The 55329-nt window shown below is 74.0% G+C and carries 56 protein-coding genes (2 of these 56 running past the window's edge); 30 read left to right on the top strand and 26 right to left on the bottom strand.

Features of this window, described 5'->3' with window-relative positions; translation table 11 throughout:
- Positions 1 to 151, top strand: the final stretch of a protein-coding gene (locus tag ACH4T9_RS08640) for a response regulator transcription factor (protein ID WP_350887014.1). It extends 503 nt beyond the left edge of the window; 151 of the gene's 654 nt are visible here — the last part of the coding sequence; its start codon lies beyond the left edge, outside the window; the stop codon is at positions 149 to 151.
- A gap of 52 nt (positions 152 to 203) precedes the next feature.
- Here the strand turns inward: ACH4T9_RS08640 and ACH4T9_RS08645 are convergent, their stop codons facing one another.
- From ACH4T9_RS08645 to ACH4T9_RS08655, 3 genes are all read right to left on the bottom strand, one after another.
- Complete coding sequence (locus ACH4T9_RS08645; protein WP_396670162.1) at positions 204 to 773, bottom strand: DUF5709 domain-containing protein; 570 nt, start codon at positions 771 to 773, stop codon at positions 204 to 206.
- A 107-nt stretch (positions 774 to 880) separates the two neighbouring features.
- Positions 881 to 1663, bottom strand: a complete 783-nt coding sequence (locus tag ACH4T9_RS08650; protein WP_396670161.1) for an ATP-binding protein — start codon at positions 1661 to 1663, stop codon at positions 881 to 883.
- Entirely contained in the window at positions 1663 to 2661 is a 999-nt protein-coding gene (locus ACH4T9_RS08655) for an SDR family oxidoreductase (RefSeq protein ID WP_396670160.1), read from the bottom strand. Before ACH4T9_RS08655 ends, ACH4T9_RS08650 begins: the two co-directional genes overlap by 1 nt.
- Positions 2662 to 2852: 191 nt before the next feature.
- On the opposite strand from ACH4T9_RS08655, the gene ACH4T9_RS08660 reads away from it, so the two are divergent.
- Positions 2853 to 4055 carry a glycosyltransferase gene (locus ACH4T9_RS08660; RefSeq protein WP_396670159.1) on the top strand — a complete coding sequence of 401 codons (1203 nt, stop codon included), beginning with the start codon at positions 2853 to 2855 and terminating at the stop codon, positions 4053 to 4055.
- An 84-nt stretch (positions 4056 to 4139) separates the two neighbouring features.
- Here ACH4T9_RS08660 and ACH4T9_RS08665 read toward each other — a convergent pair whose 3' ends face one another.
- The 4 genes from ACH4T9_RS08665 to aroA form a co-directional block, all read right to left on the bottom strand.
- The gene (locus tag ACH4T9_RS08665) at positions 4140 to 5006 is read right to left on the bottom strand and encodes a hypothetical protein (protein WP_396670738.1); all 867 of its coding nucleotides are present in this window, start codon (positions 5004 to 5006) and stop codon (positions 4140 to 4142) included.
- A gap of 59 nt (positions 5007 to 5065) precedes the next feature.
- Positions 5066 to 5884, bottom strand: a complete 819-nt coding sequence (gene hisN / locus ACH4T9_RS08670; RefSeq protein ID WP_396670158.1) for a histidinol-phosphatase — start codon at positions 5882 to 5884, stop codon at positions 5066 to 5068.
- Positions 5885 to 5946: 62 nt separating this feature from the next.
- Positions 5947 to 7098, bottom strand: a complete 1152-nt coding sequence (rsgA, locus tag ACH4T9_RS08675; protein WP_396670157.1) for a ribosome small subunit-dependent GTPase A — start codon at positions 7096 to 7098, stop codon at positions 5947 to 5949.
- Positions 7068 to 8369 carry a 3-phosphoshikimate 1-carboxyvinyltransferase gene (gene aroA / locus ACH4T9_RS08680; RefSeq protein WP_396670156.1) on the bottom strand — a complete coding sequence of 434 codons (1302 nt, stop codon included), beginning with the start codon at positions 8367 to 8369 and terminating at the stop codon, positions 7068 to 7070. The genes rsgA and aroA overlap by 31 nt, the downstream gene beginning before the upstream one ends.
- A 103-nt stretch (positions 8370 to 8472) precedes the next feature.
- Here aroA and ACH4T9_RS08685 point away from each other — a divergent pair, with 103 nt between their 5' ends.
- The 5 genes from ACH4T9_RS08685 (at position 8473) to rsrA (ending at position 11856) form a co-directional block, all read left to right on the top strand.
- On the top strand, positions 8473 to 9180 hold the full coding sequence (locus tag ACH4T9_RS08685; protein ID WP_396670155.1) for an SOS response-associated peptidase: 708 nt from the start codon (positions 8473 to 8475) through the stop codon (positions 9178 to 9180).
- Positions 9181 to 9379: 199 nt separating this feature from the next.
- Complete coding sequence (locus ACH4T9_RS08690; protein ID WP_350886993.1) at positions 9380 to 9772, top strand: WhiB family transcriptional regulator; 393 nt, start codon at positions 9380 to 9382, stop codon at positions 9770 to 9772.
- 102 nt (positions 9773 to 9874) lie between these two features.
- On the top strand, positions 9875 to 10492 hold the full coding sequence (locus ACH4T9_RS08695; RefSeq protein ID WP_396670154.1) for an alpha/beta family hydrolase: 618 nt from the start codon (positions 9875 to 9877) through the stop codon (positions 10490 to 10492).
- A gap of 250 nt (positions 10493 to 10742) precedes the next feature.
- Positions 10743 to 11567 carry a sigma-70 family RNA polymerase sigma factor gene (locus ACH4T9_RS08700; protein ID WP_396670153.1) on the top strand — a complete coding sequence of 275 codons (825 nt, stop codon included), beginning with the start codon at positions 10743 to 10745 and terminating at the stop codon, positions 11565 to 11567.
- A 1-nt stretch (position 11568) separates the two neighbouring features.
- Positions 11569 to 11856 (top strand): mycothiol system anti-sigma-R factor, encoded by a 288-nt coding sequence (gene rsrA, locus ACH4T9_RS08705; protein WP_387015500.1) that lies wholly within the window; start codon positions 11569 to 11571, stop codon positions 11854 to 11856.
- A 134-nt stretch (positions 11857 to 11990) separates the two neighbouring features.
- Here the strand turns inward: rsrA and ACH4T9_RS08710 are convergent, their stop codons facing one another.
- Entirely contained in the window at positions 11991 to 12065 is a 75-nt protein-coding gene (locus ACH4T9_RS08710) for a 50S ribosomal protein bL37 (RefSeq protein ID WP_386988480.1), read from the bottom strand.
- Positions 12066 to 12345: 280 nt separating this feature from the next.
- Between ACH4T9_RS08710 and ACH4T9_RS08715 the strand changes: the two genes are divergently transcribed.
- The gene (locus tag ACH4T9_RS08715; protein ID WP_396670152.1) at positions 12346 to 12561 is read left to right on the top strand and encodes a biotin/lipoyl-binding carrier protein; all 216 of its coding nucleotides are present in this window, start codon (positions 12346 to 12348) and stop codon (positions 12559 to 12561) included.
- Positions 12558 to 13079 carry a GNAT family N-acetyltransferase gene (locus ACH4T9_RS08720; protein WP_396670151.1) on the top strand — a complete coding sequence of 174 codons (522 nt, stop codon included), beginning with the start codon at positions 12558 to 12560 and terminating at the stop codon, positions 13077 to 13079. The genes ACH4T9_RS08715 and ACH4T9_RS08720 overlap by 4 nt, the downstream gene beginning before the upstream one ends.
- A gap of 38 nt (positions 13080 to 13117) precedes the next feature.
- Here ACH4T9_RS08720 and ACH4T9_RS08725 read toward each other — a convergent pair whose 3' ends face one another.
- On the bottom strand, positions 13118 to 13684 hold the full coding sequence (locus ACH4T9_RS08725; protein ID WP_396670150.1) for a TetR/AcrR family transcriptional regulator: 567 nt from the start codon (positions 13682 to 13684) through the stop codon (positions 13118 to 13120).
- 107 nt (positions 13685 to 13791) lie between these two features.
- Between ACH4T9_RS08725 and ACH4T9_RS08730 the strand changes: the two genes are divergently transcribed.
- Entirely contained in the window at positions 13792 to 15387 is a 1596-nt protein-coding gene (locus ACH4T9_RS08730; protein WP_396670149.1) for an MDR family MFS transporter, read from the top strand.
- Positions 15388 to 15483: 96 nt separating this feature from the next.
- Here the strand turns inward: ACH4T9_RS08730 and ACH4T9_RS08735 are convergent, their stop codons facing one another.
- On the bottom strand, positions 15484 to 17313 hold the full coding sequence (locus ACH4T9_RS08735; RefSeq protein WP_396670148.1) for a tetratricopeptide repeat protein: 1830 nt from the start codon (positions 17311 to 17313) through the stop codon (positions 15484 to 15486).
- Positions 17314 to 17571: 258 nt separating this feature from the next.
- Here ACH4T9_RS08735 and ACH4T9_RS08740 point away from each other — a divergent pair, with 258 nt between their 5' ends.
- Both ACH4T9_RS08740 and ACH4T9_RS08745 read left to right on the top strand, forming a co-directional pair.
- Positions 17572 to 18603 (top strand): SIS domain-containing protein, encoded by a 1032-nt coding sequence (locus tag ACH4T9_RS08740; RefSeq protein ID WP_396670737.1) that lies wholly within the window; start codon positions 17572 to 17574, stop codon positions 18601 to 18603.
- 25 nt (positions 18604 to 18628) lie between these two features.
- Positions 18629 to 20236: a histidine kinase N-terminal domain-containing protein gene (locus tag ACH4T9_RS08745; RefSeq protein ID WP_396670147.1), complete on the top strand. Its 1608-nt coding sequence runs from the start codon at positions 18629 to 18631 to the stop codon at positions 20234 to 20236.
- A gap of 79 nt (positions 20237 to 20315) precedes the next feature.
- Here the strand turns inward: ACH4T9_RS08745 and ACH4T9_RS08750 are convergent, their stop codons facing one another.
- Positions 20316 to 21860 (bottom strand): glycosyltransferase family 39 protein, encoded by a 1545-nt coding sequence (locus tag ACH4T9_RS08750; protein WP_396670146.1) that lies wholly within the window; start codon positions 21858 to 21860, stop codon positions 20316 to 20318.
- 481 nt (positions 21861 to 22341) lie between these two features.
- Here ACH4T9_RS08750 and ACH4T9_RS08755 point away from each other — a divergent pair, with 481 nt between their 5' ends.
- From ACH4T9_RS08755 to ACH4T9_RS08770, 4 genes are all read left to right on the top strand, one after another.
- Positions 22342 to 24054 (top strand): nitrite/sulfite reductase, encoded by a 1713-nt coding sequence (locus tag ACH4T9_RS08755; protein WP_396670145.1) that lies wholly within the window; start codon positions 22342 to 22344, stop codon positions 24052 to 24054.
- A gap of 76 nt (positions 24055 to 24130) precedes the next feature.
- A complete protein-coding gene (locus ACH4T9_RS08760) occupies positions 24131 to 24289 on the top strand; it encodes a hypothetical protein (protein WP_396670144.1) in 159 nt (52 codons plus the stop codon).
- Positions 24286 to 25047, top strand: a complete 762-nt coding sequence (locus ACH4T9_RS08765; protein WP_396670143.1) for a phosphoadenylyl-sulfate reductase — start codon at positions 24286 to 24288, stop codon at positions 25045 to 25047. Before ACH4T9_RS08760 ends, ACH4T9_RS08765 begins: the two co-directional genes overlap by 4 nt.
- Before the next feature lie 137 nt (positions 25048 to 25184).
- Positions 25185 to 25931 carry a sirohydrochlorin chelatase gene (locus ACH4T9_RS08770; RefSeq protein ID WP_396670736.1) on the top strand — a complete coding sequence of 249 codons (747 nt, stop codon included), beginning with the start codon at positions 25185 to 25187 and terminating at the stop codon, positions 25929 to 25931.
- 159 nt (positions 25932 to 26090) lie between these two features.
- On the opposite strand, the gene ACH4T9_RS08775 is transcribed toward ACH4T9_RS08770, so the two are convergent.
- Together ACH4T9_RS08775 and ACH4T9_RS08780 are read right to left on the bottom strand one after the other, a co-directional pair.
- A complete protein-coding gene (locus ACH4T9_RS08775; RefSeq protein WP_161685375.1) occupies positions 26091 to 26348 on the bottom strand; it encodes a WhiB family transcriptional regulator in 258 nt (85 codons plus the stop codon).
- Positions 26349 to 26795: 447 nt separating this feature from the next.
- Positions 26796 to 27746 carry a diacylglycerol/lipid kinase family protein gene (locus tag ACH4T9_RS08780; protein ID WP_396670142.1) on the bottom strand — a complete coding sequence of 317 codons (951 nt, stop codon included), beginning with the start codon at positions 27744 to 27746 and terminating at the stop codon, positions 26796 to 26798.
- A gap of 43 nt (positions 27747 to 27789) precedes the next feature.
- On the opposite strand from ACH4T9_RS08780, the gene ACH4T9_RS08785 reads away from it, so the two are divergent.
- Positions 27790 to 28176, top strand: a complete 387-nt coding sequence (locus tag ACH4T9_RS08785; protein WP_387015529.1) for a hypothetical protein — start codon at positions 27790 to 27792, stop codon at positions 28174 to 28176.
- A gap of 24 nt (positions 28177 to 28200) precedes the next feature.
- On the opposite strand, the gene ACH4T9_RS08790 is transcribed toward ACH4T9_RS08785, so the two are convergent.
- On the bottom strand, positions 28201 to 28608 hold the full coding sequence (locus ACH4T9_RS08790; protein ID WP_387015532.1) for an ATP-binding protein: 408 nt from the start codon (positions 28606 to 28608) through the stop codon (positions 28201 to 28203).
- A 164-nt stretch (positions 28609 to 28772) separates the two neighbouring features.
- Positions 28773 to 29177, bottom strand: coding sequence for a superoxide dismutase, Ni (gene sodN, locus ACH4T9_RS08795; RefSeq protein WP_396670141.1), 405 nt, complete (start codon positions 29175 to 29177; stop codon positions 28773 to 28775).
- Positions 29178 to 29202: 25 nt separating this feature from the next.
- Between sodN and ACH4T9_RS08800 the strand changes: the two genes are divergently transcribed.
- The 3 genes from ACH4T9_RS08800 (at position 29203) to ACH4T9_RS08810 (ending at position 31985) form a co-directional block, all read left to right on the top strand.
- Positions 29203 to 29610, top strand: a complete 408-nt coding sequence (locus ACH4T9_RS08800) for a S24/S26 family peptidase (protein WP_396670140.1) — start codon at positions 29203 to 29205, stop codon at positions 29608 to 29610.
- 158 nt (positions 29611 to 29768) lie between these two features.
- Positions 29769 to 30947, top strand: a complete 1179-nt coding sequence (locus tag ACH4T9_RS08805; RefSeq protein WP_396670139.1) for an NADP-dependent malic enzyme — start codon at positions 29769 to 29771, stop codon at positions 30945 to 30947.
- A gap of 75 nt (positions 30948 to 31022) precedes the next feature.
- On the top strand, positions 31023 to 31985 hold the full coding sequence (locus tag ACH4T9_RS08810) for a zinc-binding dehydrogenase (protein WP_396670735.1): 963 nt from the start codon (positions 31023 to 31025) through the stop codon (positions 31983 to 31985).
- A gap of 39 nt (positions 31986 to 32024) precedes the next feature.
- Here ACH4T9_RS08810 and ACH4T9_RS08815 read toward each other — a convergent pair whose 3' ends face one another.
- The 3 genes from ACH4T9_RS08815 to ACH4T9_RS08825 all read right to left on the bottom strand — a co-directional run bounded on the left by ACH4T9_RS08815 (position 32025) and on the right by ACH4T9_RS08825 (position 34685).
- Positions 32025 to 32993 (bottom strand): alpha/beta hydrolase family protein, encoded by a 969-nt coding sequence (locus ACH4T9_RS08815; RefSeq protein ID WP_396670138.1) that lies wholly within the window; start codon positions 32991 to 32993, stop codon positions 32025 to 32027.
- A 65-nt stretch (positions 32994 to 33058) separates the two neighbouring features.
- Positions 33059 to 33631, bottom strand: coding sequence for a nucleotidyltransferase domain-containing protein (locus tag ACH4T9_RS08820; protein WP_396670734.1), 573 nt, complete (start codon positions 33629 to 33631; stop codon positions 33059 to 33061).
- A gap of 163 nt (positions 33632 to 33794) precedes the next feature.
- Complete coding sequence (locus ACH4T9_RS08825) at positions 33795 to 34685, bottom strand: alpha/beta hydrolase family protein (RefSeq protein ID WP_396670137.1); 891 nt, start codon at positions 34683 to 34685, stop codon at positions 33795 to 33797.
- Positions 34686 to 34842: 157 nt separating this feature from the next.
- On the opposite strand from ACH4T9_RS08825, the gene ACH4T9_RS08830 reads away from it, so the two are divergent.
- Entirely contained in the window at positions 34843 to 35019 is a 177-nt protein-coding gene (locus tag ACH4T9_RS08830; protein WP_396670136.1) for a hypothetical protein, read from the top strand.
- Between the two features lie 97 nt (positions 35020 to 35116).
- Here the strand turns inward: ACH4T9_RS08830 and ACH4T9_RS08835 are convergent, their stop codons facing one another.
- Together ACH4T9_RS08835 and pta are read right to left on the bottom strand one after the other, a co-directional pair.
- The gene (locus ACH4T9_RS08835; RefSeq protein WP_396670135.1) at positions 35117 to 36235 is read right to left on the bottom strand and encodes an acetate/propionate family kinase; all 1119 of its coding nucleotides are present in this window, start codon (positions 36233 to 36235) and stop codon (positions 35117 to 35119) included.
- Positions 36232 to 38301 (bottom strand): phosphate acetyltransferase, encoded by a 2070-nt coding sequence (pta, locus tag ACH4T9_RS08840; RefSeq protein WP_396670134.1) that lies wholly within the window; start codon positions 38299 to 38301, stop codon positions 36232 to 36234. Before pta ends, ACH4T9_RS08835 begins: the two co-directional genes overlap by 4 nt.
- A gap of 123 nt (positions 38302 to 38424) precedes the next feature.
- Between pta and ACH4T9_RS08845 the strand changes: the two genes are divergently transcribed.
- Together ACH4T9_RS08845 and ACH4T9_RS08850 are read left to right on the top strand one after the other, a co-directional pair.
- The gene (locus tag ACH4T9_RS08845) at positions 38425 to 39060 is read left to right on the top strand and encodes a hypothetical protein (protein WP_396670133.1); all 636 of its coding nucleotides are present in this window, start codon (positions 38425 to 38427) and stop codon (positions 39058 to 39060) included.
- Position 39061: 1 nt separating this feature from the next.
- Entirely contained in the window at positions 39062 to 41272 is a 2211-nt protein-coding gene (locus ACH4T9_RS08850; RefSeq protein WP_396670132.1) for a bifunctional polysaccharide deacetylase/glycosyltransferase family 2 protein, read from the top strand.
- A gap of 3 nt (positions 41273 to 41275) precedes the next feature.
- Here ACH4T9_RS08850 and ACH4T9_RS08855 read toward each other — a convergent pair whose 3' ends face one another.
- The 6 genes from ACH4T9_RS08855 to ACH4T9_RS08880 form a co-directional block, all read right to left on the bottom strand.
- A complete protein-coding gene (locus tag ACH4T9_RS08855) occupies positions 41276 to 42166 on the bottom strand; it encodes a glycoside hydrolase family 6 protein (RefSeq protein ID WP_396670733.1) in 891 nt (296 codons plus the stop codon).
- Positions 42167 to 42285: 119 nt separating this feature from the next.
- Positions 42286 to 42465: a DUF6104 family protein gene (locus tag ACH4T9_RS08860; protein WP_396670131.1), complete on the bottom strand. Its 180-nt coding sequence runs from the start codon at positions 42463 to 42465 to the stop codon at positions 42286 to 42288.
- Between the two features lie 119 nt (positions 42466 to 42584).
- Positions 42585 to 46358, bottom strand: a complete 3774-nt coding sequence (locus tag ACH4T9_RS08865; protein WP_396670130.1) for a multifunctional oxoglutarate decarboxylase/oxoglutarate dehydrogenase thiamine pyrophosphate-binding subunit/dihydrolipoyllysine-residue succinyltransferase subunit — start codon at positions 46356 to 46358, stop codon at positions 42585 to 42587.
- A 268-nt stretch (positions 46359 to 46626) separates the two neighbouring features.
- On the bottom strand, positions 46627 to 47451 hold the full coding sequence (locus tag ACH4T9_RS08870) for an ABC transporter permease (RefSeq protein ID WP_396670129.1): 825 nt from the start codon (positions 47449 to 47451) through the stop codon (positions 46627 to 46629).
- Entirely contained in the window at positions 47448 to 48386 is a 939-nt protein-coding gene (locus ACH4T9_RS08875) for an ABC transporter ATP-binding protein (RefSeq protein ID WP_396670128.1), read from the bottom strand. The genes ACH4T9_RS08870 and ACH4T9_RS08875 overlap by 4 nt, the downstream gene beginning before the upstream one ends.
- 184 nt (positions 48387 to 48570) lie before the next feature.
- Positions 48571 to 49227: a hypothetical protein gene (locus ACH4T9_RS08880; protein ID WP_396670732.1), complete on the bottom strand. Its 657-nt coding sequence runs from the start codon at positions 49225 to 49227 to the stop codon at positions 48571 to 48573.
- Between the two features lie 124 nt (positions 49228 to 49351).
- Between ACH4T9_RS08880 and ACH4T9_RS08885 the strand changes: the two genes are divergently transcribed.
- The 7 genes from ACH4T9_RS08885 to ACH4T9_RS08915 form a co-directional block, all read left to right on the top strand.
- Positions 49352 to 49525: a hypothetical protein gene (locus tag ACH4T9_RS08885; protein ID WP_396670127.1), complete on the top strand. Its 174-nt coding sequence runs from the start codon at positions 49352 to 49354 to the stop codon at positions 49523 to 49525.
- Complete coding sequence (locus ACH4T9_RS08890) at positions 49522 to 50133, top strand: PadR family transcriptional regulator (RefSeq protein ID WP_396670126.1); 612 nt, start codon at positions 49522 to 49524, stop codon at positions 50131 to 50133. The genes ACH4T9_RS08885 and ACH4T9_RS08890 overlap by 4 nt, the downstream gene beginning before the upstream one ends.
- Before the next feature lie 76 nt (positions 50134 to 50209).
- Positions 50210 to 50911 (top strand): response regulator transcription factor, encoded by a 702-nt coding sequence (locus ACH4T9_RS08895; RefSeq protein ID WP_161685324.1) that lies wholly within the window; start codon positions 50210 to 50212, stop codon positions 50909 to 50911.
- Complete coding sequence (locus ACH4T9_RS08900) at positions 50908 to 52464, top strand: sensor histidine kinase (protein WP_396670125.1); 1557 nt, start codon at positions 50908 to 50910, stop codon at positions 52462 to 52464. The genes ACH4T9_RS08895 and ACH4T9_RS08900 overlap by 4 nt, the downstream gene beginning before the upstream one ends.
- A gap of 62 nt (positions 52465 to 52526) precedes the next feature.
- Entirely contained in the window at positions 52527 to 54083 is a 1557-nt protein-coding gene (locus ACH4T9_RS08905; protein WP_396670124.1) for a trypsin-like peptidase domain-containing protein, read from the top strand.
- A gap of 174 nt (positions 54084 to 54257) precedes the next feature.
- A complete protein-coding gene (locus tag ACH4T9_RS08910) occupies positions 54258 to 54929 on the top strand; it encodes a BON domain-containing protein (RefSeq protein ID WP_396670123.1) in 672 nt (223 codons plus the stop codon).
- Between the two features lie 253 nt (positions 54930 to 55182).
- Positions 55183 to 55329, top strand: partial view of a glycosyltransferase gene (locus ACH4T9_RS08915; RefSeq protein WP_396670731.1) — the start only. Its footprint extends 912 nt past the window's final position; 147 of the gene's 1059 nt are visible here — the first part of the coding sequence; the start codon lies at positions 55183 to 55185; its stop codon lies off the right edge, out of view.

Raw genomic sequence — 55329 nt, forward strand, 5'->3', positions numbered from 1 at the left:
CAAGGGGATGTCGTACAAGCAGATCGCCGAGCGGCTCCGGCTCTCCCACCGGACGGTGCAGAACCACGTGCAGAGCACGCTCGGCAAGCTCCAACTCCACAACCGCGTCGAGCTGACCCGCTACGTCATCGAGCGGGGGCTGGACGACTGACGGCCCGGGGCTGCGGCACTGCGGTCCCGCCGGCGCGCTCCGGCGGTCCGCTCTAGCGCGACTCGGGCGGGCGGGTCTCGTGGACCGCCAACTCCTCGGCCGTCGCGCCGCCGCCGGCCGACCCGGCGTCGTACGCGACGTTGTCGGGCTCCAGGTCGCTGTGCGTCCCCTCGTCCGGTTCGACCAGCCGCCCGACCTCGGCGTCGGCGGCGCCGAGCTGGCCGTGGTCGTACAGGGAGACGGGGGAGTGCGGGTCCGAGGTGGGGCCCGGGTTGAGCACGTCGGCGTCGAGCTGCGCCTGGGCGGCCTGTTCCTCGCTGTCCGCCTCGGCGGCGATGCCCGGGTCGACCGGGGCCGCCAGCGGGTCGTCGGCGGGGCGCTCGTAGCTCTCCCGCTGGAGCTTGTAGTCCAGCGACTCGCCGTCGAGCTGCTCCTCGGCGGTGGTGCCGAACCGGTCCACCGCCACCGGCGTGCGGTCCCCGGGCAGCTGGGCCGGCTCCGGGCCGTCCGCCTCCCGGCCGGTCAGGACGTCGTCGTTGGCCGTCGAGTCGTCGTCGGCGGTGTCGGGCAGGCCCTCGGCCTCGGGATCGGAAACGGGGGTCGGATACTCGTTGTCGCGCATGGCTGATCACTACCCGCTGCCCACCGCCCGTAACCGACGCCCCCGCCCGATCTCCCGGCCCGCCCGCCCCCGTCGATCATGGGGTCGGACTGCCCCTGTCAAAGCTGCTAAACGGAATAAATAGGGGGATGCAGGACAGCCCAGACGAGCTTGCCGTCGGGCAGGAGGGTGCTGCCCCAGCGCTGGGCCACGGTGTCGATCAGCAGCATGCCCCGGCCGCCCGCCGTGTCCACCGGGGCGAGCCCGCGGTACGACGGCTGCTGCCGGGAGTGGTCGCGCACGCCGATGTGCAGCGTGTCGCCGTGGGGCGCCAGCCGGACGGTCATCCCGGTGCGGGCGTGTGCGACCACGTTGTTGACCATCTCGGTCGCCGCGATGCAGCCCACCTCGGCCAGGGCGCCGATCCCCCACCGGGCGCAGCCGTTGGTCACCAGCATCCGGACCTGCCGCGCGGCGCCGACGACCGGGGCCAGTTCCGTGGTGGTCGCCGCGGTCATCGGGGCCCGGGCCAGCGCCGCCATCGCCTCGTCGAGGGTCGAGCACACCGCCACCCCGTCGCCGGCCGTCGTCTCGCCGGGGTCGAGGACCAGCACGTCCGCCGCCGGCCAGTCGGCGATCTCGCGGCGCACCTCGGCGAAGACCCGTCGGGCGGCGGGATCGGCCACCCGCAGCCGGGACAGGTCGACCACCACCGGGCCGGGCCGCTCCCAGAGCCGCAGGAGCAGCGCGTCGCGCACGGCGCCGGTGGCGGCCGAATCGAGCACGCCGGACAGCCGGAGCAAGCCGGACGACTCGTCCGTCTCCACCAGGCAGCGCACGTCGGTCGGCATGACCGTCCCATTCTGCACGTCGGTGGTGTCGCGCGCATCCGGTCGGTCGGGGCGGTTCATCAGCGATCCGTCCGGGCTCGGCGGCTCATCGCCGCCATCGTGCCGACCGCGGTGCCGGCGGCGGCGAGCCCGAACGCGGTGGTCATCCGAACGAGTTGCCGCCGCCGGCCGTGCCACCCGCCGTCCCGCTCGGCCGTCGCGTCGGCGGTGAAGACGTTGCCGGTGCTGTCCAGCCGACCGGCGGGCCCGAACTGGGTGCGGTGGGCGTACCAGCCGAGAACCCGCTCGGCCAGCGCCGGGGCGAGCCGCCACTGCGCGCCGATCAGCCGGGCGGCGCCCCCGGCGTACGCCTCCCGGCGGGGCCGGCGCAGCACCCGCACGATGGTCTCGGCCACCACCTCGGGTGGGTACACCGGTGGCGGCGGCACCAGCTCCCGGCCGGTGTGGTTGGCGGCGTGCCGGAAGAACGGGGTGTCGATGGTGGCCGGCAGCACCGTGCAGACCGAGATGTTGCCCCGCCCGGTGACCCGGAGCTCCTGCCGGACCGTGTCGGCCAGCCCCCGGATCCCGTGCTTGGTGGCGTTGTACGCCGACTGGTAGGGCATCGCCACCTCGGCCAGCACGGAGGCGTTGTTGACCAGCACCCCGCCGCCGGCCGCGTCGAGGTACGGCAGGGCGGCCTTCATCCCGTACACGGCCCCGAGCAGGTTCACCTCCAGCACCCGGCGGAACTCCCGGACGGGGATCTCGTCGAAGAGGCCCACCGCGCTGACCGCCGCGTTGTTGACCCAGGCGTCGATGCGGCCGAACTCCTCCGCCGCGCGGGCCGCGAGACGTTCGACGGCCACCGGGTCCGTGACGTCCGTGGGTACGGCCAGCGCCCGGCCGCCCAACGCGCGGCAGCGGGACGCCACCCGCTCCAGCGCCTCCTCGCTGCGGGCCGCCAGCACCACGGCCGCGCCGCGACGGGCCAGCGCGTACGCGGTCGCCGTGCCGATGCCGCTGGAGGCGCCGGTGAGCACGACGCTCGCGTCATCGAGACTGCGGGTGAGAGGCATTCCTAGCCCGTACCCTCGACGGGCCCGCTCATGCCGCCGGGCCTGGTCGAATAGCGGCCACGCCCTGTCCCGACCCCGGCCCGGCCGGTCGTACGTTTCCGACTTGCCAGGTTTCGCACCCGGGGGTCGCGGTTAATGGGACCCTCTGACCGGGAGGACCCACCAGCTCGGGAAACGCGTGGAGGTGACCCATGCGCGTCGGCCTAGTGTGCGCGCATTCCGGACCGTCGCGGCCCGTCGACGGTCCGGTCGTCGGCACGCGCGAGCACATCGCGCGGGTCGCCGCCGAACTGGCCGGCCGGGGCCACGACGTGCACGTGTACGAGCGCCGCGACGATCCGGCGCTGCCGGCGACGCTGGAGCTGGACGGCTACCGGGTGGAGCGGGCCGCCGTCGGCCCGGCCGCCCCGACGCCCACCGCCGAGTTGGTCCCGCACGTGGCCGAGTTGGGCCGCTGGCTTGCCGACCGGTGGTCCGGCGAGTGGGCCCCGGACGTGGTGCACGGGCACTACTGGGTCGGCGGGCTGGCCGCCGCGCAGGCCGTACGGGAGACCGACATCCCGGTCGTGCAGACCTTCCACTCCCTCGGCGTGGAGCAGCTTCGCCACCTCGGCCCCCAGTACGACGGCCCGGGCACCCGGATCCCGCTGGAGCGGGCCCTGACCCGGGCGGTGGACATCGCGGTCGCCCAGTGCAACGACGAGGTCGACGAGCTGACCCGGATGGGGCTGCAACGCACCTCGGTGGCGATGGTGCCCGCCGGGGTGGACATCGAGCACTTCCACCCCGACGGGGAGGCGGCCCCGCGCGACCAGCGCCCCCGGATCCTCTCCGTCGGTGGCCTGTCGTCCGGGCACGGGCAGGAGGACCTGATCCGCGCGATGCGGCTGGTCGGCGACGCCGAGCTGGTGATCGCCGGTGGTCCGCCGGTCGAGCAGCTCACGCACCACGCCGAGGCCCGCCGCCTGCGTGAGCTGGCCGAGCGCACCGGCGTGGCCGACCAGGTGAAGCTCGTCGGCGCGGTGCCGCACGACCAGATGGCCACCTGGTACCGCTCGGCCGACGTGGTGGCCTGCACCCCGCACTACTCCTCGGCCGGCAGGGTGTCGCTGGAGGCGATGGCCTGCGGCGTGCCGGTCGTCGGGTACGCCATGGGCGGCATCGCCGACGCCGTGGTCGACGAGGTCACCGGGAAGCTGGTGCCGCCCGGCGACGTCCGGGCCCTGGGGGTGACCCTGCGCCGGCTGCTCGCCGACAACGCCGGCCGGTTCGCCTACGGGCACGCCGCGGTGGACCGGGTGCGGTGCAGCTACACCTGGGAGCGGACGGCCGGCGCGCTGGAGCGGCTCTACGAGCGGGTCGTCGGCCGACGCCGGCCGGTCGGGGCGGCGTAGCGGTCGAGGCGGCTGCTGAGCGGCGCGGGCGGGCCGGGGCGGCTGCTGAGCGGCGCGGGCCGGGCCGGGCCGGGGCGCGGCGGCTCAGCGGCGGGGGTGGGCCGGGGCGGCGGCGGGCAGTACCGCCCGGTCGCGTTCCCGAACCACCTCGTGGTGGTGCTGTGGCTCGGCGTACCTGGTCAGGCCGATCACCGCGGCCAGCGTGGTCAGGAAGCCGAGCGCGGCCAGCCACTCCCGGCCGGGCCAGATCTTGTCGTTGAGCAGCAGCAGCCCCACGATCGCGGCGGGCACCGCCCCGGCCGCGTCCATCGCGGCGACCGCCGCCGTGGTCGAGCCGCGCTGCATGGCCAGGCCGAGCAGCAGTTGGCCGACCACCGAGTGGGCCACCAGCAGGTAGAGCAGCGGGTCGCGGAAGAACCCCTCCACGCTCGTCACGGCGGCCAGCGGGCGGGCGGCCACCGCGGCGGCCGAGAAGGCCATCCCGGCCAGCGAGCCGAGCGCCACCGACCCGGGTGCGCCGTGCAGCCGTACCGCGAAGAAGCCGACCACGGCGATCACCACCAGGGCCACGGCCAGCGCGACCAGGCCGGCGGTGCCGAGCGGCCCGGACTGGGCCGGCTGCGCCGACAGGACCAGCCCCGCGATCCCGGCGAAGAGCAGCACGAGCAGCCCCACCTCGGCGGTGGGCAGCCGCCACTTCAGCACCAGCACGCCGAGGATGGCGGTCACCCCCAGCCCGGCCGCCACGCTCGCCTGGACCAGGAACAGCGGCAGGTCCCGCCGGGCGAGGAAGGCCAGCACGAAGCCGCCCACCTGGCAGGCCACGCCGATCAGGTACGTGCGGTGGCCGGCCAGCCGCAGCAGCAGCCCGGGATCGAAGTTGTGGTGCAGGGTGGTCCGCGACGCGGCGACGGACTGCAGCAGGTTGGCGATGCCGTACGCGACGATCATCGCCGCCAGGAAGCACCAACCGGAGGACACCACCTGGCGAGGATAGAGGCTGACGGCGCTCAGCGCGCGGGGGGCCGACCCAGCCTCGCGAGGACATCGGCGTGCAGCGACCCGTTGCTGGCCACCGCGCTGTGCTCCCCGGATGCGTCGCCACCGGGCGCGGGCCGGCCGGCCAGGTCGGTGATCGCCCCACCGGCCTCGGTGACGATCGGCACCAGCGCGGCGACGTCCCACAGGGACAGCTCCGGCTCGACCATCACGTCCAGCGCCCCCTCGGCCAGCAGCATGTAGCCGTAGAAGTCGCCGTACGCCCGGCTGCGCCAGGTGTCCCGCATGAGCTGGAGCACCGGCTCCAGCAGGCCGGCGTCCTCCCAGCCGGACAGGGACGAGTAACAGAAGCTGGCATCGGCGAGCCGGCCCACCCCGGAGACCCGGATCGGGGCACCGTGCGCGGCGTCCGGGCCGGCGTACGCGCCCTCGCCGACCGCACCCCACCAGCGCCGGCCCAGGGCCGGGGCGGAGACCAGCCCGAGCACCGGCCGGTCCCCCTCCAGCAGGGCGATCAGGGTGGCCCAGACCGGCACCCCCCGGACGAAGTTCTTGGTCCCGTCGATCGGGTCGAGCACCCAGCGCCGCCCGTCGGGCCCGGCGGCGGGCTGCTCGCCGTACTCCTCGCCGAGCAGGCCGTCGCCGGGGCGCCGCTCGGCCAGCACCGCGCGGATCTCCCGCTCGACGGCCGTGTCGGCGTCGGAGACCGGGGTGAGGTCCGGCTTCGTCTCGACCCGCAGGTCGAGGGCGCGGAACCGGGCCGCCGAGATGGCGTCCGCCCGGTCGGCGAGCAGGTGGGCGAGGGCGAGGTCGTCGGCATACCCGGTCATTCCGGAGACGGTAACGGCGGGTGGGTCGTGCCCCGTCGCGCGGGTCGCGCCCGGCTCGCGGCTCACGACCCGGCGAGCGGGTCGCCGGGGTTGCGCTGGTCGGGCTCGCGCGTGTCGCCGTCCCCGGACCGGGAGGCCAGCAGCCTGCGGTACGAGGCCAGCCGGCGGGCATCGGCCTTGCCGGCGGCCACCCAGGCGTCCAGCGCGCAGTCGGCCTCGTCGGCGGTGTGCTGGCAGTTCGCCGGGCAGTCGACCGTCCCCTCCACCAGGTCGGGGAAGCCGTGCAGCAGGCTGTTCGCCGAGACGTGCGCCAGCCCGAAGCTGCGCACCCCGGGGGTGTCGACGATCCAGCCCGTGGCGGTGGCAGACGCGCCGGACCGGAGTGCGCCCGGGCGGGGTAGCAGCCGCAGGGCGACCGCGCTGGTCGAGGTGTGCCGGCCCCGGCCGATCGCGCTGACCACGCCCACCGCCCGGTCGGCGTCCGGGACGAGGCGGTTGACCAGCGTCGACTTGCCCACCCCGGAGTGCCCGACCATGACCGACACCCGGCCGGTCAGCAGGTCCCGCAGCGCGTCGAGGTCGGAGTCGGGCCGGATCAGCACGTACGGCAGCTCCAGCTCGGCGTAGTACCCGAGCACCTGCTCGGGGCCGGCCAGGTCGGCCTTGGTCAGGCAGAGCAGCGGCTCGATGTCCGCGTCGTACGCGGCCACCAGGCAGCGGTCGATGAACCCGGTGCGCGGCGGCGGGTCGGCCAGCGCGCTGACGATCACGAGTTGGTCGGCGTTGGCCACCACGACCCGCTCCAGCCGCCCCTCGGCGGTGGTCTCGTCGTCGTCGGCGGTGCGCCGCAGCACCGAGCTGCGCTCGGCGATCCGGACTATCCGGGCCAGCGCCCCGGCCGCCCCGGAGGTGTCGCCGACCAGGCCCACCCGGTCGCCCACCACCACGGACTTGCGGCCCAACTCCCGGGCCCGCATCGCGGTGACGAGCGGGGCGTCCGGGCCGGGGTCGGGCAGCACGCAGGTGTAGCGGCCCCGGTCGACGGCGATCACGAAACCGTCGACGGCGTCGGCGTGCCGGGGCCTCGTCCGGGTGCGTGGGCGCGAGGACTTCCCGGGCCGGACCCGCACGTCGTCCTCGTCGTACTCCCGCCGTTTGGTCGCCAGGACGTCCCCCCGCCGTGTCAGCTCTTTCCGGTCACCATCGCCGACCATAGCGCCGGAAACTCCGGCATGGTCTTCGAGGTGCACGACACGTCGTCAAGTTCGACGCCGGGGACGGCGAGCCCGGTCACCGCGGCGGCGTGCGCCATCCGGTGGTCGTGGTACGTGCGGAACACTCCGCCGTGCAACGGGCGGGGGCGGATCTCCAGCCCGTCGGCGGACTCGGCGATGTCCGCGCCGAGGCCGGTGAACTCGCGGGCGAGGGCGGCGATCCGGTCGGTCTCGTGTCCCCGGATGTGTGCGACGCCGGTGAATCGGGACGGCGAATCGGCGAGCATGGCGAGCGCGGTCAGCGCCGGGGTCAGCTCGCTGACGTCGGAGAGGTCGGCGTCGATCCCGTGCACCGTGCCGGTGCCGCGCACGGTCAGGCCGGTGGTGGTGAGGGTCACCTCGCCGCCCATCCGGGACAGCAGGGCGCGGAGCTGCTCGACCGGCTGGGCGCTGCTGCGTGGCCAGCCCCGCAGCGTCACCTCACCGCCGGTGATCAGCGCGGCGGCGAAGAACGGCACCGCGCCCGAGAGGTCCGGCTCGATCTCCCAGCCCCGCCCGGTCAGCGGACCCGGTTCGACGGCCCAGACGTCTGCGACGCTGTCGTCGACGGCCGCCCCGGCGGCCCGGAGCATCTGCACGGTCATCCGCAGGTGCGGCGCGGACGGGACCGGCGGGCCGACGTGCCGGACCACCACGCCCCGGTCGAAGCGGGGAGCGGCGAGCAGCAGGCCGGAGACGAGCTGGCTGGAGGCGGAGGCGTCGATCACCACCTCGCCGCCGGTCACCCGACCGGCGCCGAACACGGTCAGCGGCAGGCTGCCGTTGGTCGGGGTGTCGACCCGCACCCCGAGGGTGCGCAGCGCCCCGATCAGCGGGCCGAGCGGCCGGGTGCGGGCGTGCGGGTCGCCGTCGAAGGTGACCCGCCCGTCGGCGAGACCGGCGACGGGCGGCACGAACCGCATGATGGTGCCGGCCAGGCCGACGTCGACGTGCGCCGGGCCGGCCAGCGGGTGCGGCCGGACCAGCCACAGGCCGTCGTCCGCGATCGACATGTGCGCGCCGAGTGCCCGTAGCCCGCCGGCCATCAGCTCGGTGTCCCGCGCCCGCAATGGCCCGGCCAGCGTGGAAGGACCGCTGGCCAGCGCGCTGAGCACCAGCGCGCGGGCGGTCATCGACTTGGAACCGGGCAGCCGCAGCGTGGCCACCACCGGGTCGGACGCGGTCGGAGCGGTCCACGGCCTCAGCGGCCGGGTCGCGGTCGGAATCCCCACGGCTCACATTCTGCCGCCTCCCGGCCCCGATGCGACGGGCCGGCGGGTCCGCTCCCGGTTGGCGGGACAGCCGAACGCGACGCGGGACGTTAGCGTGTGCCGCATGTGCGGGAGGTACGCGACGACCCGGAGCGCGGGTGACCTGAGCGGGCTGTTCGAGTCGTACGACGAGACCGACGACCGCGTCCGGTCGAGCCACAACGTGGCGCCCACCTCTGCCGTGCCGATGGTCCGGCTCTCCGCCGAGGGGCACCGTGCCCTGTCCGCCGGCCGCTGGGGGTTCCTGCCGCCCTGGTCGCGCTCGCCGGGCGAGGGGGCCCGGATGATCAATGCGCGGGCCGAGACGGTGGCCACCAGTCGGGCGTACGCGCCCGCGTTCGCCCGCCGCCGCTGCCTGGTCCCCGCCGACGGCTGGTACGAGTGGGTCCGGCAGCCGGAGGGCGGCCGGCAGGCCTACTACATGACCCCGGCCGACGCCTCGGTGCTCGCCCTGGCGGGCATCTGGACGACCTGGGAGGGCCCGGCCGGCCCGGTGCTGACGTTCAGCGTGCTGACCACCGCAGCCGTCGGTGAACTGGCCGAGGTGCACGAACGGATGCCGCTGCTGCTGCCCCGGGAGCGTTGGGCGTCCTGGCTGGGCCCCGTGGACGACCCGACCGGGCTGCTCGCCCCGCCCGCCGCCGGGTGGCTGGCCGGCCTGGAGATCCGGCCGGTCGGGCCGGCGGTCGGCAACGTGCGCAATGACGGGCCGGAACTGACCGCCCGGGTGCCGGCACACTCCGCGCCGACCGGGGACATGACGCTTTTCTGACAGCCGACGAAGCGCATTGTCGCGCACTGATTCGCCAGGGTTGCGGTGAATCGTCGCCCGCTGTTGAGGCATTCTTCATGCGAGGCTCTTGTCTCCGTGTCCCAAAGTGCGATACAACACAGCGCCGGTAGTGGACGACGATTCGCACGGTGCGAACGACGTCCATCGATCATGCCGGTCCCACGGGGGAGGTGGGTGGATGACACGGGCGCGTATGCCCCGCCCGCATGAGGTGGCCGCCGCACGACGAGATCCGCGACTGCTGCGGGCGCTGCGTGAACGGCAACAGGACGAAGCCTGGCGAACCAGAGGGACCTGCCAGAGCGTGGACCCGGAGACATTCTTTCCGGCGCCCAACGAACCGGCCGACGCGGCTGTGGCCCTCTGTCGCAGTTGCGATGTGCAGGGGCCCTGCCTGGCCTGGGCGTTGGATGTCGGCGACTGCCACGGCGTCTGGGGCGGCACCACGCCGCGCGAACGCCGGGCGATGCTGGTGGCCTGGCGCAGCGAGGTGGACCCGGACCCGGGTGCGGCCGACGAGGCCGGCCCTCCGGTGCGGGACCGGCTGCTCACGCTGGTCCCGTTGAGCTGACCCAGCCGGCCGTCCTCCTGTCCGGACGGGAGGACGGCCGCGCTCGGCGTCCGGGCCGGGGCGGTTCCCGGGCCGCGCTCGGCCGATCCGCAGAATGGGTCCGTGCGCCATGACGAAGAGATCGGGACACCACGCGGGCCGGCCCGGGTCGACACCGACCTGCCGGCCGGTCCGCCGTTCGCCCTGCTGGTGCTCGGGCACGGGGCGGGTGGCGACGTCGACGCGCCCGACCTGGTCGCGGTCCGGGACGCGGCGGTGGCCGCCGGGGTGGCCGTGGTCCGGGTGACCCAGCCGTACCGGGTCGCCGGCCGGCGTGCCCCGGCCCCCGCCGGGCACCTCGACGAGGCGTGGACGGCGGTCGTGGCCGAGGTGCGGCGGCGGCACCCCGCGGGGCCCGCGCTGGTGGTCGGCGGCCGGTCCAGCGGCGCCCGGGTGGCCTGCCGTACCGCCGTGGCCGTCGGTGCCGACGCGGTGCTTGCGCTGGCCTTCCCGCTGCACCCGCCGGGTCGGCCGGAGCGCTCCCGGGCGGCGGAGTTGGCCACCGGTCTGCCGACGCTGGTTGTCAACGGCGACCGCGATCCCTTCGGCGTGCCCGCTGCGGGCCCGCCGGTCCGGGTGGTGGTCCGCCCCGGCGAGCGGCACGACCTGCGCGACGACCCGGCCGGCACGGCCGGCGTGGTGGTCGGCTGGCTGCGCGGGCGGGGCTGGGCGTCGCCCTGACCCGCGCCCCGGTCGCGGCGGCCGTGACCGGGGCGGCCGTGACCGGGGCACGGCACGCGTCGTTGTCTCCGTTGGTGTCGGGTGCCGATCCGGGCGACCGGCGCCGTCCCGCCCAGGCCCTTCCTGGTCCCAGCGCCGGCGTCCGCCGGGGCCGGGGCCAGGAACGGGGGCCGATCGGCCGGAATGCCGGGCCCGGCGGTCCGCGTTACCTCCCATGGACGAAATTTCTGCTTCAGGGGGGGTGTGACCGGTGCCGACCGAGACACGGAGCCGGGAACGGGACGAACGGGAGGCGGGGCAGCTCAGACGGCTGCTCGACGCACCGGAGTGGCCCGCCGGGGCACGGCCGGACGGGCTGGCGGCGGTGAGGACCAGCACACCGGCCGGAACCGAATCTGCGCCGGGGTCCTGGCGCGTATCCTCGGCGGGAAAGCATCCGACGCGAGGGGATGTGCGGTTGACCACCGAGAAGACGGACGAACGCAGGGCCCGCTTCGAGCGGGACGCGATGCCCTTCGTCGATCAGCTCTACGCCGCCGGGCTGCGCATGACGCGCAATCCGGCGGACGCGGAGGACCTGGTCCAGGAGACGTACCTGAAGGCGTATGCGGCCTTCCACCAGTTCGAACAGGGCACCAACCTGAAGGCCTGGCTGTATCGGATCCTGACCAACACCTATATCAACTCCTACCGCAAGCGGCAGCGCCAGCCGATTCAGGCGCCCACCGAGGAGATCACCGACTGGCAGCTCGCCGCGGTCGAGTCGCACACCTCCAGCGGGCTCCGCTCGGCCGAGACCGAGGCGCTGGACAAACTGCCCGACAGCGACGTCAAGGAGGCCCTCCAGCAGTTGCCGGAGGAGTTCCGGATGGCCGTCTACCTCACCGATGTCGAGGGCTTCTCCTACAAGGAGGTGGCCGACATAATGGGCACCCCTATCGGCACGGTGATGTCGCGGTTGCACCGCGGCCGACGTAATCTGCGCAAGCTGCTCGAACGGTACGCCGCCGAGCGTGGGTTCTCCGCCGCGCAGCCGGCCAAGGGGTCGACCGCCGCCGCCGGCCGGGAGGTGTGACGTGAGCTGTGGGAAGCCGCACAGGACGGATTGCCGTGAGGTGCTCGCCGAGGTCTACCTCTACCTGGACCTGGAATGTGCCGAGGAGCGTCGCCTGCTGATCAGGCACCACCTCGACGAGTGTGGGCCCTGCCTGCGCGAGTACGGCCTCGAGCAGGAGGTCAAGGCGCTGGTGGCCCGGTGCTGCGGCAACGAGACCGCGCCGGAGCAGCTGCGCGAACGGCTGCGGGTCCGCCTCACCGAGCTGGTCGTCTTCGAGACGAGGGAGTCGCGCGAGCTGGCGGACTGACCCGGCGGGGTTACGCGCCGCAACGAAAACGACGGTGACCAGGGTCGATCGACCCTGGTCACCGTCGTTCTCCGGCCCCCGCGACGCGGGTGGACCGGGCCGCTGGACGGTCGGCGGGCAGGCCGCCGCGCCGGTCAGGAGTTGGGGCGCTTGCCGTGGTTCGCGTTGCTCTTCTTCCGGGCCTTCTTCTTCCGGGACTTCTTCGCCATGTCGACCTCCTCAGGTGCTGGTCACTTCCGCCCGCGAGAGCGCGGCGGTGGTCGGCTACCGGCCCTCGGGCACCCGCGGGCCGACCCGCTGATGCTAGTGCGGGCGGCGTCCGCCGTGGTTCGCCGGGGCGGTGCTGGCACCGCGCCCGCCCGGGCCGCCCCCTGTTTCGTCGACTCGGCGTGCCGCGTGTCGCACGCTCACGCCCGCTCCGGCCCCGGGGCGGGCCGGAGCATGATTGGATACCGATCGCAGAGACGCCGGTGGAGAGGGAGGGCCGACATGGCCGAGGAGATCCGCGCCGAGATGGTGGCCAACGTGTGGAAGATCGTCGTGTCGGCCGGGGACGCCGTCTCCGAGGGGGACACGCTGGTGATCCTTGAGTCGATGAAGATGGAGATCCCGGTTGTCGCCGAGTCTGACGGCGTCATCGAAAAGCTCGCGGTCAACGAGGGCGATGTGGTGCAGGACGGCGACCTGATCGCGGTGATCGGTTGAGCGGCCTGCTGGTCCGGCGGGCCACCGCGGCCGACTTCGCGGCGGTGGCCCGGCTGACCGTGGCCGCGTACGAGGCCGACGGGCAGCTCAAGGGGGAGAACGGCTACGCCGTCGCGCTCGCCGACGTGGCGACCCGGGCGATGAGCGGCGAGGTGCTGGTCGCCGTGGACGAGTCCACCGGCGAGCTGCTCGGGTCGGTCACGTTCGTGCTGCCCGGCACCCCGTACGCCGAGATCTGCGGTCCCGGCGAGGCCGAGTTCCGGATGCTCGCGGTGGACCCGGCCGCGCAGGGCCGGGGCGCCGGCGCGGCGCTGGCGCTGGCCTGCCTGTCCCGGGCCGCCGAGCTGGGCTGCTCGGCGGTGGTGATCTGCGTCCGCGACGGGTTCGCCGAGGTCGGCCGGAGGCTCTACGAGCGACTGGGCTTCGTCCGCACGCCGGAGCGGGACTGGTCCCCGCTGCCCGGGGTGGAACTGCTCGGCCTGCGCCGGGAACTGCCCGGGGCGACCCCCGGGGGTTGATCCGCGACTGTCCGCCCGGCAGGCCCGGGGCTGCGCGCTCAACCCTCGCCGATCTTGGCGAGCAACTCGTCGGCCACCTCCAGGGCGAGCTTGCGCCGCTCGGCGTCGGTGACCTGCGGGCTGCGGATCCCGAACCAGCTGCTGTGTACGGCGTACAGGGCCAGCGCGGCGCGTAGTTGGGCGCCCGGTGAGTCGTCGCCCCGGGCCAGCGCCAGGGCCAGCCGCATCATCCGGTCGCGCATCCGCTGCCCTGCGGTGAGACTCTTCAGCACGGTCTGGTTCTGCTCGAAGAAGCGCATCACCGAGTGCTCCTCGGTGGCGAACATCGTGTCGGCGTACCGGGAGATCAGCTCCCGCCGGGTCGCCAGCGTGGTCGGGCGCCCCTCGGCCCAGGCGATCAGCGCGTCCATCCGGTCCAGCCGGTCGTGGGCGAAGCTGCTGACGATCTCGTCCTTGCTCTTGAAGTGGTAGTAGAGCGCAGCCTTGGTCACGTTGAGTCGTTCGGCGATCTCACGCAGCGATGTCTTCTCGTACCCGTGTTCGGTGAAGAGTTCCAGGGCCACGGTCTTGATGCGCTCCCGCGTGCCGCCTGTGCTCTCTGTCACCGGTAACCACCCAACTCGCTTGACGTCATATTGCTGTCCAACCTACCGTGCGGCTAGTAGGCTGACCGGCCGGCAAGTAAGCCAGTCACACCTCGGGGAGCCTACTGATGACTCAGGCGCAACAGCAGACTGTGGAGCGACAACCCAACATCCGGTTGGTGCTCTTCGGCCTGATGATCGCGATGATGCTCGCGATGCTCGACAACATGATCGTCAGCACCGCGCTGCCGCGGATCGTTGGCGAGTTCGGCGGGGTGGACCACTTCACCTGGGTGGTCACCTCGTACGTGCTGGGCACCACGGTCTCCACCCCGATCTGGGGCAAGCTCGGCGACATCTACGGCCGCAAGGTCGTCTTCCTGACCTCGGTGGTCATCTTCCTGGTCGGCTCGGCGCTGTGCGGCATGGCCGGTTCCGGGCTGCTCGGCGGGGCGGACAGCGGCATGGTCGAGCTGATCGCCTTCCGGGCGGTCCAGGGCCTCGGCGCGGGCGGGCTGATGGTCGGCGTGATGGCGATCATCGGCGACCTGATCCCGCCCCGGGAGCGGGGCCGCTACCAGGGCATGATTGCCGGCATCATGGCCATCGCCATGGTCGCCGGCCCGCTGGTCGGCGGGTTCATCACGGACAACCTCTCCTGGCGCTGGGCGTTCTACGTCAACCTGCCGCTCGGCGGCGTCGCGCTGGTGCTGCTCGCCACCACCATGCACCTGCCGAAGTACCGCACCGAGCACCGGATCGACTGGCTCGGCGCGGGGCTGCTCTCGGTCGGCATCACCGCGATCGTGTTGATCACCACCTGGGGCGGGAACTCCTACGACTGGGTCTCCCCGCAGATCCTCGGCCTGGCGGCGCTGGCCCTGGTCACCCTCGTCGTGTTCGGCCTCGTCGAGCGGCGCGCCCCCGAGCCGATCCTGCCTCTGAGGCTGTTCGCCAACCGCAACTTCGCGCTGATCTCGGCGATCGGTTTCCTGCTCGGCTTCGCCATGTTCGGCGCGATGAACTTCCTGCCGCTGTACCAGCAGACCGTCCAGGGCGCCTCGGCCACCAACAGCGGCCTGCTGCTGCTCCCGCTGATGTTCGGCATGCTGGTGGTCTCGCTGGCGGTCGGCCGGGCGATCACCAAGACCGGCCGGTACCGGATGTTCCCGATCGTCGGCGGCGTGGTGATGACCGCCGGCATGGCGCTGCTGACCCGCCTGGACGTCGGCACCGGCAAGGTGGAGTCCTCGCTCTACATGATCGTCCTCGGCGTCGGCATGGGCTTCCTCATGCAGACCTCGATGCTGGTCGCGCAGAACAGCGTCGAGCAGAAGGACCTCGGCGCGGCCAGCGGCGCGGCCACCTTCTTCCGCTCCATCGGCGGCTCGTTCGGCATCTCGCTGTTCGGCGCGATCTTCGCCAACCGGCTCGCCGACTCGTCCGCCGGGTCCGCGTTCAGCGGCGGGGGCGGCGAGGGTGGCCAGCTCGACCTGGACAAGCTCAAGGAGCTGCCGGCGCAGACCCGGGAGTTGGTGCTCGGTGGCCTCTCCGACGCCATCTCGCACGTCTTCTGGTGGGCGGTGCTGTTCACCGTCCTGGTGCCGGTGCTCGCCTGGTTCATCCGGGAGGTCCCGCTGCGCTCGACCAACGACGCCCCGCCCGCCGGGGCCGCCGGGGAGGAGCAGGCGGAGGTCGCCCTCGGCCGGGCCCCCACGGCCTGACCGCCGCCAGCCCCGCCGGCCGCGCCCACCCTCCGGGGTGCGGCGCGGCCGTGCCGCTGGCGGCCGGTCGCGGTCGTCGGCGGTGAGCCGGGTCGGTCAGGGGCGGCGTCGGGAACGGGTGAGCCGGGCCCAGAGCCGGCGCAGCGGTCCCGGCCGGCGCGCTCCCGGCCCGGAGATCAGCTCCCCGGCCAGCGTGGCCGTACCCGCGTCGAGGGCCGGGGTGGCCAGGGCCAGGTACGCCAGTGACACCGCGATCGGCACCGGCCGCTCCCGGGCCACCGCCGCCGCGTCGGCGAGCCGGTCGGCCACCACCCGGGCCACGTCGGCCCGGACGAGCGGGTCCACCCAGGCGGCGGTCACCAGGGCGAACAGGGCCGCCTCGGTGATCCAGTCCTCTACCCCCCAGACCAGGTCGACCAGCACCCGGCGGCGGGTGGACTCCGGCCACGGCTCGTCGGTGCGGTGGTGCAGCAGGCCCAGGCACGCCCAGACCTGCACGCAGCGCACCCAGAGCGACGGGTCCTGGCCGGCCAGGACCCGGCCCATCCCGGTGGCGGGTGCCGTGGGCGGATGCACCAGCAGCCCGAGCAGGTCGGTCAGGCCCAGGGTGGCCAGGCCGACCGCTGCGTCGTACGCCGCCGGGGGGTGCGGCCAGGCCGGGTGGGCGAGCTGCCGGATCCGGTCCGCGGCCTCGGCCGAGGGCGCCGGCACCGTCGGGGCGGGGACAGTGCCTTCCCAGCGCCACAGCGGCCGGTCACTGGCCCACCGGGGCTCGCGCGGATCCGGGTCGCCGACCGCGGCCACCTCGACCCGCAGCCCGGGCGCGGCCGTCGCCACGGTACGCATGGCGCTCGGCGTCTCCAGCGTCTCCAGCCGTACGGTCGCGCCGCGGCCGCGGTTCCCCTCGGTCAGGGCGTGGCGCAGCACGGCCACCGCCGCCCCGGCGGCCGGGGTGACCTGCCCGAGCCAGGGCCGGCTGCGGCATGCCTCGGCGAGGTCACCGTGTTCGTGCGAGTCGTCGGGGTGGTCGCGGACGAAGTCGGCGAGCGCCACCAGGTGCGCCACGTCGCCGTCGCGCTGGAAGCGCAGCCGGTGCGCGGTGTGCACGGCGCAGTCGAAGGTGGGGTCCCGGGCCAGGGCCCGGTCGATCCAGTCCAGGGCCTCGTCGAGCCGGCCGTTGTCGGCCAGCGTGCCGGCGAGGTCGGCGTACACGGCGAGATCTGTCGGGTCGTGCTCGACGGCCCGGCCGAGCGCCGCGAGGGCGTCCCGGGTCCGACCGGCGCTGCGGTAGGCGTACCCGAGCCAGACCTCGCCGAGCTTCGACGGCTGGACGCGTACCCCCCGGCTGGCCCAGTGGATCGCCAGCGTGACCTCGCCGAGGCGCCGGGCCAGCGCGGACGCCGCGCCGAGCAGCAGGCCGTGGTCGGGGTGGACGGTGACCGCGTTGCGGGCCAGCACGAGGTACGGCGACAGCGGCCCCCGGTCGGCGCGCGGCACCGGGTCGCCCACGGTGGCGCAGACCTGCATCAACACCCGGGCGATGCGCTCGGGCTCGAGCCGTTCGGGCAGCTCGGGGGAGGTCACCCAGGGCACCCCGGCCCAGTCGGCGTGGGGGTCGTGCCCGGTGGCGGCGGCCAGCAGCTCCAGCCCGTCGTCGGGCCGCCCGGTCGCGGCGAGCAGGTGCGCACGGGCCACCACGACGCCGACGAAGGCGCGCTGGTGCAGCGGGAACAGGTCGACGCCCCCGCCGCTGGCGGCGGCGAGCCGGGCCAGCGTCTCGTGCACCTCGGGCAGGGTGGGCGCCCGGGTCAGCGCGCCGGCGACGTGCCCGGCGGCGTGCGACAGGTCGCCCTCGTCCAGCGCGAGCCGGGCCAGGGTCAGCTCCTCCTCCGCCGACAGCGGGGGATCGTCCCTTCCCTCGGACACGTGGGCCTCCCGCTCGTAGGTGCCTCGCCCGCCGGCGAGTTCGTCCGCGCGAAGGGCGCTCGCCGGAGGCGGGCGGGCCCCGCTCGCCGGTGCGACGCCGGGCCGGGCAAGCGTAGGTGATGTTGCGGTGACATGGTGATCCGCTGCGCAATGCTGCTCGCTAGATTGTTGGTGGTGGGAGAAGAGTGCAAGACTGAGCAGGAAATGCGCGGCTATCGCGCAGGGAAAGGGGTGTCCGTGACACATGCAGGGGCCGGGATGGCCACCGACATCAACGAGCAGCCGGCCGGCTACGAGCGGCTGCTCTCCGCCGAGCACACCGGGGCGATCGCCCGGGTGGCCGCCGCCGTCGCCCAGCGCCGCCCCCGGCACGTGGTCTTCACCGCCCGGGGCACCTCCGACCACGCCGCCCTCTACGCGGCGTACCTGACCGAGATCCGGCTCGGCCTGCCCGCCGGGCTCGCCTCGCCCAGCGCGGTCACCCTCTTCGGCGCCCGGCCCGACCTGTCCGACGCGCTCGTCGTCGGGGTCAGCCAGAGCGGCGGCTCACCCGACCTGGCCGAGGTGCTGCGCAGCGCCCGCGCCTCCGGCGCGCTGACCCTCGCCCTCACCAACAACCCGGACTCCCCGCTGGCCGAGGTGGCCGAGCTGAGCGTCGACATCGCCGCCGGGCACGAGCGGGCGGTGGCCGCCACCAAGACGTACACCGCCGAGCTGCTCGCCCTGCTGCTGCTCGTGGAGGGCATCCGGGCCGGCGACGGCGTGCTGCCCGCCGAGGAGCGGTCGGCGCTGGCCGCCCTGCCCGAGCTGGCCGCCCGCACCCTGGACGACACCACCCCGACCCAGCTCGCCCCGCGCTACCGGTTCGCCGCCCAGCTCGTCACCACCGGCCGGGGGTACGCGTACCCGACCGCCCGGGAGGCGGCGCTGAAGCTGATGGAGACGTCGTACCTGCCGGCGCTCGCCTTCTCCGGCGCGGACCTGCTGCACGGCCCGCTCGCCATGACCGACCCGGACGTCCCGGTGCTGGCCGTGGTCGGCTCCGGCCCCGGCGGCCGGTCCATGGGGGAGGTGCTGCCCCGGCTCGGCGAGCGCCGCGCCGACGTGGTGGTGGTCGGCTCCGCCGAGGTGGAGGGGGCCACCCGGATGGCCGTCCCCGAGGTCGACGAGCGGTACGCCCCGCTGCTGGACATCCTGCCGTTGCAGCGGCTCGCGCTGGCCCTGGCGCTGGCCCGGGGCGAAAACCCGGACGCCCCGCGCGGCCTGAAGAAGGTCACCGCGACGATGTGAGATCCGGCGTGGCACGCTGGTCAGCGTGTCCACGCTGCGCGACCTCGCCGAGGAGCACACCCAGCTCCGCCCCGCCGACATCGACCACCTGCACCGGATCGCCGGAGACTGGCAGCTGCTGTCCGACCTGTCCTTCGCCGACCTGCTGCTCTGGGTGCCGGTGGATGCCGAGGGCAGCTTCCTCTGCGTGGCCCAGGTCCGCCCGACGACCGCCCCCACCGCGTACCAGGACGACCAGGTGGGGCGGATCGTCGGCGGGCCGGAGGTGTCCCACCTGGACATCGCGTACGTGCAGGGCCGGATCTGGCGGGAGGGCGACCCGGTCTGGTACGGCGACGTGCCGGCCCGGCACGAGGCGATCCCGGTCCGGCTGCGCACCGCCGACGGGGAGTCCGGCGAGTTGATCGCGGTGGTCGGCCGGGACACCAACCTTTCCACCGCCCGCACGCCCAGCCAGCTCGAACTGAACTACCTCACCACCGCCGACGACCTGGCCCAGATGATCGCCGACGGCACGTTCCCGCCGCCCCGGCATCCGGGGGAGACCACCTCCGCGCCCCGGGTCGGCGACGGCCTGGTCCGGCTGGACGCGGGCGGCAAGGTCACCTACGCCAGCCCGAACGCCCAGTCCGCGTACCGGCGTCTCGGCTACGCCTCGCACCTGGGCGGGGAGGACCTGGCCGAGCTGCACCGCCGGCTGGCCGGCGACCCGCTGGAGGGCACCGACGCCGGAAACGCCATCCTGGCCGCGCTGCGCGGCGAGGCGCCGCCCCGGCGGGAGATCGACGCCCGCGGCGCGACCATGCTCACCCGGGCACTGCCGCTGATGCCCGCCGGGGTGCCGATCGGCGCGCTGGTCCTGGTCCGCGACATCACCGAGGTACGCCGCCGCGACCGCGCCCTGATCACCAAGGACGCCACCATCCGGGAGATCCACCACCGGGTGAAGAACAACCTGCAGACCGTCGCCGCGCTGCTGCGACTCCAGGCCCGCCGGGTCGCGATGCCGGAGGCCCGGGTCGCCCTGGAGGAGTCGGTACGCCGGGTCGCCTCCATCGCCCTGGTGCACGAGACGCTCTCCATGTCCAGCGACGAGGCGGTCGAGTTCGACGGCATCGTCGACCGGGTGGCCAGCGCGGCGACCGAGGTCGCGGCGACCGAGCAGACCGTCGGGATGCGCCGCCGGGGCAGCTTCGGGGTGCTGCCCGCCGAGATCGCCACCTCGCTGGTGATGGTCCTCAACGAGCTGCTGCTCAACGCGGTCGAGCACGGCTTCCCGTCGACCACGGAGGCCCCTTCGGCCGGTCTCGCCCCGTTGGCCGGGACCCCGTCGGCACCCGGGACCGCTCGGCCCGAGGCGGGCCGCGTCCTGCCGGCCGCCACGGGGCCCGGCCCCGTGCCCGCGCCGCTGGTGGTCGTCTCGGCGCACCGGTTCCGCAAGCAACTGCACGTCACCGTCGCGGACAACGGGCGCGGTCTGCCGGCCGAGTTCGACGCCGAGCGCGGCGGCCGGCTCGGCCTTCAGATCGTCCGGGCGCTGGTGACCGGGGAGCTGCGCGGCACCATCGAGCTGCGCAACGGCGCCGAGGGTGGCACCGAGGCGGTCCTGGTGGTCCCCCTGGCCCGCTCCTGACCGGCCGGCTCGCCGGCCACGGGGTCACCGCGAACGGACTCGGGAGGCCCACGACGCGGTGGACCGGGTCTTTCCCGGCTCACCGGGTGAGCAGCGCCACGGTCAGGCCCGGGCGCGGGTGGACCCGTTCGACGGTGAAGTCGTCGCGCAGCGCGTCCCCGGCCGCGCCGGACACGGCGTCGACCGGATCGGCCCACCGGCCGGCGACCACCAGCCAGACCCGGTCGACACCGGTCAGGCACTCGGCCGGGCGCGGGCACTCGTCGGCCCAGTAGTCCCCGCGCGCGTCCCGGTCCCGGACGAGCAGGGCGTCCCGGGGCTGCCGGTCGCCGAGGTGGTAACGGACGCCGAGATCGAGGAAGAGCCAACCGTCCCGGGGGGAGAAGACGATCACGTCCCCGGGGCGGCGTTCCTCGTCGACGACCCGGGCCGCGCCCCGGTAGTCGACCAGCGCGCCGCGCGGCCACTCGTGGCTGCGCCGCAGCGCGGCCTGGTCGGGCAGGCCGAGCAGGCCGGCGAGGAGCACCACGCCCAGCGCCACAGGCAGCGCCACCCCGCCCCTTCCCGGCGTCCGCGCCGCCGGGCCCGACCTCGCCGCCGGGTCCGTTGCGCCCAGTGCCGCGCCGGCCAGGACGCAGGCGAACGGGACGGTGAAGAACAGGTAGCGCGGCACCCAGAGCGGCCCGGCCAGCCCGGCCAGGAACACCAGCAGCACCGGTAGCACCACGCACGCGGCCGGGAGCAGGGCGCGCCGCCCCAACCGGGCGGCCCCGAGCGCGGCGAGCCCCAGCAGCAGCCCGCCCACCTCGCCGCTCTGGGCCACCGCGCCCGGCAGGTCGGCCAGGTCGGCCGGTCGGGCGCGGTCGACCCAGTCGAGTTGCCGGCCACGCTGGCCGACGGCCAGCAGCACCAGAGGGGTCAGCGCGGCCAGCGCGGCCAGCACCGCGACCAGCCAGCCCCACGGCGGCCAGCGTCGACGGGTGCGCGCGGAGGCTGACCGCGGCGCCCCGACCGGGGGCGGGGCGGCGGCCCGGTCAACGTACGGCGCGGTTGCGGCGTGGGCGGCGAGCAGGGTGAGGGCGACCAGGTGGGCCAGGCCGAGCCCGGCGACGGCGGCGGCGTACCCGGCCCAGCGACGCCACCCCGGCCGGTCCAGGGCCCGGGTCAGCAGCAGCGTCGCCAGCACGGCGAAGAGGGCGACGAACGCGTACGGGCGGGCCTCCTGGGCGTACCGGGACGTGCCGGGCAGGACCGCGAACAGCAGCCCGCCCAGCAGCCCCGCCCGCCGGCCGAACAGCCGGCACCCGAGGGCGGCGGTCAGCCCGGCTGTCCCGGCCGTGGCCAGCACCGACGGCAGCCGCAGCGCCGTGGGGGAGTCGCCGACCGCCGCCACCCAGCCGTGCATGAGCAGGTAGTACGGCCAGCTGGCCGCGTCGATGACGCCGGCCATCCGGGCCAGGGCGCGCAGCGGGCGGGTGGCCGCGCTCCAGGTGGCCAACTCGTCCCGCCACGGCTGGGCGGAGCCCACCCCCGCGCCGGTGACCGCCAGGGTCACCAGCGCCGGCCACCCCCAGACCGCACCGAACCACCCCGACGAATGCCGCCTTTCGGGCAATTCGTCCACGCCGTCGAGCCTTCCACACGTCGGCCGCCCGGGGGACGCGTCACGGTCGCTCCCGGGCCGCCCCGATAGCCGGGCCCGGCTAAGCCCGGCCCGCCCGCCGGGAGGGGCACGCTCGAACCCGGAAAGAGTTGCCTCGGCGCGCGGGGAGGGGACAGGTTCCCTGATCGTGGGCGATCTTGGTTTCCGCTCGCATCGGCGGCCCGTGATGTGGGATCACCCACGCTGTCGTTGGTAGGGCCCCTGAGCATGTGGGAGCATGGCTGCATGCTTGCCGCTGTCGTCCGTCGCTTCGTGGCCCGTCGCCACGTCGACTACGGCCGCGTGCGCAGCGCCATCTGTCCGGCCTACTGACGACGCCCGACCACTCGTCTCGGGCGCGCGTTCCCGCGCCGGCCGTCCGACACCGTTGTCCATGGCCCCCTCCCACGGGCCGGCCGTGCGCCCGCGCACTGAGGCACAGCAGACAACGGAGGACGCCGCGATGGCGGTCAGCAGCACCCCCGCCCGGCCCGACGCTCCCGCGGCACCCGCCGCCCGGGCCCCCCGCCGTCCGCGTGGGGAGGGGCAGTGGGCGCTCGGTCACCGCGAGCCGCTCAACCCCAACGAGCGGATCAAGAAGGACGACGACCCGCTGAACGTCCGGGCCCGGATCGAGAACATCTACGCCCACCGGGGCTTCGCCTCGATCGACCCCCTGGACCTGCGCGGCCGGTTCCGCTGGTGGGGGCTCTACACCCAGCGCAAGGCGGGCATCGACGGCGGGCGCACCGCCGTGCTGGAGCCGCACGAGCTGGAGGACGAGTTCTTCATGCTCCGGGTCCGGATCGACGGCGGGCAGCTCAACCTGGCCCAGCTGCGGGTCATCGCCGACATCTCCCGGGAGTTCGCCCGGGACACCGCCGACATCACCGACCGGCAGAACATCCAGTTCCACTGGATCCGGGTCGAGGACATGCCGGAGATCTGGCGTCGGCTGGAGGCTGTCGGCCTGCAGACCACCGAGGCGTGTGGCGACTGCCCGCGGATCGTGCTCGGCAGCCCGGTCGCCGGGGTGGCCGAGGCCGAGCTGCTCGACCCGACCCCGGCGATCGACGAGATCGTCCGGCGGTACGTCGGCGACAAGCAGTACTCCAACCTGCCGCGCAAGTTCAAGACGTCGATCTCCTGGCTGGTGGACACCCCGTACGAGACGAACGACCTCGCGTTGCTCGGCGTCGACCACCCCGAGTACGGCCCCGGCTTCGACGTCTGGGTCGGTGGCGGCCTTTCCACCAACCCGATGCTGGCCAAGCGGCTCGGCGTCTGGGTGCCGCTGGCCGAGATCCCGGACGTCTGGGCCGGCGTGGTGGGCATCTTCCGCGACTACGGCTACCGCCGGCTGCGCAACCGGGCCCGGCTGAAGTTCCTGGTCGCCGACTGGGGTGTGGAGCGCTTCCGCGAGGTGCTGGAGAAGGAGTACCTGGGTCGTACGCTGCTCGACGGTCCCGCCCCCGAGCTGCCCGAGCGGCCGGTCGACCACATCGGGGTACAACCACAGCGCGACGGCCGCTACTACGTCGGGGCCGCCCCGGTGGTCGGCCGGGTCTCCGGTCCTCAGCTCGCCCGGCTGGCCGACGTGGTCGAGGCGCACGGCAGCGACCGGGTGCGGCTCACGCCGTACCAGAAACTGCTGGTGCTGGACGTGGCGGCGGAGCGGACCGACTCGCTGGTGGCGCAGCTGGCCGAGATCGGCCTGGCGGCCCGGCCGTCGGCCTGGCGGCGCGGCACCATGGCGTGCACCGGAATCGAGTACTGCAAGCTCGCCATCGTCGAGACCAAGGCGCGCGGCGAGGAGCTGGTGGCCCGGCTGGAGGAGCGGCTACGCGACTTCGACGCGGACATCTCCATCCACATCAACGGCTGCCCGAACGCCTGCGCCCGCACCCAGGTCGCCGACATCGGGCTCAAGGGCCAGCTCGTGGTCGGCCCGGACGGCCGCCAGGTGGAGGGCTTCCAGGTGCACCTGGGCGGTGGCCTGGGCATGGCTCAGGGGCAGACCGCCGGCTTCGGCCGCAAGCTGCGTGGCCTGAAGACCACCGCCGACGAGCTCCCCGAGTACGTGGAGCGACTGGCCCGCCGCTACCTGGCCGGCCGGGCCCAGGGCGAAACGTTCGCCAACTGGGTGATCAGGGCCGACGAGGAGGAACTGCGATGAGCGAGCACAGCGAGCGAACCGGCAGGCTCAGCGTGATCGAGCCCCGTGGCGATGCCGAGGGGAACGAGGTGTCGCGATGAGCGAGACCCGATCGGCGCCCCTGTATTGCCCGTACTGCGGCGAGGAGAACCTGCGGCCGAGCGAGGCCGGCCACGGCGCCTGGGAGTGCCACGCCTGCGCCCGGGTCTTCACGGTGAGGTTCACCGGGCTGCTCAGCCGGGCGGTGACCCGGTGAGCGTCGTGTCGGCGGCGGGCCTCGGGCTGGTCGGGCTCGGCGGCGCGGCACCCGCCGACCCGGCCCGGCGCGGCCCGGAGGAGCTGCGCGCCCTGGCCGGGCGGGCCGGGCGGGAGCTGGAGGGCGCGCCGGCACTGGAGATCGCCCGCTGGGCGGCCGAAACGTTCGGCGAACGGCTCTGCGTCACCAGCTCGATGGCCGACGCCGTCCTGGCCCACCTGGTCTCCCGCGTCGCCCCCGGGGTCGACGTGGTCTTCCTCGACACCGGCCTGCACTTCCCGGAGACGCTGCGGGTCCGCGACGAGGTGGCCCGACGGCTGCCCGTCAACGTCCGCTCGATCCGGCCACGGCTCACCGTGGGCCAGCAGGACGGCGAATTCGGTCCCCGACTGTTCAACCGGTCCCCGGACGATTGCTGCCAGCTCCGTAAGGTCGAGCCGCTGGAGCGCGCGCTGACCGGGTACGACGCCTGGGCCGCCGGGCTGCGCCGCGACGAGTCGCCGACCCGGGCCAACACGCCGGTGGTGACCTTCGACGCCCGGCGCGGCAAGGTGAAGGTCAACCCGATCGCCGCCTGGACCCAGGCGGACGTGGACGCCTATGTCGCCCGCCACGACATCCCGGTCAACGAGCTGTTCAAGCGGGGCTACGGCTCGGTCGGCTGCTGGCCCTGCACCCGTCGGACCACGGCGGGGGAGGACCCCCGGGCGGGCCGGTGGGCGATGTTCGAGAAGACCGAGTGCGGACTGCACGGCTGACCGTCGCCGGGATCGCGGGACTGTCGCCCGCGCCCCCGACCCTGCCTCTCCCGGCCCTGGCCCCGGCACCGCTGGCCCCGGCCCTGGCCCCGGCACCGCTGGCCCCGGCCCTGGCCCCGGCACCGCTGGCCCCGGCCCTGGCCCCGGCACCGCTGGCCCCGGCCCCGGTCGTCCTGGTCGCGCACGGCAGCCGGGATCCCCGGGCGGCAGAGGCGACCCGGGCACTGGCCCGGGCGGTCGCCGCCGCCCGTCCCGGCGTGACCGTGTCGACAAGCTGGCTGGACCACACCGAACCGGGGCCGGCGGCCGTGCTGCGGTCGCTGGCGGCGGCCGGTCATCCCCGGGCGGTGCTGGTGCCGCTGCTGCTCACCGCCGCCTACCACCGGCGGGTCGACATCCCGGCGGCGGTCGCGGCGGCCCGGGACTCGGGCCCGCCGATCGATGTACACGTCTCCGACGTGCTGGGCCCCGCCGACGGCGTGGTCGACGCCGCGCTGCTGGCCGGGCTGCGGCGCCGGCTGGCCGAGGCGGAGCCAGGGCGGTTCGACGCGCTGGTGCTGGCGGCGGCGGGCACCCGGGATCCCCGGGCGCGCGGGTCGGTGGGGCGGGTCGCGGCGGCGCTCGGCGCCGAACTCGGGGTGCCCTGTCGGGTGTCGTACGCCTCGGCCGCCCCGCCGCTCACGGGCGCGGCGGTGGCCCGGCTGCGCGCGGCGGGCGCCCGCCGGGTGGCCGTGTCGGCGTACTTCCTGGCCGCCGGCCTCTTCCACGACGCCGTGCTGGCGGGGGCCCGGTCGGCCGGTGCCGTGACGGTGTCCGGGCCGCTCGCTGACGCCCCGGAGCTGGCCGCGCTGGTGCTGCGCCGGGTGGACGCCGCGCCGCGGTGACCGGCCGGCTCGACGCCCGCCGCTGACGCTGCTCGTCGGCTCCCGGCCCTCACCGACGCGGCCTGTCGGCTCCCGGCCCACCGCTGACGCAGCCCGGACGGCAGAACGCCCCGGCAGGGGTTGCCCTGCCGGGGCGCGGAGCCTTTGTTTCGGTGCGGTTCAGGCGGAGTGAGCGCGCAGCACCCGGAGGCCACCGCGACGCTTGACGGCGCGCCGCTCCTCCTCGCTCATTCCGCCCCAGACACCAGCGTCCTGACCGGACTCGAGCGCCCACTGGAGGCACTGGTCGGTCACGGAGCAGCGCTGGCAGACGGCCTTGGCCTGCTCGACCTGCAGGAGAGCCGGACCGGACGTCCCGATCGGGAAGAACAGCTCCGGGTCCTCATCGCGGCAGACAGCATGGTGACGCCAGTCCATGGCGGCAACACTCCTCATTCTGGATGGGTGGCAGATTTGCTTTTGGTGCTTTTCCAATATGCGTCCGCACGCCGAATGGTTACGGTTCGCGTCCATCAATTCGGCGCTGCGTGAGCAGGCTCTTGTTGCCCTTGGGACCTGCTGGAACAGCTCAACATGGCGAGCGTATCCAGGCAATGTTCCGATAGCTCAAGTTCGCTTGTGAATACTTTCACGAACTTACGCGATGTCAAGGGTGACGCTCGGAAAAACTCCGAGCGGTGAGCAAGCTCACGACCCTTTTGTCCGGGTTCTAGAGTGATCTAGTTACCCGCCGTACCACAGTCGAGGATCAATATAGTACAGTCCGCGTGACATTGCTGACATTTCCGGCACCTCGCCCTCGGTGTGCGGCCACCGTGTCGGCACGGTGTGGGGGACCGCCTGACCAAGGGCTGTACCCGAGACCTAACAGATTACTCTCAGTGCGGCCGGAACGGATGCAAATCTAACTTTCTCTCGTTCGCCGAGGTAGTCCCCGTCCAGCTGGAAGGCCTGCGGACGGCTCGTGAACAGGGTGAACTCGTTCACGTCGTGCAGCCGCAGCACCTGGCGGCCCCGAGGATCCGGGGCCCGGGAGAGCGCCTGGGTCACCGTGCGTGCGGTACTCGCCACGCGGAGCTGACGCATCGCCAGTACGTCCAGCCCGAGATCGAAGGACGCCTCCGGGTTCGGGTTGATCTCCCGCTCGCCCAGGTACGTCCACGGCGCGGTGTTCTGGATGATGACGGTGGCCAGTTCGCCCTCGGCGGCCTCCCCGGGCCGCTCCAGCGTGATCGCGGGGTGGCGCCGGTCCGAGCGGAGGAAGTACTGGTTCACCGTCGACCGCAGGTAGAGCGCCGGGGTGGAGACCCGGCCCCGCCGGCGGGCCTGCTCCACGCGGTGGATGACCGCCGCGTCGATGCCGAAGCCGGCGCAGAAGGTGAAGTAGCGTTCGTCGGCCCGCCCCAGCCCGACCGTCCGGGACCGGCCCAACCGCAGCCCCTCGAGGATCATGCTGGTGCCCTCGGGCCACTCCCGGGGCAGGCCCAGCGCCCGGGCGAACACGTTCGTCGAGCCGCCGGGGACGGTGGCCAGCGCCGGTAGGCGCTCGGCGGGCGTACCCCCTGTGCGGATGGTCGGCGGGTCGGCCGTCATCAGGCCGTTCACCACCTCGTTGACCGTGCCGTCACCACCGAGCGTCACCACCAGGTCGACGCCCTCCTCGGCCGCCTCCCGGGCGAGGTCGGTGGCATGACCCCGCCGGCGGGTGTACCGCACCGACAGGTCGACTTCGCTGCGCAACGCCCGGACCAGGACGTCCCGGCTGCGCTCGCTGGTGGTGGTGGCCTTCGGATTGACGACCAGGACGGCCCGCATGGGCGGCACTGTACCGCGATCCCCCACGGGTATCGTGTCGCGCGTGACCATCGACTCGGACCGGAATCCGACCCCGCTGCAATGGGCGGTCCGGCTGCTCCGGGCGGAGGCGGTCGCGCTGGCCCTGGTGGCCGCCTGGCTGGTCTGGGCCGATCTCACCGCCGAGACCACCGACCTGCCGTCGGCGCTGCTGGTGACCGCGTTCGCCCTCGGCGGCACGGCGGCGCTGTGGGTGCTCGGCGGCGCACTGAGCCGGCGCCGGGCCGGGGCCCGTGCCCCGGCGATCGTCCTGGAGCTCATGCTGCTGCCGGTCGGTTGGTACATGATCCAGGGCGGCCTGGGGTGGCTGGGCCTGCCGCTGATGGCGCTCGGCCTCGGGGTGTCCGCCCTGCTGGTCAGCCCGCCCACCACGCGGGCCCTCGGCTTCTAGCCGACCCGCGGCGGATCGCGGGGGTCAGTAGCGGGACGCGCGCCGGGTGAGCAGGGAGATGGTGGCCCGGCCGTTCGCCGCGTTCGCCGCTGCGGCCGTGGTCAGCGCGGTCAGCACCTTCCAGGCGAAGGACGACTCGGAGGGCAGTGTCGCGCCGCGCACCGTCGGCACGGTCACCTCGACGGTGAGCGCGTCGTCGGTCACCGCGAACCGGCACTCCAGCTCGGCGTCCCGGGTGGCGATCGCGAGCAGCATGGCGCACGCCTCGTCCACGGCGATCCGCAGGTCCTCGATCTCGTCGAGGGCGAACTGGAGACGGGCGGCGAGGCCGGCCGTGGCGGTACGGAGCACACCGAGGTAGCCGCCGTCGGCGGGCACAGTCAGGTGCACCACATCGTCGTCGGTCGCTGGCTGGCCGGTCAGTTGAGTCACGCCTCATCCCCCCGGCGGGGACTCTACCCCGTCAGGCCGACGGGCGCGTGGGAGGTGGCACTGGTCGGGCGTCCGCTCGTACTCCGCCAGCTCGTGCACCATCGCGACGACGGCCGACACGTCCTCGGGACGTGCCGGCCGTACTGTCGGGGTGAGGCCGGCGGTCACGCCTGCTTGGTCTCCCAGAAGATCTTCGAGATCTCGTCGATCTTCGTCAGCAGCTCGTCGGCCTTGGCCGGGTCCACGCTGCCCTTGGCGCCGCTGGCGCCGGCCAGCTTGGTTGCCTCGTTGAACAGGGTGTGCAGGTTCGGGTACTTCTCGAAGTGGGCCGGCTTGAAGTAGTCCGTCCACAGCACCCACAGGTGGTGCTTGACCAGCTCGGCGCGCTGCTCCTTGATGATCAGCGCCCGGGTGCGGAACTCGGCGTCGGTGTTCGCCTGGTACTTCTCGGCGATCGCCTTGACCGACTCGGCTTCGATCCGGGCCTGGGCGGGGTCGTAGATGCCGCACGGCAGGTCGCAGTGGGCGCTGGCGGTGACGCGCGGCGTGAAGATGCGTGGAAGTCGCATCGGGATCCTCCATGTGAAGTTTGCGATGATCCAAGACGACATTACTCCTGGACATGCTCCCCAGCGGGGCGGAGGTGAAACCCGGGTGCGCCCCGACGAACCCCGGGCCGTGGACCGGCTGCGCGGGCCGCTCGCCGCCGTGCTGGTGGCCGGTCCGTCGATGGTCCCCACCCTGCGGCACGGCGACGCGGTGCTGGTCCGCCGGGGAGGCCGCCCGGTCCGTGCCGGCGACGTCGTGGTCGCCGTCTTCCGCAGTCGCCCGGAGCTGCTGGTGGTCAAGCGCGCGGTCCGTCCGCAGGGCGGCGGCTGGTGGGTACGCGGCGACAACGACCTGATCACCGACGACTCCCGGGCGTACGGCGTGGCCGATGTGCAGGGCCGGGTGGTGGCCCGGTACTGGCCCCGGCCGGGCCGGCTACGCCGCCCCGCCTGAGCTACTCCTGAGTATGACCCTACTCACATCAGGGGTGCGTCGCCGACACTATGCTCGGCGGGTGCCCGGGTGACCCCCCGCACCGCGTACCGCCGCTTGTCGCCTCACCTCGCGCCTGAGCCGGACGCTCCATCTGCTCGACAGATCCTGGAGTCACCATGTCTTCGTCCATCGTGGATCCTGCCGATCCCGTCTTCCGACTGCACACCGGCGGCAAGATGGCCGTCGCCTCCACCGTCCCGCTGACCAGCCGGGAGGACCTCTCCCTCGCGTACACCCCCGGGGTGGCCCGGGTGTGCGAGGCGATCGCCGCCGACCCGGCCCTGGTTGACGACTACACCTGGGTGGGGCACACCGTCGCGGTCGTCACCGACGGGTCGGCCGTGCTCGGTCTGGGCAACATCGGCCCGCGCGCGGCGCTGCCGGTGATGGAGGGCAAGGCGGTGCTGTTCAAGCAGTTCGGCGGCGTGGACGCGGTGCCCATCTGCCTGGACACCCAGGACGTGGACGAGATCGTCGCGGTGGTGAAGGCCCTCGCCCCCTCGTTCGGCGGGATCAACCTGGAGGACATCAGCGCGCCGCGTTGCTTCGAGGTGGAGCGCCGGCTCGACGAGGCGCTGCCCATCCCGGTCTTCCACGACGACCAGCACGGCACCGCGATCGTCGTGCTCGCCGCGCTGCGCAACGCCGCCGCCCTGCTCAACCGCAAGCTGGGCGACCTGCGGGTGACGGTCAGCGGCGCGGGTGCGGCCGGGGTGGCGGTGACCCGGATGCTGATCGCCGGGGGAGTGGACCCGGCGCGGGTGGTGGTCTGTGACTCGAAGGGGATCATCGGCCGGCACCGGACCGAGCTCACCGGCACCAAGGCCGCCCTCGCGGCCGACACCAACGCCGCGGGCCGCCGGGGCGACGTCACCGAGGCACTGCGCGGCGCGGACGTGCTGATCGGCGTCTCCGGCGGGCAGATCCCGGAGGAGGCGGTGGCCGGAATGGCGCCCGGCGGGATCGTCTTCGCGCTGGCCAACCCGACCCCCGAGGTGCACCCCGAGGTGGCCGCCCGGCACGTCGCGGTGGTCGCGACCGGCCGCAGCGACTACCCCAACCAGATCAACAACGTGCTGGCCTTCCCCGGGGTCTTCCGGGGCGCGCTGGACGCCCGGGCCACCCGGATCACCGAGGGGATGAAGGTGGCCGCCGCCGACGCGATCGCCGGCGTGGTCGCCGAGACGCTGACCGCCGACGCGATCGTGCCGTCCCCGCTGGACCCGCGGGTAGCCCCCGCGGTGGCCGAGGCCGTCGCCGAGGCCGCCCGCCGCGACGGCGTCGCCCGCGCCTGAGACGGGACGACGGGCCCCTTCGCTGCCATCCGGTCTGAGAAGGGGCCCTTCTTGACACCCCCGTTCCTTGCTACGGTGCGGATCATGCGTGCCGCCTTCGCGTCGAGCTTCGACGCCGACAACCCGCTCTCCGCGCTGACCGTCGGCGAGCGTCCGGAGCCGGTCCACCCCGAGGACGACTGGGTCACCGTGCAGTTGCGGGCCAGCTCGCTCAACCACCACGACCTGTGGTCGCTGCGCGGCGTGGGGCTCGGCGCGGACCGGCTGCCGATGATCCTCGGCTGCGACGCCGTCGGCACCGACCCGGACGGCAACGAGGTCGTGGTCTACCCGCTGATCGCCGACCCGGGCGACCCGCGCGGGATGTCCATCCTCTCCGAGCACTTTCAAGGGACCCTCGCCGAGCGGGTGGCCGTACCCCGGATGAACCTGCTGCCCCTGCCGGGCGGCGTGTCCGCGATGGACGCCGCCTGCCTGCCCACCGCGTGGCTCACCGCCTGGCGGATGCTGACCACCAAGGGCCGGGTGGAGGACGCCGAATCGGTGCTGGTCCAGGGCGCGGGCGGCGGCGTCGCCACGGCGGCCGTCGCGCTCGCCGTCGCGCTCGGCAAGCGGGTGTACGCGACCAGCCGCCATCCCGGCAAGCGAGACCGGATCACCGAGCTGGGGGCGACCGCGCTGGAGCCCGGCGCCCGGCTCCCGGAGCGGGTCGACGTGGTGGTCGAGACGGTCGGGGCGGCCACCTTCGACCACTCGCTGAAGTCGGCCGCGCCGATGGCCCGGATCGTGGTCTCCGGGGCGACCGCCGGGCACGAGCCGAAGGTCAACCTGCGCCGGGTCTTCGCCATGCAACTGGAGATCCTCGGCACCTCGATGGGCACCCCGGGCGAGCTGACCGAGCTGCTGGCGTTCTGCGCCGAGCACGACGTGCGCCCGGTGGTGGACAGCGTGGTGCCGTTCAGCCGGGTCGGGGACGCCTTCGCCCGACTGCACTCGGGCGACGTCTTCGGCAAAATCGTCATCGACCACACGGCCTGATCGGCCCTCCGGCCGGGACGGGCGCCGACGGGAGGGGCCTCACAGCCGGTCGTCGAGAGTGGCGAGGCCACCCCGGACGGCCTCGGCCGGCAGCCGGCCCTTGGCCGCCGCGTCGCCGTACAGGGTCCAGCGGAGGAACTCGACGGTGGTGTCCGAGACCACCCGCAGGGCCGCGCCGTCGGTGAGCAGGGCGCGGCCGTGGTCGCCCTTCGACAGGCTCAGCATCGCCTTGGGCCAGGGCACCCTGTCGTACGCCGCCCGGCCCGACGCGTAGCCGACCACCTCGTCGGCCTCGCCGTGCACGAAGAGCTGCGGCGCGGCGGCCCCGGCGAACGCCGTGCCCACGCCCAGGGCGGTGCCGGCGAAGACCACCCCGGCGTCCAGCCGGTCGTCCCGCCCGGCGGTGAACAGGCCGATCGTGGTCACCCCGCCGGCCGAGTGCCCCGCCGCGGCCACCCGGTCGGTGGCGAGCCGGCCGCGCAGCGGGTCGCCCGCCTTCGCGTCCAGGGCGAGCACCCGGGTCAGCGCGTACGACACGTCGGCGGGCTGGTTGAGCACGTCCAGCACGTTGCCGTCGCCGCCCCGAACGGTGTGCGGGAAGGCCGGCGCGGCCACCACGAGACCGGCCGCCGCCCACCGGGTGAGCAGGGTGGCGTAGTCGTCCGGCCGGCCGTTCAGGCCGTGGCTGAACATCACCACGGGGAACCGGCCGGTGGCGGCGGGTGTGGACCGCTCGGGCGTCCCGCCGGCCGCGCCCCGGGCCGGGTACCAGATGGTCACCGGCAGCGGCCGGTCGTCGCCGCGGTTGAGCTTGAGCTGGCGTACGCCGACCGCGAAGGACCCGCTCGGCGCGGTGCCGGCGGGCGCGCTCGGCGCCGGGGTGGTGGCCTTCGGCGGCTCCACCGGATCGACGCCGCGCCCGGCCGGCCCGGCGTCGCCCGAGCAGCCGCTCAGGACTGCGGCGAGCAGGGCGGCGGCCAGCAGGGCGGCGGTGCGGCGACGGGGCATGAACCCGATTGTGCCTCGCAGGGTGCGGCGACCGGCCGGCATCGCCACCACAGGCGAGCAGCCGATCACCCGGGGTGCGGGGGCGGGGCCGCCGGTCCGGTCGCCCCCACCGGACGCGTGGCGGCGGCGCGGAGGCGGGCGATGTCGGCGACGTCCTTCGAGCGACGGGGCCGCTGCGGCATCCAGATCGGGTACATCTCCTTGAACTCGATCTGGGCGGCCACGGAGATGATCGGCGCGGTCAGGTCGCCGATCCGGCCGGGCGGCCCGTCGAGCATGCCTTCCGGCAGCGGCGTCCCCGCCCAGGGCCCACCACCCACGACCACCCGCCCCGACGCGTCCCGAGCCAGGTACGCGAAGCTCAGCTCGACGTCGTCCCGCAGCAGGTCGAGCTGCGTGTCGACGGGCACCCGGGGATCCACCCGCCAGCCCCGGCCGAGCAGCGCGGCGGACAGCCGGTCGACGTCGTCCCGCCAGCAGTACCAGTCGACGTCGAGGTGCGGCCGGGTCACCTCGCCGAGGTGGAAGTCCATCGCCCACCCACCCCGCAGCCACACCCCCATCCCACCCTCCAGAGCCACTTTCAGCACCTCGCCGATCGCCCCCACCTGCCGCCCCTCCACACCCACCCCTCCCATCACCCTCCCCTCCCACCCGTTCCCGTTCCGGCTCCCGTTCCGGCTCCGGCTCCGGCGATCTTGCACTTAGGGCCCAAGAAATGCACCCTCCGCCCTAAATATCGGGGCCCCAACTGCAAGATCGCGGGCGGGGGGCGGCTGCCCGGCGGGGCTGCGGGTGGGGTCAGGGGATGGGGAGGCGGGAGAGCCAGGTGGTGTGGGGGGAGCGGGCGATGGTGGGGAGGCGGTGGAGGGCGGTGGCGTCGCCGTAGAGGGTCCAGCGGAGGAAGTCCGTGGTGGCGGCGAGGACCTGGGGGAATCCGGGGTGGCCGGGGGTCAGGTACGCGCCGTGGCCCTGGCCGGTGACGGTGAGGAACGCGGCCGGGCCGGGCGTCCGGGCGTACGCGGCCCGGCCGACGGTCACCGGCACCACCGGGTCGGCGCCGCCGTGCACGAACAGCACCGGCGCGGAGGGGCCGGCGAACGCGCCGGCCAGGCCGCCCCCGGCGATCACGATGCCCGCCCGCAGCCGGGGGGAGTGCCCGGAGGTGAGCATCCCGGCGCTGGTGAACCCGCCCGCCGAGTGCCCGGCCGCGGCGAACCGGGCGACGTCCAGGTGGCCGGCGAGCGGGTCGCCCCGGCGGGCGTCGAGGCGGACCAGGTGCCGGATCAGCCGCCAGCCGTCGGCCGGCTGGTTGCGCACGTCCGCCCGCGTGAACCGGGCGGCACCGCGCCGGGTGTGCGGGTACGCCGGAGCGGCCACCACGAACCCGGCGGCGGCCCACCGGGTGGTCAGCGGGGCGTGCAGTTCGGGGAGGCTGTGCAGCCCGTGGCTGAACACGACGACCGGGAACCGGCCCCGGGCGACCCCACCGGGGCCCGCCGGATACCAGACGGTCACCGGCAGCGGGCGCGCGCCGGCCGGGTCGAGCGTGAACGTCCGCACCCCGACCGGGTACGCCCCGGCGGGCGCGGACCGGGCGGGCGGTTCCCCGCCGCTGGCGGCGGCGGTGGCCGGGCCACAGCCGGCCAGCAGCGCCGTCATCAGCACGGCGACCAGCCGTCGTACCCCCACGCCACTACGTTAGGCGGCTCGGGGGCGGCGCGGCCCCGCCGTCCGGATCGGTCGGCGAAGCCACCCGGCGAGGGCGGCTCCCCCCATCGGGCGGTCCTGCGGCGTTTCGCCCGCGTGAGGGCGGTTTGGCCGGACGGCCTTGGCTATGGTCTGGCCCATGTCTGACAAGTACCTGGACCCGAGCGGCAACACAGAGCAGTTCCGGGCGTTCGCCCACACCCCGGAGGCCGGCTCCCCGACCATCCCGGCGGCGTCCCGGGCGCCCCTGGTCGTCGGCGCCGCGGTCGTCGCGGTGGTGCTGGTGGCCCTGGTCGCCTGGCTTGCCCTGGCCTGACCGGTCTCAGCGATCCGGCCCCAGCGAGCCGGTCTCAGCGAGCCGGCCCCAAACGAGCCGGCCCGGTGGAGGCTCGGCTTACCCTGGCCGGTCGGGGTCAGTGAGTCGTCCCGACCACCGCGCGGGTCTCCCGGGCGATCTCGCGCTCCTCGTCGGTGCCGATCACGCAGACGGCGACCTCCGCGCCGTGCGGGGAGATCACCCGGTCACCGCTGCCCGCGTTGCGCCCCGGGTCGACGGCGATGCCGAGCCGCTCCAGTCCGGCCAGCGCGGTGGTCCGCACCGCGGCGGCGTGCTCGCCCACCCCGGCGGTGAAGGTGACCGCGTCCACCCGCCCGAGCAGGGCGTAGTACGCCCCGACGTACCCGGTGATTCGGCGGCGGTAGACGTCGAAGGCGAGTGCGGCGGCCGGGTCCCCGGCGTCGCGGCGGGCCAGCACCTCGCGCATGTCGTTGACCCCGGTCAGGCCGAGCAGGCCGCTGCGGTGGTTGAGCAGGTCGTCGATCTCGTCCACCCCCATCCCGGCCTCCCGGCGCAGGTGGAAGATGATCGTCGGGTCGAGGTCGCCGCTGCGGGTGCCCATCACCAGGCCCTCCAGCGGGGACATCCCCATCGAGGTGGCCACGCTGCGCCCGCCCTGCACGGCGCAGGCGCTCGCCCCGTTGCCCAGGTGCAGGGTGATCGTGTTCAGCTCCTCGTACGGCCGGCCCAGCAGCTCGGCGGTGCGCCGGGAGACGTACGCGTGCGAGGTGCCGTGGAAGCCGTACCGGCGGATGTCGTACCGCTGGGCGGTGTCCCGGTCGATCGCGTAGGTCGCGGCGGCCTCGGGCAGGGTGTGGTGGAACGCGGTGTCGAAGACGGCGGCCTGCGGCACGCCGGGCAGCGCCTCGAGGGCCACCCGGATGCCGGCCAGGTTCGCCGGGTTGTGCAGCGGTGCGAGCGGCACGAGTTCCTCGATCGCCGCGAACACCGCGTCGTCGATCAGCACCGGCTCGGCGAAGCGTCGCCCGCCGTGCACCACCCGGTGCCCGACCGCGACCAGCCCAGCCAGGTCCAGCCGGCCCAGGATCTCCCGGACCGCCGTCTCGTGGTCGGCCGGGCCGCCCTCCGGCTCTCCGACCCGCTCCACCGTCCCGGAGGCGCGCACCTCGTCGCCGTCGTACAGCCGGTACTTGACCGACGACGAGCCGCAGTTGAGGACGAGCACCCGACTCATGACGACTCCCCGGCGGCGGCCTGGATGGCGGTGATCGCGACGGTGTTGACGATGTCCGGGACGGTGGCGCCCCGGGACAGGTCGTTGACCGGCCGGCGCAGGCCCTGCATCACCGGGCCGACGGCCACCGCCCCGGCCGAGCGCTGCACCGCCTTGTACGTGTTGTTGCCCGTGTTCAGGTCCGGGAAGATGAACACCGTGGCCCGCCCGGCGACCGCGCTGTCGGGCAGCTTGGTGGCCGCGACCTTCGGGTCGATCGCCGCGTCGTACTGGATCGGGCCCTCCACCAGCAGCTCGGGGCGGCGCTCGCGGACCAGCCGGGTGGCCGCCGCGACCTTCTCCACGTCCGCTCCCGCCCCGGAGTCCCCGGTCGAGTACGACAGCATCGCCACCCGCGGCTCGATGCCGAACCGGGCGGCGGTGTCGGCCGAGGAGATGGCGATGTCGGCGAGCTGCGCGGCGTCCGGGTCGGGGTTCACCGCGCAGTCGCCGTACACCAGCACCCGGTCGGCGAGCAGCATGAAGAAGACGCTGGAGGCCACCGAGAGCCCGGGCACCGTGCGGATGATCTCGAAGGCGGGGCGGATGGTCGCGGCGGTGGTGTGGGTGGCCCCGGAGACCATCCCGTCGGCGTGCCCGGTGTGCACCATCATCGTGCCGAAGTAGTTCGGCTGGGCGACCACGTCGTGCGCCAGCTCGGCGGTCATGCCCCGGTGGGCGCGCAGCTTCGCGTACGCCTCGGCGAACTCGTCGCGCCACTCGCTGGTCGCCGGGTCGACCACGGTCGCCCCGGTGATGTCGATGCCGAGCTCCCGGGTGCGCCGGGCGACGTCGTCGGTGCGGCCGAGCAGGGTCAGGTCGACCACGCCCCGGCGCAGCAGGATCTCCGCCGCGCGCAGGATCCGCTCCTCCGTGCCCTCGGGCAGCACCAGGTGCCGGCGGGTGGCCCGGGCCCGGTCGATCAGGTCGTACTCGAACATCAGCGGGGTGACCCGCTCGGAGCGGCTGACCCGCAGCCGGCGGGCCAGGTCGTCGGTGTCGACGTTGGCCTCGAACGCGCCGAGCGCGGCCTCCACCTTGCGCGGGTTCGCGACGCTTGGCCGCCCCTCGATCCGGCTGGACGCGGCCACCGTGTCGTAGCTGTCGCTGGACACCGACAGCACCGCGAACCCGGTGTTCAACCCCTCCACCAGCCGCATCGCCCTGGGGTCCGGCTGCTCGCCGAGGGTGAGCACCACCCCGGCCAGGGAGACCTGCCCGGCGACGTGCGCGGCGCTCGCCGCCACCACCAGGTCGGCCCGGTCACCGGGGGTGATCACCAGCGCGCCCTCGGTCAGGTGGTCGAGCAGCGTCGGCACGTGTGCCGCGCCGACCACGTAGTCGAGCACGTCGCGGCCGAGCGCGGCGTCGTCGCCGGCCAGCAGGGTGGCGCCGAGCGCCGCCGCCACCTCGGCCACCGTCGGCGCCGACACGGTCGGCACCTCCGGGATGGCGTACGTGGGGACGGGCAGCTCGGGCAGCGTCATCGCCCCCGGCACCCGGTTGGCGATCACCGCCAGCACCGTCGCGCCCAGGTCCTCCAGGTCGTGGTACGCCCCGCGCGCGGCCGCCGCGATCGCCTCCGGCTCCTGCCCGAAGCCGTCGATCACCAGCACCACCACGCTGCCGAACTCGGTGGCCAGCCGGGCGTTGAAGGCCAGCTCGCGGGGGCCCGCGCCGTCCCCGCCGTCGGCGAAGTCGCTGCCCACCACCACCATCGCCGGGCAGCGCCGTTCGACGTCCCGGTACCGCTCGACGAGCCGGGAGATCAGCTCCTCGCGCCTGCCGTCGGCGACCAGCTCGGTGGCCTCCGCGTAGGTGGCGCCGTGCAGGTCGGCCATCGGCAGGTCGATCCGGTAGCGGTCGGTGAGCAGGGCGAGGATCGGGTCGGGGCCCCGACCGGCGACCAGGGGCCGGAACGCGCCGATCCGCTCGACCTGTCGGGAAAGGAGTTCGGCGAGGCCGAGCGCGATGGTCGACTTCCCCCCGCCGGAACCCACACTGGTCAGATACACGCTCCGGGCCACGCCCTCACGCTACAAGATCGCCGCCCGCAGTGCCGCCGTCCCCTCCGTGACCTGGGGGATCCTCGTCTCACTCAGGCCGCTGACCAGGCACTTCAGCTTCCTTCGCTCCTAGACTCGCCACTCGTGACCGACCGTCGGACCATCGTCCCGCCCTCGCCCCCGTCCGAGCAGCCGGCCGTCGTGCGGCCCGTGACCGACGGTCCGACGGTCGTACTCTCCGTGACGGACGGTCCGACGGTCGTCGTGCCGACCGTCACCGACGGTCCGACGGCCCTCCTGGCCGCGGTTCCCGACCTGCCGCCGGTCTTCGTCGACCCGAGCGGGCGGCGCGGGACCCGGCTGCGGCGGATCGCGTACGTCGCCGGGCTGGCCGGGCTGGCGTACACCGCGCTGGTCGGGGTGAGCTTCGCCGGGGGGCCGGTGCGCCCGGAGAACGTGCTGCCCTTCGTCGACTCGACGCAGCGCCCCTGGAAGGCGCCCGCGCCGCCGGCCGCCCCGGCCCCCGCCCCGACGACCGCGAAGCCCACCACGCAGGCCCCCGGCCCGACCCGTGCCACGGCGACCCGGAGCGCGCCCGCCGCCACGCCCTCGTCCCGGCCGTCGTCCCCGGCGGCCGGCAGCCCGCGCCCCAGCCCGAGCGCCGCGTCGCCCCCGGCCACTACGGCGCCTCCGACGACCGTGCCGCCCAGCACCGAGCCACCCACGGCCGTCCCGCCCCCGGTGGTCGACCCACCGGCCCTTCCGGAACAGGCCGAGTAGCGTGCGGACAGCCGCTGACCCGTCCACCGGTCGGCCCCCGCCGCCGGCCCGCCGCACCCGCCGCACCCGGCGGGTCCGCCGGTCCGCGCCGCCGCCGAGCTGGGCCCTGCTGGGCGTCCTGCTCGTCTTCCTGGCCGGTGTGCTCTTCGTCGGGGCGTACGCGAACGCCGCCTTCGTCCCCGACCGCGCGCAGCACGACGACGGCCAGGACCGGGTGCCCGCCGAGGTGGTCAACGGCGGCCCGATCATCAACGCCGCCGACGGCCAGCACCGCTCCTACCGACTGCCCGCACGGACCGTCGCGCTCACCTTCGACGACGGTCCCGACCCGAAGTGGACCCGCGAGGTGCTGCGGGTCCTCGACACCCACCAGGTGAAGGGCACCTTCTTCGTGGTCGGGTCGCAGGCCGCCCGGCACCCCGAACTGGTGCGGGAACTGGTCGCCGGCGGGCACGAGGTCGGCGTGCACACCTTCACCCATCCCGACCTGACCACGCTGTCCGGCTGGCGTCGCCGGATGGAGTACGGCCAGACGCAGCTCGCGCTCGCCGGCGCGGCCGGGGTCCGGTCCTCGCTGATCCGGTTCCCGTACTCCTCACACGCCGACGCGATCGACGACCGGGACTGGCCGCTGATCACCGAGGCCGGCGAGCTGGGCTACCTCACCATGCTCAACGACACCGACAGCCGGGACTGGGCGCTGCCCGGGGTGGACGCCACGATCGCCAACGCCACGCCGGCCGGCTATTCGGGCGCGATCAGCCTCTGGCACGACGCCGGCGGGGACCGGGCCCAGACCGTCGCCGCCCTGGACCGTTTCATCCCGCTGATGAAGGAACGCGGCTACCGGTTCACCACCGCGACCGAGGGGCTGAACCTGACACTGGCCGCGGCCGGGATCGACCACCAGGTGACCGGGAACCCGGTCGCGTCCGGGGCGGAACGGTGGCAGGGCCGGATGCTGGTCTGGGCGGTGCAGGGCGCCGACCGCACGCTCACCCTCTTCGGCGCGCTCTTCGTGCTCGTCGGCGTGCTCACCGTCGGCCGCACCGTACTGCTGCTCCTGCTCGCCGGGCGGCATGCCCGGCGCCGCCGGGCCCGGGACTGGACCTGGGGGCCGCCGGTGACCGAGCCGGTGTCGGTGATCGTCCCCGCGTACAACGAGAAGGAGGGGATCGCCGCGGCGGTCCGGTCGCTGGCCACCGGCGACCATCCCGGGGGCATCGAGGTCGTCGTGGTCGACGACGGCTCGACGGACGGGACCGCCGACATCGCCGAGGGGCTCGGCCTGCCGAACGTCCGGGTCGTGCGCAAGCCGAACGGCGGCAAGCCGAGCGCGTTGAACACCGGCGTGGCGCTGGCCCGCCACGAGTTGCTGGTGCTGGTCGACGGCGACACCGTCTTCGAGCCGGACGCCGTGCGCCGGCTGGTCCAGCCGTTCGCCGACCCGCAGGTGGGCGCGGTCGCCGGCAACGTCAAGGTGGGCAACCGGGACAGCTTGATCGCCAAGTGGCAGCACATCGAGTACGTCATCGGGTTCAACCTCGACCGCCGCCTCTACGAGACCCTGCGGTGCATGTCGACGGTGCCCGGCGCGATCGGCGGGTTCCGCCGGCAGGCCCTCGTGTACGCCGGCGGGATGACCGACGACACCCTGGCCGAGGACACCGACATCACCATGGCCCTGGGCCGGGCCGGCTGGAAGGTGGTGTACGAGGAGACGGCCCGGGCATGGACCGAGGCCCCGGCGACGATGGGGCAGCTGTGGAAGCAGCGCTACCGGTGGAGCTACGGCACCATGCAGGCGATGTGGAAGCACCGCCGCTCACTGCTCGACCACGGCGCGTCCGGCCGGTTCAGCCGCCGTTGCCTGCTGTTCCTGAGCCTGTTCGGGGTGCTGCTGCCGCTGCTGGCGCCGGTGATCGACCTGCTCGCCCTGTACGGCCTGTTCTTCCTCGACCGGACCGCGACGGTGGTGGCCTGGCTGGCGATGCTGGCGGTGCAGTTCCTCACCGCGGTGGTGGCGTTCCGGCTGGACCGGGAGAAGCTGGGCGTGCTCTGGGTGCTGCCGTTGCAGCAGTTCGTCTACCGGCAACTGATGTACCTGGTGATGATCCAGTCGGTGGTCACCGCGCTGACCGGTGGCCGGCTGGGCTGGCAGAAGCTGCGCCGCACCGGCCTGCGCCCGACCGTCCGCGCCGGGAACGGCTGACGGTCAGCGGGCTCGGCGGGCCAGGTCGAGGGCGTACTCGGGCCACCAGACGCCGCTGTCCGGCTCGCCGGGCCGGCAGGCGTCGTCGGACTCGCCCGGGAACTTGACCCAGAGCAGGGCGTCCACCCGGTCCGGGCCGGGGTCGGCCGTGGGCTCCTCGCCGAGCGCCCGGCCCGGCGGGTTGCACCAGCTCGGCGCGCCGCCCACGGTACGGCCCGGGTGCGGGCCGTTGCCGTTGCGGCTGGTGTCGACGACGAACCGGGTCGCCCCGCCGAGCGCGTCGGAGAGCCGGTGACCGTAGCGGACGTTCTCCTCGGTGCCGACGAAGTTCGCCACGTTCAGGGCGAAGCCGGCCGCGTCGGCGATCCCGGCCCGGCGCAGCGCCGCGGCGAGCCGGTCGACGTCGGTGATCCAGCCGGGATGCCCGGCGTCGAGGTACACCCGGGCACCGCCGGTGCTGCCCAGCACGGCCACCGCGTCCCGCAGCAGCGCGAGCCGGCTGGCGACGTCGGGCACGCAGCCGGCCACGGCGTCCGGGACCGCGCCGGGTTCGAGGACCACGGTGACCGGCCGGCCGGCCACCCCGGCCGCCAGGTCCCGGATCCAGCGCTGGTAGTCCGCCGCGTCCCCGGCACCGCCGGCCCCGCGCCGGGCGCAGTCGCGGTCCGGCACGTTGTGCACCACCAGCACCGGCGTCTGCCCGGCGACGGCCGCCGCCGTCAGGAAGGCGTCCACCTCGGCGCGGACCGCCGGGTTGCCGGTGAGCCACTTCGCGCTCGGGCGGCCGGCGATCGCGCGCAGCGCCTCGGCGTCGGCGGTGCGCCCCTGCGCAGCCCAGCGGTCCGCCTGCGCGCCGGCCGGGTTCGCCGGGTCGACGTAGAAGACGGGCGGCAGGGCCGTCGGCGCGGCCCCGCCGTCGCCGTCCGGTTCGGCCCGGGGCGCGGGGTCGGCACCGCAGCCGGCGAGCAGCAGCGCCAGGGCGACGCCGGCCGCCGCCCCGGCCCTTCGGCGGCTCAGTCCTCGTCCTCGTCGTCCAGGCGGGCCAGCCAGGTGGCGAACCGCTCGATCGGCGTCTCGAACTCGGGGTTCAGGTCCACGAAGTCGCGCAGCCGCTCGCCGAGCCACTCCAAGCTGACCGACTCCTCGCCCCGGCGCTCGACCAGTTCCTCGATCCCGCGGTCGGTGAAGTACATCCGTACATCCTCATTCCTGGGCCCGGCCGGCGGCCGGGTCGGGTGGTCCGCCGACGCGCAGCGGGGCAGCGGCCCGTCGTGGTGACGGTCGCTGCCCCGCTGCGCGCGGTGCGGTCAGGTCACGGGCGGGGCAGGGCCGCCTCGATCAGCGCGTTCTGCTCGACCTCGTGCATCTTGGCCGAGCCGACCGCAGGGGCGGCGGCGGCCGGGCGGGAGATGCGGCGCAGCCTGATCTCGCTCAGGTGCTCCAGCAGGTTGAGCGCGACGAAGCTCCACGCGCCCTGGTTGGCCGGCTCCTCCTGCACCCAGGCGTAGTCCTCGGCGTTCGGGTACTGCGCCAGGGCGGCCCGGATCTCCTCGACGGGCAGCGGGTAGAGCTGCTCCATCCGGAGGATCGCGGTGTCGGTGACGCCCCGGTCGGCCCGGGCCTGGAACAGGTCGTAGTAGACCTTGCCCGAGCAGAGCAGCACCCGCTTCACCTGCTCCGGCGCCGGAGCGGCGGTGTCGCGCAGCACCGGCTGGAAGGTGCCGGTGGTGAAGTCCTCGACCGGGGACACACAGAGCTTGTGCCGCAGCAGCGACTTCGGCGTGAACACCACCAGCGGCTTGCGCTTGGGCGACAGCGCCTGGCGGCGCAGCAGGTGGAAGTAGCTCGCCGGGGTGGTCGGGATGGCCACCCGCATGTTGTCCTCGGCGCAGAGCTGAAGGAACCGTTCCGGGCGGCCGGAGGTGTGGTCCGGGCCCTGACCCTCGTGGCCGTGCGGCAGCAGCAGGGTGACCGCGGAGCGCTGGCCCCACTTCACCTCGCCGGAGGAGATGAACTCGTCGATCACCGACTGGGCGCCGTTGACGAAGTCGCCGAACTGGGCCTCCCAGGCGACCAGCGCGTTGATGTTCTCCACCGAGTAGCCGTACTCGAAGCCCATCGCCGCGTACTCGCTGAGCAGCGAGTCGTGCACGAAGAACCGGGACCGCTCGCCGTCGGCGGTGAGCGACTGCAACGGCAGGTGGTCGGCGCCGGTCTTGGCGTCCACCACGGACGCGTGTCGCTGCACGAACGTGCCACGACGCGAGTCCTGCCCGGCGAGCCGGACGGTGACCCCGTCGTGCAGCAGCGCGCCGAGGGCGATGATCTCGCCGAAGCCCCAGTCGATGTTGCCCTCGACGGACATCTTGGCCCGCCGGTCGAGCAGCTGCTGGATCCGCTTGTGCGGGGTGAAGCCCTCCGGCAGGTTGACGTGTGCGTCGCCGACCGCCTTGACCACGTCGACACTGGTGGCGGTCTCCACCTGCGGCTCCGGCTCGTCCTCGCGGCGCTGCCGGGCCGGCTGCTTCGGCGCCGAGGCGGCGTCCCGGGTGGCCTTGAAGACCCGCTCCAGCTGCGACTGGTAGTCGCGCAGCAGCTCCTCCGCGTCCTCCACGGTGATGTCGCCCCGGCCGATCAGCTCCTCGGTGTACAGCTTCCGGACCGACCGCTTCGAGTCGATGATCTTGTACATCTGCGGGTTGGACATCGACGGGTCGTCGCCCTCGTTGTGCCCGCGCCGGCGGTAGCAGACCATGTCGATCACGACGTCCTTGTTGAACGCCTGCCGGTACTCGAACGCCAGCCGGGCGACCCGGACCACGGCCTCGGGGTCGTCGCCGTTGACGTGCAGGATCGGGGCCTCGATCATCCGGGCCACGTCGGTGCTGTAGAGGCTGGACCGGGAGTGCTCCGGCGCGGTGGTGAAGCCGACCTGGTTGTTGACCACCACGTGCACCGTGCCCCCGGTGCGGTATCCGCGCAGCTGCGACAGGTTGAGCGTCTCGGCGACCACGCCCTGGCCGGCGAAGGCGGCGTCACCGTGCACCGCCAGCGGCAGCACCGTGTACCCCTCCAGCTTGAGGTCGATCCGGTCCTGCTTGGCCCGGACGATGCCCTCCAGCACCGGGTCGACGGCCTCCAGGTGCGACGGGTTCGCCACCACCGACACCTTGACGGCGTGCTCGCCGTCCGGGGTGGTGAACTTGCCGTTCTGGCCGAGGTGGTACTTCACGTCGCCCGAGCCCTGGGTGGAGCGCGGGTCGAGGTGCCCCTCGAACTCCGAGAAGATCTTCTCGTACGGCTTGCCGACGATGTTGGCCAGCACGTTGAGCCGGCCGCGGTGGGCCATGCCGATGACGACCTCGTCGAGCCCCGCCTCGGCGGAGGACTCCAGCACCTCGCCGAGCAGCGGGATCAGCGACTCGCCGCCCTCCAGCGAGAAGCGCTTCTGGCCGACGTACTTGGTCTGCAGGAAGGTCTCGAACGCCTCGGCGGCGTTGAGCCGGTTGAGCACGTGCTTCTGCTCGTCGGTGCTGGGCTTCTCGTACTTGCGCTCGATCCGCTCCTGGATCCAGCGCCGCTCCTCCGGGTCCTGGATGTGCATGTACTCCACGCCGACCCGGCGGCAGTACGAGTCGCGCAGCACGCCGAGGATGCTCCGCAGCTTCATCCGCTGCTTGCCGGCGAAGCCGTTGACCGGGAAGACCCGGTCGAGGTCCCACAGGGTCAGCCCGTGCTGGAGCACGTCCAGGTCCGGGTGCTTGCGGATCTTGAATTCCAGCGGGTCGGTGTCGGCCATCAGGTGACCGCGCACCCGGTACGCGTGGATCAGCTCGTGCACCCGCGCGGTCTTGTTGATCTGACCCTCGGAGTCGACCGCGACGTCCCGCATCCAGCGCACCGGCTCGTACGGGATGCGCAGCGAGGTGAAGATCTGGTCGTAGAAGGCGTGCTCGCCGAGCAGCAGCTCGTGCATGACCTTGAGGAACTCGCCGGACTGCGCGCCCTGGATGATCCGGTGGTCGTACGTGCTGGTCAGGGTGATGATCTTGCTGACGGCCAGCTCGGCCAGGGTGGCCTCGCTCATCCCCTGGTACGGCGCCGGGTACTCCATGGCGCCGACGCCGATGATGGCGCTCTGACCGGCCATCAGGCGCGGGATCGAGTGCACCGTGCCGATGCCGCCCGGGTTGGTCAGCGAGATCGTGGTGCCGGAGTAGTCGTCCATGGTCAGCTCGTTGCGGCGGGCGCGACGGACCACGTCCTCGTACGCCTGCCAGAACTGCCGGAAGTCCATCCGCTCGCAGCCCTTGATCGACGGGACCACGAGGTTGCGGGAGCCGTCGGGCTTGGCCAGGTCGATCGCGATGCCCAGGTTGACGTGCTCGGGGCGGACCATCGCCGGCTTGCCGTTGACCTCGGCGAAGGAGTTGTTCATCTCCGGGTGCTCGACGAGCGCCCGGACCATCGCGTACCCGATCAGGTGGGTGAAGCTGACCTTGCCACCTCGCCCGCGGGCGAGGTGGTTGTTGACCACGATGCGGTTGTCCACCAGCAGCTTGGCCGGGACGGACCGCACGCTCGTCGCGGTCGGCACGCTCAGCGAGGCGTCCATGTTCTGGACGATCTTCGCGGCGACGCCCCGCAGCGGAGTGGTCTGCGGGCCGGAGACGGCCGGCTTCGCCGGGGTGGCCTTGGCGGACGCGGCGGGCTTCGCGGCCGGGGCGGGCTTCGCGGGCGCGGCCTTCGCGGGCGTGGCCTTCGCCGGGGCGGGCTGCGCGGCGGGCTGCGCGGCCGGCTCCGTCTTCGGCGCGGCCGGCTCGGCCTTCGCAACCGGCTGGGCGACGGCGGCGGCCTCCTGTTGCCCGGCGGGCTCCGGCGCGGCGGCAGCCGCCTTGTCGGCCTTGCCGTCGGGGCGCGGTGTGGCGGCGCCGGGCGCCGGCCGATAGTCGGCGAAGAAGTCATGCCAGGCCGAATCGACGCTGCTTGGGTCGGCGAGGTAGCGCTGGTACATCTCCTCGACGATCCACTCGTTCGGGCCGAAACCCGCCAGTGGGTTCTCCTGCGAAGTCTGCTGGGTCGACACGGCCGGTAATCGCCTCTTTCACGCGGGTTTGTGTGTCACGCGGTGTCAGCCGTTGCCCGGTACGCGGGTGGACGGAAGACGGCTCCCAGGCTACGCCGTAGGAACACGCTAGGCATTTCCGGCTCCGGTGGGTGGTCCGTTTCACAGAAGATGCAGAAGTCCGGTCGACGCCGCGTGTCCAGTTGACCGCCGGCTGGAACGGGCCCGGCCCCGGGGCGTGATCACTGGATCACGCCCCGGGGCCGGGTCGCCGCGTCGACCGCAGGCGTCAGGAGATGTCCCGCCGCCGGATGGTGAGGGCGCCGATCAGGCCGGCGAGCACGGCGTACCCGATCAGCACCGCAGCCCCCGCCCAGCGGGGCGGGTTGCCCGGGATCTCGACCCCGCTGACCATCAGCGACGACGCCAGCGAGGGCACCACCACCTGGAGCTTGTTGATCCACTCGCCGTACCGGTCGGCCAGGAGGGCCAGCACGGCGACGGCCCCGATCGAGCCGCCCAGGTAGAGCAGGATGCCGGTGACCGTCGCGCCGATCTGGCTGCGGATCAGCACCCCGATCCCGACCCCCAGCACCGACCAGAGCAGGTACGCCAGTGCGTTCAGCCCGATCGCCCGCCAGATTGCGCCGCTGCCGAACTGGGTGCCGACGTCCACGCTGTTCAGGATCAGCGCGCCGAACACCAGGTTGAGCACGGTGGTGACCAGCCAGAACAGCATCGCGAGCACGGCCCCGGCGATCAGCTTGGCCACCATGACCGCCGTGCGGTGCGGCACCGTGAGGAACGTGGTGGTCACCGTCTGGTGGAAGAACTCGCTGGTCACCACGATGATGCCCAGCAGCATCACGATGAGCAGCCCGAAGAACTGGCCGTTGGTGTAGATGTTGGCGGCCAGGCTGTCCACCGACTGCACGGCCTGGATCTGGTCGGCCTGCTCGGCCGGCACGTCTTCGAAGCCCCCGCTGGCCAGCGCGTCGGTCTGCAACCAGTTGAACAGCAGGGCGAGGGCCCACAGCGGTAGCGAGATGAGCCCGAAGATCCACCAGGTGCTGGTGGTCCGGATCTTGAGCAGCTCGGATCGGACGAGGTTCATCGGATGCCCGCCTTTCCGGCCGTCAGCTCCAGGAAGACCCGCTCCAGGTCGGGTCGTTCCGGGGTCAGTTCGTGCAGCTCCACCTTCGCGGCCAGGGCGGCCCGGCCGATGGCCGGGGCGTCCAGCCCGCTGACCAGGAGCACGCCGTGCTCGCCGGTCTCCACCGTCGCGGACTGCTCGCGCAGCGCCGTGACCAGTTCCTCGGCCTGCGGGGTACGCACCCGCACCTGGCCGCCCTGCGCCATCGAGCCGAGCACCTGCTCGACCGGCCCCTGCCGGATCAGCTTGCCGGCCGCGATGATCACCACGTCGTCGGCGAGCAGCTGCATCTCCGACAACAGGTGGCTGGAGACCAGCACCGTACGGCCCTCGTGGGCCAGACCCTTGAGGAAGCCACGCATCCACCGGATGCCCTCGGGGTCGAGCCCGTTCGCCGGCTCGTCGAGGATCAGCACCCGGGGGTCGCCGAGCATCGCGGCGGCGATGCCGAGGCGCTGCTTCATGCCCAGTGAGTAGCCCTTGAACTTGCGCTTCGCCGCCGGGGTCAGCCCGACCAGGGCGAGGACCTCGTCGGCCCGCTGCTTCGGCAGCCCGGCCGCCGCGCAGATCACCCGCAGGTGGTTGATCCCGGTGCGGCCCTTGTGCGCGCTGGACGCCTCCAGCACCGCGCCGACGTGGCGCAGCGGGTCGGCCAGGTCGACGTACCGCTGGCCGCCGATGGTCGCGCCGCCGCTGCTCGGGGTGACCAGGTTCAGCAGCATGCGCAGCGTCGTGGTCTTGCCGGCGCCGTTCGGGCCGAGGAAGCCGGTCACCCGCCCCGATGCGACCGTGAACGACAGATTGTCGACCGCCCGGACGTTCTTGTACTGCTTCGTCAGGCCGGACACCACGATCTGACCGCTGCCGATGGTGGGGCTTCGCTGCCCGTCAGACATCGTTCTCCTCCCGTGCGTGGCGCGTGGACGCGCCGACGTGTGCGGCGCTGTTGCGGATGCGCCGTCGCACAGCGTGGCAAGCCGGCGCAACCAGGTCAATCAGGCGCGACACCTACACCCGACTCCGTCTCAGGCAGGAGGGCATCCTCCCCAGGGACGAGGCCGCCCGCCCCGCCCCCGCCGGTCACGCCCCGGGCAGCGCGATCCAGGTGGCCCGGGCGCGGCCCAGCAGGCGGCCGTCGGGGCCGTACAGGGCGGTGCGGACCAGCGCCTTGCGCCCCCGGGTTTCGTCCGCCACGCCGGTGACCACGCACTCGTCGCCCGGGGCCGGCAGCGCGTCCAGCACGGCGGCGATCCGGCCGAGCACGTACGGGCGGCCGGGGCCGATCACGGCCCAGCCTCCGGAGCAGTCCAGCGCCGCCCAGACCGTCGCGGGGGTGACCTCGGCCGGGGCGGTGAACGGCGCGGCCGTCCGCCCGTCCGGCAGCCGGCCGGGGAAGATCCGCAGGCCGTCGACCCGGTCCGGCCCGCAGACGTAGCAGCCGGGAAAGGGATGCTCTCTCAGCCCGGGGTACGCCGCCGCGGCGGCCCGCGCCGTGCCGAGGTCCACCGGCGGCACCGCCTCCGGGGCGTCCCCGCCCGGCCGCACCTCGGCGATCAGCCGGCCACCGGGGTCGCGGACCTCCCCGCCGGCCACGGTCAGCGGGGTCTCCAGCGGCGGCGGCTGCCGCAGCGTCACCTCGACCGGCCCGTCGTGCCCGGTGGCGGCGGCGAGAGCGGCGGCGGTCCAGCCGCCGTTGCCCGAGCCGGGCGGACCGTTGAACCGCGCCGGGATGATCACTGTCATGGACGGTCCTCCTGACGTCTCCGGTGACGTGGACCACCCTCTCATCCCGGTCCGGGCCGACGGCCCGGCGGCGTCCACCGGACGCCTTCCCGACACGCGACGGTCTTGTTCAGTCGCGATGTATCGCGTTAGGTTCTCCTCGTGGACGCGCCGCCCGGGCACGTCCGGCGGCATGCGGGAGAGCGAGGGGGTCATCGGCACGGGCGCGGGTAAGCTCTGGGCGTCCGCGACCTCCGGCAGCATCGCGCTGCTCGCCCGCCCGGTCGACGACGAGATGGAGGAGCTGCCGTGACCGCCGTGTTCAGCCACGGGCGGCTCCGGCTCTACCTGCTCAAGCTCCTCGACGACGGCCCCAAGCACGGGTACGAGCTGATCCGCCTGCTGGAGGACCGTTTCCTCGGCCTGTACGCGCCCAGTGCCGGCACCATCTACCCCCGGCTCCAGCGGCTGGAGGTCGAGGGGCTGGTGACCCACACCGCAGCCGGTGGTCGCAAGGTCTACGAGATCACTGAGGCGGGCCGGGCCGAGCTGCGCCAGCGGGCCGGCGAACTGGCCACCCTGGAGTCCGACATCAGCGCCTCGGTGGCGGACCTCTCCGCCCTGGCCGGCGAGATCCGCTCCGAGGTGCGCGGCTCGATCCACGACCTCAAGCGGGAGCTGCGCGGGGCCACCAGGCAGACCCGGCGTACCAGTTGGGAGCCGCCGCCCCCGGGCCCGGCGCGGCCGGACACCCCGGCGGGGGAGTCGCCCCTGCTGGCCGAGTTCGACCAGCGGCTGGCCGCGTTCACCGTCGAGGTCGGCGGCCTGGTCCGCTCCGGCCGGCTCAGCGACGCCCAGCTCCGCGCGGCGATCCGGGCGCTCGACGGCGCCCTGGACGGGCTGCGCCACCTGCTGCGCTGACCGGCCGGCGGAGCTCTCAGGGTTTTTCCAGCAACCGCCCAGCGTGGGCGCAGCGACGTCACGGATGATGGTCGGCATGGCCGCTACCCAGACCGAGGCGCGACTGCTCGTCGTCGAGGACGACCCCAACATCCTCGAACTGCTCTCCGCGAGCCTCCGCTTCGCCGGCTTCGACGTGGCCACCGCGACCAGCGGGAGCGCCGCGCTGAGCGCCGCCAAGGACCACCGCCCCGACCTGGTGGTCCTCGACGTGATGCTGCCCGACCTCGACGGGTTCGAGGTCATCCGGATGCTCCGCGAGGGCGGCACGCGTACCCCGGTGGTCTTCCTGACCGCCCGGGACGCCACCGACGACAAGATCCGCGGGCTGACCCTGGGCGGCGACGACTACGTCACCAAGCCGTTCAGCCTGGAGGAGTTGACCGCCCGGATCCGGGCCGTGCTGCGCCGGACGGCCAGCGGCGAGCAGGCCCCGTCCCGGCTCACCTTCGCCGACCTGGAGCTGGACGAGGAGACCCACGAGGTGCACCGGGCCGGGCAGCGGGTGCAGCTCTCGCCGACCGAGTTCAAGCTGCTGCGGTACCTGATGCTCAACGCCAACCGGGTGCTGTCCAAGGCGCAGATCCTCGACCACGTGTGGAACTACGACTTCCGGGGCGACGACAACATCGTCGAGTCGTACATCTCCTACCTGCGGCGCAAGGTCGACAACACCCAGCCCCGCCTGATCCACACCCTGCGCGGAGTGGGGTACGTCCTGCGCAAGCCGGCGGCGTGAACGCCGTCGCCCAGGCGAAGGGGCGGCTGCGGAGCGTACCGCTGCGGGTGAAGCTGGTCGCGGCCGTGCTGACGCTGGTCGCCGTCGCCCTCGTGGTGATCAGCTCGCTGACCACGTACTTCCTGCGCAACTACCTGATCGACCAGGTCGACGGCGAGCTAGAAGGCGCGGTGAACAACCTCAGGACGACGTTGATCACCGCGCAGCAGACCAAATCGATCATTCCCACCGACTACCTGCTGGTGGCCACCGACGGGCGGACCGGGGTGGCGGACATCGTCGAGTACGACAGGGGCCGGTTCCACGCCGACGACCTGCCGTCCTGGCCGAGCGACGCGGCCGGCTTCGCGGCCCAGGCCAGCGAGCCGAGGACGGTCCCGGCCCGCAACAGCGGGGTGCGCTGGCGGATCATCTACGCGGAGCTTCCGAACGGGCAGATGGTCGCCATCGCGCAGAACCTCACCGACGTGGACCAGGCGGTCAAGCGGCTGGTCTGGATAGACCTACTGGTCGGCGGGGCGGTGCTGATCCTGCTCGCCTCCATCGGGGCGGCGATCGTGCGGACCAGCCTCAAACCGCTGGTGGACATCGAACGCACCGCCGGGGCCATCGCCGGCGGCGACCTGACCCGGCGGGTTCCCGACCCGGAGGAGGGGCAGCCCTGCCCCACCTCGGAGCTGGGGCGGCTGTCCCGGGCGCTGAACACCATGCTCGCCCAGATCGAGGCCGCGTTCACCGCCCGCGCCGCCTCGGAGATCGCCGCCCGGTCGGCCGAGGCCGGCGCCCGCGACGCGGCAGCCGCCGCCCAGGCGTCCGAGACCAGGGCCCGGCGCTCCGAGGAGCGGATGCGGCAGTTCGTCGCCGACGCCTCGCACGAGCTGCGTACGCCGCTGACCACCATCCGGGGCTTCGCCGAGCTGTACCGGCAGGGGGCCGCCCGGGCCCCCGAGGAGACCGCCGGCCTGCTGCGCCGGATCGAGGACGAGGCGTCCCGAATGGGGCTGCTGGTGGAGGACCTGCTGCTGCTGGCCCGGCTGGACCGGGAGCGCCCGCTCTCGCTCGCCCCGGTGGAGCTGCCGCTGCTGGCCGGCGATGCCGTGCAGGCCGCCCGGGTGGTGGCCCCGGACCGGCGGGTCGAGCTGGAGATCGAGCCCGGCTCCGGGCCGCTGGTGGTGCTCGGCGACGACGCCCGGCTGCGCCAGGTGATCGGCAACCTGATGACCAACGCGCTCACCCACACCCCGCCGGACGCCTCGGTGACCCTGCGGCTGCGTACCGAGCCGGGGAACCTGGCGGTGGTCGAGGTGGCGGACACCGGCCGCGGGCTCTCCCCGGAACAGGCCGAGCGGGTCTTCGAACGCTTCTACCGGGCCGACGCCGCCCGCACCCGCCGGGCCGGCGGGGCCACCGGGACCGGGCTGGGCCTGGCCATCGTGGCGGCGTTGGTGGCCGCCCACCACGGTGCCGTCGAGGTCGCCGAGACTCCCGGCGGGGGCGCGACCTTCCGGGTCCGGCTGCCGCTGCTGCCGGACATCGACGATCCGGGCGACTGACTTTCAGGCAACTTCCAGGCTGGTTCCAGGCTGATCGCAGTGGCAGGAGAGAAGGTGGACACATGACCGAGTACGAGACCGACCCGCAGCGGCGGCCGGCACCCTCCGACGCCGAGCCGTCGTACCCCACCGCCGAGCTGTCCCGCCGCGAGCCCGGGCAGTCCGACTCCCCGGCCGTCCAGCCATACGCTCCGGCCGTGCCGACCGCCCCCATGCCCCCCTCCGCAGCCACGACTGACGCGCCCGCCTCCCACGCTTCGGGTGCCGCGCCCGCCTCCGCCGCCCCGGTCTCCGGCCCCGGCCCGTACCCGTACGGCGGGTACGCCCCGCCGGCCGCCACCCCGTCCGGCGCGCCGTACCCGGTCGCCGGGCAGCAGCAGCCGGCCGGGCAGTACCCGACGAGCCCCTGGCAGCCCGGGCAGCAGTCCGGCTGGGCCGCGGGGGGCCAGCACGGGCCGGCGACCCCCGAGTACGCCCCGCACGCCGGGACTCCCACGTACCCGGGCGGTCCAGTGCCGCCGCAGCACCCCGGCCAGCAGGTCCCGCAGTGGGCGCAGGGCCCGGCCCCCAAGCCGAGCCGGGTCGCCAAGCTGGCCGGCGCGGGTGTCGCGGTGTTCGCGCTGATGCTCGGCTCCGGTGTCGCCGGTGGCGCGCTCGCGCTCGCCGTGGACGGCGACTCGGGCGGGATCACCCGCACCTACTCCGCCGCGCCGGTGATCAACAGCGCCGACCTGCCGAAGATCGCCGCCGCCGTGCAGGACAGCGTGGTCTCGATCACCACCGGCAGCGGCGAGGGCTCCGGCGTCATTCTCAGCGCCGACGGCTACGTGCTCACGAACAACCACGTGGTGGCCTCCGCCAGCGGCGAAACCCTGCGGGTGATCTTCGCCGACGGCAAGAACGCCGAGGCGAAGATCGTCGGCACCGACCCGAAGACCGACCTGGCCGTGGTGAAGGCCAACGGGGTCAGCGGCCTCAAGGCCGCCAAGTTCGGCGACAGCGACGGCATGCAGGTCGGTGACCAGGTGCTGGCCCTGGGCAGCCCGCTGGGGCTGCAGGGCTCGGTCACCTCGGGCATCGTCAGCGCCCGGGACCGCACGATCCAGGCCGGCGAGGGCCAGCAGCAGAACCCGAGCCAGGGCGTCAGCTCGATCGCCGGGCTGCTCCAGACCGACGCCCCGATCAACCCGGGCAACTCCGGTGGCGCGCTGGTCAACACCCGGGGCGAGGTGATCGGCATCAACACCGCCATCGCCACCTCCGGGCAGAGCACCGGCAACATCGGCGTCGGCTTCGCCATCCCGAGCAACAAGGCCAAGGACGTCGCCGGGAAGCTCCAGCGCGGCGAGAAGGTCAGTCACCCCTCGCTCGGGGTGAGCGTGAGCCCGGCCGAGGACGGCGGCGCGGTGGTCGCGTCCGTCACGCCGGGCAGCGCCGCCGAGAAGGCCGGCCTCCAGCGGGGCGACGTGATCACCAAGTTCGGCGACACCGTGGTCAACGACTCCAACGATCTGGTGGGCGCCGTCCAGGCCGGCAAGGTCGGCGATCGGGTCGAGGTGCAGTACCAGCGAAACGGATCGGCGGCGACGGCAACCGTCACGCTCTCCGAGACGTCGTAACACCAGCAGACCTACCTCCTCCGGGGCGGTGGGTGGCGGAGCCAAGGGGGTTGGCTCCGTCGCCCACCGCCCTCTCCCTGTCCGGCGCGTCCCCCACCCGATCCGGGTGAGCCGGTCTCACCCCCTCGCCGGGCACGGTGACCACGCGCGGGGTGGCGCGGGAGGGGGAACACCATGGACACGGCGACGAGTACCCGGACCGATCCGGAGATCCACCGCGACGTCCTCGCGGAGCTGGACTGGGACCCCCAGGTCCCGCCGACCGTGGTCGGGGTGGCCGTGCTGCACGGCGTGGTCACCCTCACCGGCTCGGTGGACAGCTACGCCCACCGCTGGGCAGCCGTACGGTGCGCCCAGCGGATCCGCGGCGTCCGCGCGGTCGCCGACGACATCGAGGTACGCCCGTCGGACGTCCCCGGGCAGACCGACACCGAGCTGGCCCTCGCGGCCGGGCGGGCCCTGGAATGGGACAGCTTCGTGCCGGCCGAACGGCTGGACGTCACCGCCGCCAACGGGTGGCTGATCCTGCGGGGCGAGGTGGAGTTCGGCTGGCAGCGGCGTACCGCCGAACGGGAGCTGCGCCGGCTGCGGGGCGTGCGCGGGGTGACCAACCTCGTCGAGGTCCGCCCAGCGCGGCGGCCGACCGGCGAACGCGCCCGGCACGACGTACAGCGGGCCGTGTCCCGGATCCTCGGCACCGAGCGGGTACAGGCCCGGGTGCGCGGCGACACCGTGGTCCTCACCGGCGTGGTCCGCTCCTGGTGGCAACGGGACGAGGCGGAACGGATCGCCTGGTCGGCCCCGGGGGTGCGGGCCGTCGACGACCGGCTCGTGGTGGTCGGCTAGGGGCGCGGGCGACCGGCTGATGGGACCGACCCGGGCGGGGCGACCGGCTGGTGGGACCGACCCGGGCGGGGCGACCGGCTGGTGGGACCGACCCGGGCCGGGCGACCGGGGCGGTCCGCCGGGTGCCCGGTTTGACCACCGTTCCAGGCGGGAAAGCGCCGCCGATCACGCGCACTGGGACCAACGGGGAGGACTCGTGGCCGTGAACGACCTGCCATCCGACCGCTCGGGGGAGCACCCGCTGCGGATCGCGATGGTGGTCCCACCGTGGCTGCCCGTGCCACCCCCCGGCTACGGCGGCCTGGAACAGGTGGTCGCCGGGCTGGTGGACGCGCTGGCCGAGCTGGGGCACGCGCTGACGGTCTTCGGGGCCGGCCCGGATCACGGCACCCGGGCCGGA

This window comes from Micromonospora sp. NPDC020750 (assembly GCF_044334565.1).
Classification (GTDB): domain Bacteria; phylum Actinomycetota; class Actinomycetes; order Mycobacteriales; family Micromonosporaceae; genus Micromonospora.

Bases quoted from the DNA above. Each gene is read 5' to 3' on its own strand.
- ACH4T9_RS08780 (WP_396670142.1), bottom strand. From the start codon at position 27,746: ATGCGGGCCGTCCTGGTCGTCAATCCGAAGGCCACCACCACCAGCGAG.
- ACH4T9_RS08905 (WP_396670124.1), top strand. From the start codon at position 52,527: ATGACCGAGTACGAGACCGACCCGCAGCGGCGGCCGGCACCCTCCGAC.
- ACH4T9_RS08775 (WP_161685375.1), bottom strand. From the start codon at position 26,348: ATGGACTGGCGTCACCATGCTGTCTGCCGCGATGAGGACCCGGAGCTG.
- ACH4T9_RS08655 (WP_396670160.1), bottom strand. From the start codon at position 2,661: ATGCCTCTCACCCGCAGTCTCGATGACGCGAGCGTCGTGCTCACCGGC.
- ACH4T9_RS08660 (WP_396670159.1), top strand. From the start codon at position 2,853: ATGCGCGTCGGCCTAGTGTGCGCGCATTCCGGACCGTCGCGGCCCGTC.
- ACH4T9_RS08910 (WP_396670123.1), top strand. From the start codon at position 54,258: ATGGACACGGCGACGAGTACCCGGACCGATCCGGAGATCCACCGCGAC.
- ACH4T9_RS08835 (WP_396670135.1), bottom strand. From the start codon at position 36,235: ATGAGTCGGGTGCTCGTCCTCAACTGCGGCTCGTCGTCGGTCAAGTAC.
- ACH4T9_RS08685 (WP_396670155.1), top strand. From the start codon at position 8,473: ATGTGCGGGAGGTACGCGACGACCCGGAGCGCGGGTGACCTGAGCGGG.
- ACH4T9_RS08860 (WP_396670131.1), bottom strand. From the start codon at position 42,465: ATGTACTTCACCGACCGCGGGATCGAGGAACTGGTCGAGCGCCGGGGC.
- ACH4T9_RS08830 (WP_396670136.1), top strand. From the start codon at position 34,843: ATGTCTGACAAGTACCTGGACCCGAGCGGCAACACAGAGCAGTTCCGG.
- ACH4T9_RS08875 (WP_396670128.1), bottom strand. From the start codon at position 48,386: ATGTCTGACGGGCAGCGAAGCCCCACCATCGGCAGCGGTCAGATCGTG.
- rsgA (WP_396670157.1), bottom strand. From the start codon at position 7,098: ATGGTCGGCGATGGTGACCGGAAAGAGCTGACACGGCGGGGGGACGTC.
- ACH4T9_RS08740 (WP_396670737.1), top strand. From the start codon at position 17,572: ATGGCCACCGACATCAACGAGCAGCCGGCCGGCTACGAGCGGCTGCTC.
- ACH4T9_RS08885 (WP_396670127.1), top strand. From the start codon at position 49,352: ATGTATCGCGTTAGGTTCTCCTCGTGGACGCGCCGCCCGGGCACGTCC.
- ACH4T9_RS08895 (WP_161685324.1), top strand. From the start codon at position 50,210: ATGGCCGCTACCCAGACCGAGGCGCGACTGCTCGTCGTCGAGGACGAC.
- ACH4T9_RS08730 (WP_396670149.1), top strand. From the start codon at position 13,792: ATGACTCAGGCGCAACAGCAGACTGTGGAGCGACAACCCAACATCCGG.
- ACH4T9_RS08820 (WP_396670734.1), bottom strand. From the start codon at position 33,631: ATGGGAGGGGTGGGTGTGGAGGGGCGGCAGGTGGGGGCGATCGGCGAG.
- ACH4T9_RS08815 (WP_396670138.1), bottom strand. From the start codon at position 32,993: ATGCCCCGTCGCCGCACCGCCGCCCTGCTGGCCGCCGCCCTGCTCGCC.
- ACH4T9_RS08870 (WP_396670129.1), bottom strand. From the start codon at position 47,451: ATGAACCTCGTCCGATCCGAGCTGCTCAAGATCCGGACCACCAGCACC.
- hisN (WP_396670158.1), bottom strand. From the start codon at position 5,884: ATGACCGGGTATGCCGACGACCTCGCCCTCGCCCACCTGCTCGCCGAC.
- ACH4T9_RS08665 (WP_396670738.1), bottom strand. From the start codon at position 5,006: ATGATCGTCGCGTACGGCATCGCCAACCTGCTGCAGTCCGTCGCCGCG.
- ACH4T9_RS08755 (WP_396670145.1), top strand. From the start codon at position 22,342: ATGGCGGTCAGCAGCACCCCCGCCCGGCCCGACGCTCCCGCGGCACCC.
- ACH4T9_RS08800 (WP_396670140.1), top strand. From the start codon at position 29,203: ATGATCCAAGACGACATTACTCCTGGACATGCTCCCCAGCGGGGCGGA.
- ACH4T9_RS08805 (WP_396670139.1), top strand. From the start codon at position 29,769: ATGTCTTCGTCCATCGTGGATCCTGCCGATCCCGTCTTCCGACTGCAC.
- ACH4T9_RS08760 (WP_396670144.1), top strand. From the start codon at position 24,131: ATGAGCGAGACCCGATCGGCGCCCCTGTATTGCCCGTACTGCGGCGAG.
- ACH4T9_RS08650 (WP_396670161.1), bottom strand. From the start codon at position 1,663: ATGAACCGCCCCGACCGACCGGATGCGCGCGACACCACCGACGTGCAG.
- ACH4T9_RS08690 (WP_350886993.1), top strand. From the start codon at position 9,380: ATGACACGGGCGCGTATGCCCCGCCCGCATGAGGTGGCCGCCGCACGA.
- sodN (WP_396670141.1), bottom strand. From the start codon at position 29,177: ATGCGACTTCCACGCATCTTCACGCCGCGCGTCACCGCCAGCGCCCAC.
- ACH4T9_RS08645 (WP_396670162.1), bottom strand. From the start codon at position 773: ATGCGCGACAACGAGTATCCGACCCCCGTTTCCGATCCCGAGGCCGAG.
- ACH4T9_RS08715 (WP_396670152.1), top strand. From the start codon at position 12,346: ATGGCCGAGGAGATCCGCGCCGAGATGGTGGCCAACGTGTGGAAGATC.